Raw genomic sequence first — 56607 nt, forward strand, 5'->3', positions numbered from 1 at the left:
TCCATTGGGCCTACGCGCGCACTTCCGATGAGGCAACGATTCACCGTTTCACGCGCATTCCTGATGAGTCAACGCGGCCACCGAACTTGTCGGTGGTCGAATGTATGTTCGAATCATGCAGGCAAATGTGGTCGGGGCGGTGGCGGCGTTACGCGCCGCCTACGACGCCTTCGCCGCCTGCGACGTGGAGTCGTTGACCCACACCGAGCTGTTCGCGGTGCTCGACGAATACGAGACCCTGCGGTGTCAGATGCCCACCATGTGGCATCGGATGCTGGCCCGGCTGCAGGCCGAGACCACGCCAAGGGAGCTGGGCGCCAAATCCTGGAACGAGGTGCTGCGGGTGCGCTGGCGGCTGTCGACCGGGGAGGCCGGCCGCCGCCTGGCCGAAGCCGCTGCCCTGGGTCCCCGCCGCAGCCTGACCGGCCAACCCATACCCCCGGCACTGCAGGCCGCGGCCGCCGCCCAAGCCGCCGGTCTGCTCACCGCCGACCACATCAAGGTCCTGCGCGACGCGGTCGACCGACTGCCCGGCTTCGTCGATCAGGTGACCCGCGAACAGTTCGAACTCGACCTGGTCCGCGTCGCCGTCGGGGTCGGGCCCAAAGAACTCAAAGAAACCGCCGAGCTGCGCCTGTTCTTGCTTGATCAGGACGGCCCCGAACCCGACGACACCGAACGCCAACGCCGACGCGGTGTGCAAGTCGGCGAGCAGGGCGCCGACGCCATGACGGCGTTGACGGGCAACCTCACCCCCGAAGCCGCCGCGGTCTGGAAGGTGCTCCTGGCCCGCTTCGCCGCTCCGGGCATGTGCAACCCCGACGACGAGGAGCCCTGCACCACCGGCACCCCCACCCAAGCCCAGATCGACAACGACCACCGCAGTCTGGCCCAACGCCAACACGACGCGCTGCTGGTTATCGGGCGCATCGCCTTGATGAGCGATCTCGGTCAACTCAACGGGCTACCGGTGTCGGTGATCATCCGCACCACCCTGCAAGACCTCGAATCCCGCGCCGGCATCGGCGTCAGCGGGGATGGCACCAAACTCCCGATCAAAGACGTCATCCGCATGGGCGCCCACGGCAGCCACCACTTAGCGGTGTTCGACGAAGCCACCGGGGCAGCGCTGGCCTACTTCCGGGCCCGGCGCATCGCCAGCCCCGCCCAACGCATCATGCTCATCGCCCGCGACGGTGGCTGCACAAAACCGGGCTGCACCGTCGGCCCCTACGGCTGCCAGGTCCATCACGCCCGCAAAGACTGGGCCGAGGGCGGTGACACCAACGTCGATGACATGGCCCTGGCCTGCGGCCCCGACAACCGCCTCGTCAACAGCGACGGCGGCTACACCACCACCATCAACCCCAACGGTGAGGTCGAATGGCACCCGCCACCTGCCCTCGACCACGGCCAACACCGCATCAACTACCACCACCGCCCCGAACTTCTCCTCGTCCCACCCGGATCCGAGCCCGAACCCGAGCCGGACGCGGCGGCCCCGGCCGAGCCGGAGCTGACGCTGCGGCCTGAGCACCAACCCGAGCCGGAACCCGAACCACAAATCCAGCCCGACCCTGAACCCGAACCACAAATCCAGCCCGACCCTGAACCTCCGGTTCAGCCCGCTCCCGAGCCGGAGCTGACGCCACGCGTTGAGCCGGGGTGGCACCTGGGACCGGAGCCCGAAACTCCCGCACCATGGGATCCCCAGTGGGACAGCATGTTCGACGAGCTCACACTCACCGCGCCCAATGTCGAACACCTCTGGGACACAGGCCCGCTCGAACCAGAACCGCCCGATCCAGTGCTACCGACCGGCTGGATACTGCTCGACGAGATCCCGATCGAACGCACATACCCCGTCAACGACTGTGTTCTCGAAAACAAGACAGCCCGCGGCCCGTAGGAAGCCGCCGCCGGGGCGGCCCAGGCCCACCTCACCGAGACGACTCCGCCCCACCTCAGCGAGTGACGGATGGGCGACACGGTGTAGTCCGGCGAATCACGTGCTGCGGCTGAGCCGGATCGAAGACCTACACGGGATCGAAGGAGGAGATTCGCCAATCGCCGTCGACCTTCGTCAGGCCCACCTTCACCGCGCTGGCGGCCTGGACAGGTTGGGGGTTGGTGCGACTTGTGGTGGCTTGGTTCAGGAACACCAACACCTGCGCCGTGTGTGGTTGCACGTCGATGGCGGCCGCCCGAACGACCGATGCGGCGGCGCGGATGTCTTTCTCCTTGCTCGCCGGTGTGACGAACTGTTCGGCGAATTGGCTGTAGTAGGTCAAGAATTCGCCGGTCAAGTGAGATCGTGCCGTCGCGATGTCCTGATCCAAACTGTCTGGGGCATAGGACAACAACGCCACCGAGCCGTCAGATGCGGCATCGATCGCCGCAGTGGTCTCGCCAGCCGTCTCGTCTGCGTCGTGGTACCCGCCGAAGTACACGGCCGCCGCCGAACCCGCTGAGGCCAGGAGTACACACACGATGGCAACAGCGCGCCATCGTCGCCGGATCCACCGCGTGCCGCGCTGCGGACCATCGGTGGCGGTGTCGTCGCACTCGTCGGCCACGTCATCCGGCTCGGCGGCTTTCGGCTCCTCGTCAAGGGATTCGCGCTCGGAAAGGATTTCAGTATCAGCTTCGATTGTGCTCACGGGACGAACTCCACCTTCGACATCTTGATCTGTCCCCCTTCGTCGAGCATCGTGACGCTCAGCCGCCAGTTGCGTGGCTGCTGACCGGCCCCAGCTGCGTCGTTGATCGTGGTCGCCGCGCTGACCAGCACAACGGCGGTGTCGGCGGTCATCGACTGCACGGCAGACGCGGCAACTGTGGCCTTGGTCGCCGCCTTGGAATCCTTCGCAGCTCTGATCAAATCGTCGGAGGCGGACTGGAAGTCGTCTTTGAATTGTCCGGTCGAGTTGTCGACGATCTGCCGTACGTTGTCCTCTGCGGCAGCGCTGTCGATCGACATCAGGGTGACCACGGCTTGTGACGCAGCTGCGGCAAATTCCGCGCGACGCTGTTGGGTCTGGTCGGCCTGCACTTGGTACCAGACGAGGTAACCGGTCACCGTCAGTAGCGCCACGCTCAGCAGTACGCCGACGGCGCCGGCCACGCCCGCCGCCGTCGCCAATTTCGGCCTGCCTCGGCGTTTCTCGCCCTGGTCTGACGGTCCGGCCTCGGGCACGGTTGTCTCAGTTACCTCGTCTGAACGGCTGAGTAACCGCATGGTGCACCTCCGATGGGATTGCCCCGCACGCTAATGCCGGTCGAGTCCACATCGATGCCGCTGTCCCGCCCAGTGGTCACCAGCGCAATTCACCAATGGCGCAGCGAACACAACGCACCCTTGGGCCCCGAGGCCCGGTCGACCACGATTCCATCGACAGCCAGTTCACATCGCAGAGTCTGCACAGCCTGCGGAGACAGCCCCGCCGTGGTCACGGTGACCATGGCCCACTGCATCGGATCGGCGAGCATGGCTTCACGAATCCAGGGCTTGTCAGGTTCGAGCGTGAGATCGTCTTTGGGGCTGAATTCATAGGGGTTGTGGCTGTAATCCGCCCAGTTCGGTGGGTCGGCCTCGCGGAAGTAGATGCTGACCGGCGTCGCCTGTTCGACGCTGACCGTGTAGGTCACCCGGTGCAGTGGCCTGTCGTCCGCGCGCGCCGGCGTGACCGGGAGAACCACGGCACCGACGACGACCAACGCGCCCATCGCACGACGCACGACATCAGACATCACCGCGGACCCACCTGCTCGCCCCATCGGTCACCACACAGCTCAGGAACAGTCCGTCTGGCGCCTGCGCAACGTTGTTCACGGACCCGCCGCATGGCGTGTTCTCCTCACGGATGCCCTTCAACGGCGGGGACCGGAACCAGCGCGGTTCGTAGCGGCGCGGTGATCCGCAAAAGACGAGCCGCCCCCACGAGGTGGTGCCGAACACGAAGTGTGTCGTGTTCGCGCAGGCTGCGCCGAGCACCACTCCACCGACGATGCCGGGTACGCAAGAGGGATCGTTGCACTCGACCGGTGTGGCGTTCGCCGGGGTCGCAGCGGCCAATCCCGCAACGAGCAGTCCAATCGAGGCCGCCACCGCTATCCGCACGGACGACACTGTGGCACGGCGAAATCCGCGTGCCATCACAATGCCCACTGGGCGGGAGGGTGGCCGTCACAAATCGGCAGACGTTGGACAGTGAAGGCTGCCGCGGCGACTGCCGCGGGCCGGCATGCAGAGGAGTGGTCATGCGGATGTCGACGGCATTCACTGGGGCGGGAGTGCTCAGCGCTGCGGTGCTCGGCTGCGTGCACAGCCCGGTTGCGGACGCGTCGCCCAAGTGGGGCCTCAACGGCACCTATGTCGCCACCTCCAACGGCGAGTGGGCGAAGACCAACGACGTCTTCCACGATGAGGCCAGCATCCGCAGCACCTGGACGATCTCCACGACGTGCAGCTATCCCACCGAGTGCACCGGCACTGTCAACAGTGACTGGGGATGGAGCGCACCGATCTACATGAAGAGCGGTGTCTGGTTCGTCAAGAAGACGGTGGACAACTGGCAGCCGTGCCCCGACGGCACGGCCGGCCCGGGCTTGCAGGTGTACCGCTTCTTCCCCTCCAACAAGGACGCCACGGCAAGCGATCCCACCTCGACGACATTGCTCGGCGAAGATTCGACCACCGGGGTCAGCGGCAGTTGTGGAAGCAGCAACGTACTTTTCATCACGATGCCGTTCAAATTGGTGAAGACCGGCTGACCCCCGCCCCGCAGATCAGGTCGGAAACAGGTCTTTCCAGGTCTGATCACCCGCGTGTGGCACCAGGTTGCTCTGGCGATACACCGCCCCGTCCGGCGTCGCATACCGGCCCGTGCTCGGGTCGTAGGTGGCGATCGCCACCGACGGCCCGTCAGATCCGTTGGGACCGAACGCACTAGGAGCCACCGCGGGCGCACCGGAAGGCGGCGGGGGCGCCATGGGAGCGTCGGCGGGCGGCGGGGTGCCCTCCACCGGTCCGTGGATCGTCGCGTCGTGATCCACCCGGGTGTCCGGGGCGATCCCCTGGGCCAGCAGGTTGGGGTCGATCGGGTACGGGCCGAGCGCATGCTGGCGCATCGCCAAAGGCTGGTAGGGCTGGTCACTTTCGCAGATCTCGACCGTGGGTGCCCGCTTGCCCGGCTTGCCCATGCACGGATAGTTGCGTGCCCCGCGGACACCGATCGGCGAATCCTGCGGCAGTTTGCAGTACAAGCCATCGGGGGTGTCGATATCGCTGGTGTCCTCCGGAGACCGCCATTCCGAGGGCGGCAGGAATCCGACGGTGCACGCCGGCGGGTCGCCGATGTTGAGGGTGAAGTCACCCAACGACATACCGGTCGGGTTGTTCTTCGGCACACCGTAGGACTGGGTCGACGCGATAGAGGGAGGCAGCAACACCAGCAGTTGTTCCAGCGCGGGATGGTAGGTCACGCCGATCTGCCCCAGGCTGGTCAGGTTGGCCAGCAGCAACGGCAGCGTCGGTTTGACTTGATTGAACAGTCGAGAGGCTTCGTCGGCCGCTCCCGGTCCATCCTTGAGCAGAGTGCGCACGTGTGCGTCGTCGTCGACGAGTTGGCGGCTGATGCCGGCGACGCTGCGCGCCCAGGTCCGGATCGCATCGATCGACTCGGCCTGGCCGTCGAGAAGCGGTGCGCTGTCATCGATCAGCGCACGGGACTGATCAGCGGCGGCGTTCGCATCGGCGATCAGTTGCGAGGAGGAGTCCAGCAAGGATCCGATGTCGTATCCAGAACCGTTGAAGGCCTTGAAGGTTTCGTCCAGCAGTGGACTGATCTTGTCTTTGGGGATGCTTCCGATCAGGGCGCTGACCTGATCGAGCATCGGCCCCACCGCTTGGGGGATCGAGGTGTCGCCCACCGGGATCACCGACCCGTCATGCAGGTACGGCCCCGATTCGTTGCGCGGTTGCAGGTCGACGTACTGCTCTCCCACCGCCGAGACGCTCAGCACCGCGGCGTGCAGGTCTGCCGGGATCTTGGGGGAGGTGTTCAGTGACAGAGTGGCTTCGGCGCCCTCCCGCGTCGGCTTCACCTCGGTGACCTTGCCGATCTGGACGCCGCGGTACGTCACGTTGGAGAACTGGTAGAGCCCCCCGGTCCCCTGCAGTTGCAGCGTCACCGTCATGCGCCCGATACCCAACAGGGTCGGAGCCTGCAGGTAAACGATGCCCATGGCGGCCATCCCGATGACAGCGGCCACCGCGAAGATCACCAATTGCACACGAATGAAGCGGGTGAGCATCAGTTGCCACCTTCGGTCGGCGCGGCCGGTTGATCGTCCGACGGGGCCGGGTCGATCAGCGGCGGCATCGTGGCCACTGCTGCCGGCGGCGGTGTCAGCGGCATGTTGATCGGGTCTTTCGTGTAGTTGGCGAACCAGGGATCTCCGGGAGCCGGCGTCAGCGGCAGCCCCTCCTGGCCCCATCGGGTTCCCAGGAACAGTCCCCGCTTCAGTCGCGGGACGGTGAAGTCGAAGGTGATGAACTCGTTGAGGTAGTCACCGCGGATTGCCCGGTCGATGAAGTTCTGTGGATAGGGGTAGGCCGGGGCAAATGCCAGTACCGTGCCCAGATTCGGCCCGACGTCAGCCAGTGCGCGCACCGTCGGTTCGAGGTTGCGCAGGTTAGTGACGACGTCGTCGCGGGTCGCGTTGATGAGTGTGGTGGCGGTGTCGCTGAACCGGCCGAACTTCTCCAGCGCCGTGGTGATCCGGGGACGTTCCTTGAGCAATACGTCCAATGCGGGTGGAATCCGTTGCAGCGCAGCGGTCACCACTTCCTGCTGCCCGGCCAGCGTGCCACTGAGCTGGTTCAGCTCCGTGATGGTGGCGTTGATGTCGTCGCGCTGGTCGGCGAACAGGCCGACGATGTCGTCGAGGCGGGTGAGCAGATCGCGGATCTGTACCTGGCGGCCGTCGAGCGCGGCGTTGAACTCGGTCACCAGGTCACCGATCTTGCCGAGACCGCCGCCGTTGACGAGTACCGCCAGTGACGACAATGTCTGTTCGGTCGACGGATACGTTGCCGTGCGGTCGAGTTCGAGCGTCGCGCCCGGAGCCAGCCGGCCGGACGGAGATTGCCCCAGCGGCGGGTCGAGGGCGATGTGCATGGAGCCCAGCAGGCTGGTCTGACCCACCGTCGCAACAGCATTGGCGGGGACGACGACGTCGGGTTTCACCGAGATCTCCACGTCGGCGTGCCAGCCGTCGACTTTCATGCCGGACACACTGCCCACGATGACGTCGCTGATCATCACGGGCGAATTCGATTCCAGCGTACCGATATTGGCCAGCTCCACGTGATACACCGCCGCATCGGACCCACGCCCGACCGTGCCGGGCAGCGGCAGCGAGTTCAGCCCGTGGAATGCGCAGCCGCTCAGCGTCACCATCACCGCCGAACAGGCTGCGGTCACCTGGGACAGCCTCCGTCGAGCCGTCATGGCGTCCCTCCTTGATCGGGCGGTGCGGCAGCGGGGCCGGCTTCGGCGGGAAGCAACATGTCGTGCAGCGTTTTTGGTGGCTCAGCCGGCGCCGCGGGCGGCGTACCCGGCGGTACTGGCGCCCCGGGGAACAACGCGGGTGCCGGCGAGGCCGGGAGTCCGTCTGGTGCGTAGGCCCCGGGTGGGCCGGGCGGCGCACCCCATCCGGCCGGCGGCGCGACGTCACCGGCGCCGGTGTAGGCCGATACGGCCGGTGGCTGTTCCGGCGGTACGGGCTGTCCGCCCGCTCCGCCGGGGGCGAGAGCGGGATCGGTGTACACCAGGTTGTGCGGGCTGGGCGCCTTACGTAGATAAGCGTTGAACGGCATCGGTAGGTAATTGAAGTTGATCAATGACAGGGCCGGGCCGAGGTACTGCGCACACAGTTTGGAGGTTTCTGCCGCCGTGGCGTTCTTGACCGCCGCGATCGCCGAGCACACCACCGCAACCGGATCGGCGAAGTTGGACAACGCGAAGGCACCGACCGCCGTCCCGCTGTCGGGGTTGTAGATGTTGTAGCCGTTGGCAATCGCGTTGGGCGCGACGTGCAGGACGTTCTTCAGCTGGGTCTGGTTGTCCACCAGGTTCTGGGTGACGTTGGTCAACCGCTCGAGTTGTTCGGCAGTCTGGTCCCGGCTGCCGGCGATGAATCGCTGCACGTTGCCGACCGCGGACGCCAGGTTCGTCAGGGCACCGTCGAGATCGGAACGGCTGCCGTCGACGACGCTGGTGACACTGGCGAGCCGGTCCTGGAACTGGACGATCTGGGTGTTGCTGTCCCGCAGCGCAGTGACGAAAATCTGCAGGTTCTTGATGATGTCGACGATGTCGCCGCTACCGTGGGCGAGAACACGCCCCACACTGGACAATTGGTTGATCGCCTGGTGCAGTTTCTCGCCGTTGCCGTCCATGGCAGCCGCCGCGCTGTCGACGAAGCGGCTAAGCGAGGTGGCCGATTCCCCGTGGAGCGGCCCCAGATCGGTCGCCAGCCGCATCAGCTGGTCTTTGACCTGGTCCCACTCGACCGGCACGGCGGTGCGCTCGACGCCGATCTGGGCACCGTCGGCCATGGTCGGCCCGACGTCTTCGTAGGCCGGAGTCAATTGCACATAGCGTGCGGCCACCAGGTTCTGTGCCATGACGATGGCTTTGGCGTCGGCCGGGATCTTCACCCCGCGATCGATGGCCAACGTGAATCGCGCCTGTCCACCGGCCGGCTCGATTCCCGTGATGGAACCGACCTTGACACCGGCCACCCGCACTTCGTCGCCCGGGTAGATCGCCGTGGCCGACGTGAAGTACGCGGTGATCGTGGTGGGCGCCATGACGGTGTGCCGCACCACCACCGCGGTGCCGGCCAACGCCAAGGCGACGAGCAGGACCAGGGCGCCGCGACTGATGCGCGCACGGTGACGGGTGATCATCGACTTCCTCCCGGAATGCCGTTGCGGGGCCAGGGGAACTCGGCGCGCGGGCCGGCGTTGTCGGGCGGCTGTCCGGCGTTGGTGCCGCGGCGGAAGCCGAACGCGTAGTCGAGGAAGGGCTGCAGTGTCTGCGACGGCAGCAGGTTGCCGACGAATGCGTTGTAGTACCAGCCGTTGTTCACCGATTCACCCTGGGTGACTTGGTATTTCGCCAGACCGGACAGAGCCTTGGCGATGTTGTCCCGGTTCTTCTCCAGCATCGCAGTCACCGCGTTGAGTTGCTTCAGGGTGGGCGCCAGTTCTTCCTCGTTGTCGTGGACGAGCCCGTTGATCTGCTGAGCCAACGCCGAGGTGTTGGCCAGCAAGTTGACGATGGCGTACCGGCGCTGATCGAGCACCCCGGTCAACGCGTTCGCGTCCAGCAGCAGTGCGTTGACCTGCTCGCTGCGCTTGGAAAGGATGCCGGTCACGTCGGCGGCGCTCTTGAGCAGGTTTGCCAGGGAGTCGTTTCGGTCGTTCAGCATTTCCGAGAGCCGGGTCAGGCCGTCGAACGTCGGCCCCAGCTGTGGCGCCATGCGATCGATGGTGTCCGACAACGTATCCAGCGATTGGGTAAGCGCCGCGGTGTCGGTTCCTTCGGTGTTGGTCGTGAAGTCACCGACCGCATTGGTCAACGAGTACGGCGACGACGTGCGGGTGACCGGGATCGTGTCCGAAGCACGCAGGGCTCCGGTGCCGGCCGGTTCCACGGTGAGCATCCGGGCGCCCAGCATGGTTCCGGTCCGGATGTGCGCGGTGGTTTCCGATCCCAGACGTACCGTGCTGTCGAGCGTGAAGGTCACCAACGCCTTGCCGCGGCTCAGGGTGACGTCGGTGACCATACCTTTGGTGACGCCGGAGACCTTGACGTCATTGCCCTCGGTGAGCCCGCCCGCCTCGGTGAACAAGGCGTGGTATTTGATCGAGGTGGCCCACGACCACAGCGCTTGCGGCTGCAACCCCACGGCGATGATCAGCGCGATCAGCACGATGCCGATGAGCCCGCTGCGGATGAGATGTGATCCACGGTATTTCAGCATCAGGGCTCTCCACAGCGTCCGGTGTTCTGCATGATCCACGGGAAGTACGCGGTGCGGCCCTGCAGATCGGTGACCCGGACGTTCATGCCGCACAGGTACTGGTTGATGAAGCTGCCGTAGGCGCCCAACCGCACGAGCTTGCGGTAGTTGGCCGGTGCCTTCTGCAGCGCGAGATCCAAATGCGCCATGTCGTCTTCGTTGGACAGCAGCGGCGCCAGGCGCGTGAGTTGGTCGACGGTGCCAGACAGGGGCGGCCGGGCCTGGGTCATCAGATCCGTCAGGGATGCGGTGCCGTTGTCCAGGGCGGTGATGGCCTCTCCAATGGGATCGCGCTCCTGCGCCAGACCGGTGACGAGCTGTTGAAGCTTTTCCACGGCGCCGGAAAAGCGGTCACCGTCCTTGGCCACCGTGGCCATCACGGTTTTCAGGTTATCGATCAGTTGCTGCACGGTCTGCCCGTTGTCGGCGAGCGCCTGGGTAAACGTGGTCGTATGGGACAACAGCGATTCCACGGTGCCACCCTGACCCTGGAGGATCTGGATCAGCGAGTTCGTCAGGGCGTTGACGTTCTGTGCGTTGAGCCCCTGGATGACGGGCTTGAGGCCGCCAAGCAACAGGTCGAGGTCCAATGCCGGCTCGGTGCGGGCCAGGGGGATCTGGGATCCCGCCGGCTGGATCTTCGTCGATCCGGGACTGTCGAGCAGCTCCAGATACCGGTTGCCGACCAGGTCGAGGTAGCGCACCGCCACCTTGGTGGCGGTGGTCAGCACCACCTCGCGGTCGGAGTCGAAGTGCACCAGCACCGTGTTGTCGGGTTGCAGCACAACGTCATTGACGGTGCCGACGCGAATACCGGCCACCCGCACCGAATCGCCGGCCTTCAGGCTGGACGCGTCGGCGAACACGGCCGAGTAACCGTTCACCGCGCCGGTGCGGTACTGGCCCATGATCGCGAACAACGCCGCGGTCAACAACAGCATCACCACGCCGAACACGCCGAACTTGATCGCCGTCCCGTAGCTGCGCGTCATCCCGGTTGTCCTATCTGGGGGGTGTTGCGCGGCGGACCGTCGAGCGGTCCGTACAGGGCTTGCTTGAGCGCGTCGGAGTTCAACAGAATCCCCTGATTTCCGTACTGTGCCGGGTCCGCGTCGATATCGGTGACCACGAACGGCGGCCGCTGTTGGAAGCCGACCTCGGGTAGGCCCTGGCACTGCGGGCCGCCCTTGGCCGCGACCTTCGGCAGGTTGCCCGGGTAGCGATAGCGCTCGGTGCCCAGCAGAAACGAGTCGAGCAACATGACGCCGGGCAGCGGCTGCGGGGGCCCCATGGCCAGCGGCTCCATGCCTTTGAGCCCACAGGTGAGCGCCGGGTGGTACTGGTTGAGCAGGTTGGTGGTCGGCACCAGCAGGTTCATTGTCTGAGTCACCGCGTCGCCGTTGGTGGCCACCACCTCGGTGCCGATATCGGCCAGCCCAATTGCGCTGAGCAGCAAGGAATCCAGGTCGGCCTGGCGGTCGACGACGGTGTCACTGAGCTGCGTCGCATTGCGCATCGTGTCCGTCAGATCCGGTGCGGCGTCGGCATAGGCGCCGATCACCTGTGGCGCGACGGAGATCTCGTGTCGGAGCGTCGGCAGACTGGGCCCGATCTTGGCCAGCATGGCGTCGAGATCGACCATGGTCTGGCCGAGCTTGTCCCCTCGGCCGTCGAAGGCCTGGGCCATCGCGCCAAGGGTTTCGTTGAGCTTTTCCGGTTGGATCTGGGACAGCACCGACACCAGTTGCTCGAACACCGTGTTGATTTCGACGGTGGTGTGGCCGGCATCGAGAACCTGGCCGGCATACATCGTTTCCGGCGACGGCTCCGGCGGCGGGACGAGCGCCACGAACTTGGCACCGAACACCGTACTGGAGGCGATCTCGACGCCCGTGTTGGCCGGAATCAATTGGAGTGCATCGGGATTCATGGCCAGGCGAAGCGCGGCTTGCCCGTCGGGCAGGGTATCGATGGCGACGACCTTGCCCACCTGCGCACCGTGCAGTTTGACCTTGGCGTCGGGGTTCATCACCAGTCCCGCGCGCGGCGAGATCACCGTCACCGAGGCGGTGGGTGCGACGCCGCCGCGAAACAGCACGATGGCCCCGGTGATCAGCGCGGCGATCACCAGGAGCGTGGTCAGCCCGCTCAGAAGACGTTTAGCGTCACGCGACATCGGTTGCCTTCGCTAGCCGGAAAGGTTGAAGTTGCCGTTGGACCCGTACACGGCCAGTGAGATCAGTAGCGTGATGGACACGACGACGATCAGCGACGTGCGCACCGCGTTGCCGACCGCCACGCCCACGCCGGCCGGACCACCGGTGGCGAAGAACCCGTAGTAGGTGTGGACCAGCAGGATCGCCAACGCCATCAGCAGGGCCTGCAGGAACGACCACAGCAGGTCGATCGGGTTGAGGAACGTGCTGAAGTAGTGACCGTAGAGCCCACCCGACTGTCCGAGCAGAACGACGGTGGTGAACTGCGACGCCAGGAAGGACAGGATCACCGCGATCGAGTACAGCGGTGTGATGGCCAGCATGCCCGCGGCGATGCGCGTGCTCACCAGGTATTCGACCGAGCGGATGGCCATGGATTCCACCGCGTCGATCTCTTCGTTGATCCGCATCGCGCCGAGCTGGGCGGTGACGCCGGCGCCGAAGGTGGCGGCCAGGCCGATGCCCGCGACGATGGGCGCCGAGATGCGGACGTTGATGAAGGCCGCCAGAAAGCCGGTGAGCGCTTCGATGCCGATGTTGCCCAGCGAGCTGTAGCCCTGGATCGCCAGCACCCCACCGGTGGCCAGGGTCAGGAACCCGACGATCACGACGGTTCCGCCGATCATCGCGAGCGTGCCTGCACCCATGCTGATTTCGGCGATCAGGCGGATGACTTCCTTGCGGTAGTGCGCGACCGCGTAGGGCATGCCGGCCAGGGCCCGACCGTAGAACAGGACGTGGTCCCCGATCCCGCCCACGACGTCGACGGGCCGCCGCACGGCCCGCGACAGGCGCGGGTACGCCGACTGGAGTGCCGCCGCGGACGCCGTCATCGGGTCGTCATCTGGATACCGATGGCGGTGACCACCACGTTGACCACGAACAGCGCCATGAACGCGTAGACGACGGTTTCGTTGACGGCGTTGCCCACTGCCTTGGCGCCGCCGCCGGAGACGGTCAGTCCGCGATAGCAGGCGACCAGTCCGGCGATCAGGCCGAACAAGGCGGCCTTGACGCACGAGATGACGACCTCCGGAATGCCGGTGAGCAGGGTGATGCCCGCCGCGAACGCACCGGGGTTGACGTCTTGGACGAACACCGAGAACAGGTATCCCCCAAGGATTCCGATGATCACGACGACGCTGTTGAGCAGCAGAGCCACCAGACCGGAGGCCAACATCCGCGGAGTGACCAGCCGTTGCACCGGGTTGATGCCCAGCACCTCCATGGCGTCGATCTCTTCGCGCACCGTGCGCGAGCCCAGGTCGGCGCACATCGCCGTGGCGCCGGCACCGGCCACGATGAGCACGGTCACCATCGGCCCCACCTGGGTCACCGCGCCGAAGGCCGCGCCGGCCCCAGAGAGGTCTGCCGCCCCCAACTCCCGCAACAGGATGTTCAAGGTGAACGACACCAGGACGGTGAACGGGATCGCCACCAGCAGCGTCGGCGCCATGGCCACCCGCGCCACGAACCAGGATTGGTCGAGGAATTCGCGCCACTGAAATGGCCCGCGCACCACGAACTTCACCGCGTCGACCGACATGGCGAACAACCCACCCACCCCCTCAAGTGGGACGGCGAGCTGTCGCTGTGGCATAGGGATTCTCCGTTCTGCGCGGGGTCGGTCGAGGTTGGGTAAGACACCGGGTATGACGCGGACCACACGTCTGGGGAACAATCGCAGTCCGTCACCGGGCCTGCCATGGGCCGTCCCGCCCAACGGGAGATCGAAGCCGGGACCAGGGATCGGCGGTGTTCACCGGTCAGCGGAACACGTCGTTGCCGACTGCGCGCCGGCATGTGAAGGTGGACAGCGATGACTCCGCGAGACGAAGGACAACCCGTGTCGAATTCTGCAGCTGCACTACGTGAGATCAACACCAGCGCAGGCAGTTTGCGGTACTACGACGTCGGCGACGGGCCGGTCGTGCTGTTCCTGCACGGATCGGGGCCCGGGGTGACGGGCTGGCGCAATTTCCGTGGCGTGCTGCCGACGTTCGCCGAACGCTTCCGGTGCCTGATCCTGGAGTTCCCCGGCTTCGGTGTGTCAGATGACTGGGGTGGGCATCCGATGGTCACCGCGCAGGGCACGGTGGTTCCGTTTCTCGACGCTCTCGGTGTCGAGCGAACCGACATCGTCGGCAACTCGATGGGCGGCGGCGTCGGCATCAACACCGCCATCACCGCCCCAGACCGCGTGGGCCGGCTCGTGACGATCGGCGGCATCGGTGCCACGATCTTCTCCCCCGGGCCCAGCGAGGGCATCCGCCTGCTGCAGGAGTTCACCGAGGATCCGACCCGGCAGCGCCTCGTCGACTGGCTGCGTTCCATGGTCTACGACCAGTCACTGGTCACCGACGAGCTCATCGAAGAGCGCTGGACGCTGGCCACCGACCCGGAGACCTTGGCCGCCGCACGGCGGATGTACGGCAAGGCGGCCTTCACGGCAATGATGGCGGCGATGGCGGCTTCAGACCTGCCCATGCCCTGGGCACGGATGCACAAGGTGGCCGCGCCGACGCTGTTGACCTGGGGACGCGACGACCGCGTCAGTCCACTGGACATGTCGCTGATCCCGATGCGCACCATTCCCAATGCCGAACTGCATGTGTTCCCCAACTGTGGGCACTGGGCGATGATCGAGGCGAAGGAGGCCTTCGAATCGGTGGTCACCGGGTTCTTGACCCGGTGAGACAGCTGCCCTAGGGGCGCTTCAGAAACCGCAGCAGGTACGTGGGGAGGCCGTGCGTCGGCACCCGGCGCGGCCAGGCATCAGAGCGGAAGTAGGCGTCCGATCCACCGTCGACGAACACCACGCTGCCGCATAGAAAATCAGCGGCGTCGGAGAGCATGAAGACCATCCACTCGGCGAGATGGTCCGGGTTGCCGAAACCTCCGACAGGCACCGGGAACGACTGCACTGCCTTGGCTTCGCGCGGTGAGGCCAGTTGCTTTTCCAGTAGCGGCGTCATGATGGCGCCGGGGGCGATCGCGTTGAGCCTGATACCCGACCCCGCCCAGGACTTCGTGACGGCGGTACGCCGGACCCAACGGGAGACGGCGATCTTGGAGGCACCGTAAGCGAGCGACGGGGCGGCAGCGAAAAACCGCCGCAACACGCGGTTGGCCCGGTCCAGGTCATCGCGCAAGAGTGCCCGCACCGCAACGTTGGGCACCATCGGCATCGTGGTGCTCGAGTTGCTTCCGACGACGACCACTTTCGCGTTGCCGCTCGCGGCGAACGCCGGCTGCCAGGCCCGCAGTAGGTCGACGACCCCGAAGTAGTTGACCGAGAGGATCAGTTTGACGTTGTCACGTCCCGGCAATGGGCCGACGCCGGCCGCCAGGACTGCGCCGTCGAGCCGGCCGTCGGCCAACGCGAGCACCGCCGCCGCGCCATCCGAACGACCCTGCGGTGTCGAAAGATCCGCGATCACGTCGGCCTCACGCAGGTCGACACCGATCACCCGATGTCCGTCGGCGATCAGTCGCTGCGCCGCCGCACGCCCCATGCCGGACGCGGAACCTGTCACCACATATGTGCCCATGGTCACCAATCTTGCCAGGGGATAATTGTGTTCAACGGTGTGTCGATGACGAGTTCGCCAGTCGCTGTCGGCGACGGGGTCTGAGCCAACCGCTCGGTGATCCGCTCGGAAACGCGAATGGGTTCTTCGTCGAGGTAGAGCAACCGAATGCGCAGACCACCGGGCGAATCCGCAGCCTCCAACGACCGCAACCCCAGGCCATTCCGCTGGTGGCGGTCCAGCGCAAATGTCCAGGCGCCGGCCACTCCATCGAGATCCAGCAAGGCGGGAATCGCGACCCGGTCCTCCCATTGGTGATGCTGGTGGGCAGCTTCGCCCAACGGTTCGGCGAAGCGGGTCATCGTCAGGTGCAGTCCGCGGTTGGGCCGATATGGGATGACGCCGGGCGAGACCAACGCGGAGGCGGCTGCATAACCCTTGACCGGGCGGAAGAACGCCAACACTGTGCGGCGCACCCCGGGGATCGCGGGACCACGGCCCCACTGGACGGAGTCGGCGCCCAATTGTTCCCATTCGCGCACCGATTCCTCGACTGGAGAACGAAACCAGTACATCGCGACGTAGTCGGTGTCGGCGTGGGCGGGCTCGGACATAGAGGCCGCACGGCACCTGACCGGACGGCTCCACCGGTCGCCCCAAGCGATTCCGGGTAGCGCGAGGTTTTCCGGGCGGTGGTCGAGTTGATGCCATTCGTTGTATCGGCGGTGGTCTTCAGCGTCGCCGCCTTCGAGTGAGACGAATGAAAAGAACACGAGTGGGCAGTCGGTGGCGGACATGCGCGCCTCTCAGTCGCGTCCGGGCACGGGTTCCCCGGCCAGTCCGCGGTTCAACAGCGTATGTGCGTACGGATCCCCGTTAAGCAATCGGCTGGTGCGGGTGGTGATCTGCCATCGCCCGTCAACGCGTTCCAGCGCAAAGTGGTTGGCGGTGGCGCGCCACACCCGATAACCCGCATCGTCACGCACCAGCACCAGCGATTCGCACACTGCGACCGCAGTGTCGCCGTCGACCGTCACCACGGCCGGCCCCAGAAAGTGACAACAGCCCTGGGCCACCAGGTTCTGATGGCTCGCCGAGCTGACCATCTCGTGTACGCCGCGCCGGCCGGTCATCTGCCAGTCCTCGACGTCGTAGGTGCCGTCGACGGACCACAGCGCAGCCGCGTTGTCGGCATTAGCGGCATCGACCGACGGGCCGTAGGAAGCCAAGAGTTTCGTGATGGCCAGCTCATCTTCGAGACGCTGCAGGCGGGTGAGTATCTGCTGCTCGATGGTCATAGGTGGCGCTCCTCTATCTCACGTAACCGGGCGAGTTGCTCGCAATAGTGATCCCCGTTGTCGGCCCGCACCGCGCAGGTGATCGCGGTGGCCCCGGCGTCACGCAGTGTTGTCAGCCGCTCTCGGGTGGCCTCCGGATCAGACCCGGGATCCACGGTAGCCGAGAGCACCACGTCGAAACCTGGTGGCGGCTCGACCTCGGCCAGCAACTCCCGTATCGATCCCGCGGGCAACCCGAACGGCATCCAACCATCGGCCAGTTCGACCGCCCGGTGCAACGACGCGGCGCTGCGCCCACCGACCCAGATCGGCACCCGATCTTGCTCGGCAGATGGCAGCACCGTCATGCCCTGGTAGTCGTAGAACGGCCCGTGATAGCTCGGGGTCGCAGTCGACAACGAGATGCGCAGTGCACGAAGTGCATCGTCAGCTCGTGCCGCCCGTTGTTCCCACGCAGCCCCGAGAAGATCGAATTCCTCTTTGAGAGAACCAATTCCGACACCGAGCACCAGGCGTCCGGCACTGACCCGGTCCAGGGTGCCGTAACGTTTGGCGATTTCCAGCGGGTGATGGTAGCCCAGCACCAACACCGAGGTGGCCAGGCGGATCCGTCGGGTCCGCGCCGCCAGGAATCCCAGGGTCGCCACCGGATCCCAGTAGACCGCCCCGCGGACAGCCGCCTCCGCCGATGGCACCGCCACGTGCTCAGAGCAGGTCAGGTGATCAAATCCGAGATCATCCGCCGCTGAGGCGATCCGGGCCAGATCCTCGATTCCGGCCTCGGCCTCCCAGGGCGAGGCAATGCCCGGGACCTGCACCACAATCGGCGTCGACAGACCCAGCCGCACGGTCAATGCGCTCCGGGCATCAAGGCCATGATCGCCTGATGGGTTTCCGACACCACCCGGGACCGGTCCGGAGCACTGTTGGTCTCCGCCTGATCGGCGTTACCACCGGCCACCCATACCGGGCCGTCAGCCAGGTGGGCCAGGCCCTCCGCGGCCACCTCGGCCGGCTCGCCGACGCGGATCCCGGGCGCATCGAAGTTCAGACCGACCCGCTCCATCGCCGGTGTCCGGGTCACGCCCAGGACCAACTCGAGCACGTCGACGTTGCGCTCTCGCAGTTCGAGCCAAAGGCTTTCGGCGAACATCCGGGAAAACGCCTTGGCCCCGGCGTAAATGGAATGCCGCCAAGCGCCCATGTAGCCCGAGAGCGAGCCGACGATCATGATGCCGCCCCGCCCGCGGTCGACCATCGACCTGCCGTAGTGCTGCACCATCTCCAGCATCCGGGTGACGTTGAGGTCGGTCATCTTCTGAAACTCGCCGAGGTCCGCGTCCAGGAACAACTCATTACAGGTGCTGGCCCCGGCGTTGTAGATCAGCAGGCCGACGTCGAGATCGGCGGTGATTCCGGCGATCTGAGTCACCGACTGCGGGTCGAGCAGGTCCACGGAAATGGTCCGCACCTCGGAACCGACTGCGCGACAGCGCTGCGCGGTCTCTTCCAGCGGCCCCGGTTTGCGAGCGATGAGCACCAGGTTGAATCCTGATTCGGCGAGCTGACGGGCGAATTCGGCACCGACACCTTCGGATCCTCCGGCGATGACGGCCCACGGCCCGTACTTGGCCAGATCGGTCATGGTTACTCCTAACGTTGCGTACTGCCGGTCACGTCGTCTTCTGAGTCAGGCCGGCATCGACGACGAGTTGCGTGCCGGTGATGTAACGGGCGTATTCGGAGGCCAGGAACACCGCGGCGTTGGCTACGTCAACGGGTTCCACCCACGGCACCGGCAGCAGGTTGCGGGCGGTGAGAACCTCGACGGCGTCGGCTTCGGTGGGGTTGTCCAGGTCGGGGCGCAGCCGTTTGTAGGTGTCGGGATTGCGCACCATCGGTGTGGCCACCGCGCCGGGGTGCACGGTGTTGACCCGGATACCTCGTGGTCCCAGTTCATTGGCGAGCGTGCGAGCCAGCCCCACGACGGCGTGCTTGCTGGCGGTGTAGTGCGCGGCGCCCGCCGTGCCACGTAAACCGTTGGTGGAGCTGATGATCACGATGGAGCCGCCGTCGGGACCGAGGTGCGAAACTCCCGCCTTGACGGTGTGCCAGACGCCGGTCAGGTTGACATCGAGCGTGCGTTGCCAGTCCTCGGCGCTGATGGTCCAGGCCGGCCCGCCCGGGGTGTGGATGCCGGCGTTGGCGACGATGACATCGAGCCGGCCCAGCGCCCTCACGCCGGCATCGACCCCGGACGTCATGGCGGCGAGGTCGCTGACATCGCCCAGTCCGATGACACAGCGCCTGCCGCGCTGCTGCACCCGATCCGCGGTCTCACGTAGGTCGTCGGCGACGTCGGGGCGGTCGAGCGCGATCACATCGGCCCCGGCGTCGGCGAAGCGTTCGCAATGCACGCGCCCGGTGCCCCGCGCGGCGCCGGTCACCACGACGACCTTGTCCAGCAGTCCCGGCCCTACCGCGTCTTGCACAGATCAAATCCCTTGTATCCCGCTGCTGCCACCTCGTTGCAGATGTCGAGGTAGACACCGAAGCCGCCGATGAACAGCATGAACACCCGTGGTTTGCCGGGCACGTTGGCGCCCATGTACCAGGAGTTGGCCTTGGTGAACAGCGTCGCCTCGGCCCGCTGCGCGCACTCGGCAATCCAACCGTCCACCGCGTCGGCGGTCGGTTCGATTGCGGCGTAGCCGTTCTGGTCGAGGTAGGCGATGGCGTCGGCGATCCAGTTCACATGAGCTTCGGCATGCAGCACCATGTTCGCCAGTACCGCGGGCGCGCCGGGACCCGATACCAGGAACAGGTTAGGGAAGCCGTCGGTGCCTAGGCCCAGGTAGGTGCGCGGTCCGTCCGCCCAGTCGTCGACGAGCTTTTCCCCGCCGCGGCCCACGATGTCGACCTTGGCCAGCGTGCCGGTCATCGCATCGAAGCCGGTGGCCAGCACCAATGCGTCGATGGCGTAGTGGCCGTCGGTCGTGTTGATCCCCGATTCGTCGATCGACTCGATCGGGGTCTTGCGGACGCTCACCAAGGTGACGTTGGGCCGGTTGAACGTCTGAAAGTAGTTGGTGTCGGTGCAGATCCGTTTGGTGCCGATCGGATGGTCGTTGGGGATCAGCAGTTCGGCAACTTGCGGGTCTTCGATGATCGTGCGGATCTTGTCTTCGTAGAACTTGCGGGCCTCTTCGTTGGCTTCCAGGGAGACCATCTGATCGGTGAAGGTCTTGGAGAACAGCACTCCGCCTAATTGCCAACGCTTTTCGAAGGCCTCTTGGCGCTCTTCGGCGGTGGCCTCCATGGTCAGCTTCGGGTGCGCCACGTGCGGGGAACCGCCGCCGCTGCGCCACGACATCCGGCGCCGCTCGGGGTAGTTGGCCTTGATGTCGGCAACCTCGTCGGCGGTCAGCGGCCGGTTGCCGGCCGGCACGCTGTAGTTCGGCGTCCGCTGGAACACGTAAAGCCGTTCGGCCTGCTCGGCGATGATCGGAATCGACTGGATACCAGAGGATCCGGTGCCGATCACCGCGACCCGCTTACCGGTGAAGTCGACGCCCTCATGCGGCCAGTGCGCGGTGTGGTACACCTCGCCACCGAAGCTGTCGAGTCCCGGAAAATCGGGAGTCATGGCCGCCGACAACGGACCGGTGGCCATCACCACGAACCGCGCGTCGACCGTCTCACCGGTATCGGTGGTGACCGTCCAGCGCAACGCCTTCTCGTCAAGTACGGCAGCGGCCACCCTGGTGTCGAAGGTGATGTCGCGGCGCAGATCGAGCCGGTCGGCCACCCAGTTGATGTACTTCAAGATTTCGGCCTGCGTGGCGTACTTCTCGGTCCACGTCCACTCTTGTTGAAGCTCGTCGGAAAACGAGTAGCAGTAGTCCACACTCTCAACATCGCACCGGGCACCGGGGTAGCGGTTGTAGTACCAGGTGCCACCCACATCCGGTGCCGCTTCGAATACCCGCACCGACAGTCCCTGCGACCGGAACTTGTGCAACGCGTACAGGCCGCCGAACCCGGCGCCCACCACCACGACATCCACGACACTCGTCGATCCAGTGCTCACCCTGCGTACGCTAGGCGGCCGGCATGACGTCAGCCGCCACGGTTCCCGGTCACCGGACGACGAGCCCCGGTGTCCCGGCCACTGGAAGTGGCAGGTTGGCGACCGTCGTTCCTCCACCACAATGTCGGCCCATGATCGATGCGAGCATCCCGACGAGCCGGGGCGTGCTGGTGACGGTGGCCGATGTGATCGAGGAGAGCCCCGATGCCCGTTCGTTGGTATTCGCCATCCCTGACTCCGAGCGCGAGCGGTTCGCCTATCGGCCCGGGCAGTTCTTGACGTTGCGGGTGCCCAGCGATACCACCGGATCGGTGGCGCGGTGCTATTCGCTGGCCAGCTCACCGCACACCGACCCCGCCCCCAAGGTCACGGTGAAGCGCACCGTCGACGGCTACGGCTCGAATTGGTTGTGCGACAACATCACTGTGGGCGACACCATCGAGGTGCTGCCGCCGTCCGGCGTCTTCACCCCCACCACACTCGACACCGATTTCCTGTTGTGGGCGGCAGGCAGCGGCATCACGCCGGTGATGTCGATTCTGAAATCGGTGTTGGCGACCGGCACCGGACGCGTCGTGCTGTGTTACGCCAACCGAGACGAACGCTCGGTGATCTTCGCCGCCGAACTCCGTGAGCTCGCCACCCGCTACGCCGGCCGGTTGACCGTGCTGCACTGGCTGGAGTCGGTCCAGGGCCTGCCCACCCGCGCTCAGCTGAGCGGGTTTGCCCACACAGTGTTCACCGGCTCCGGCTTCGAGTCGTTCGTCTGCGGCCCCGGCCCGTTCATGACGATGGTGAAGGAGACACTCACCGAGGCCGGGGTGCCAAGGGAGCGAATCCATCTCGAAGTGTTCCAGTCACTGGCGGGGGATCCGTTCGTCGTCGTCGACGACGCAGCCGCCGTTGCCGACGACGGCGACGCCGCGGACCTGCAGGTCGACCTGGACGGCAGCATCCATCAGCTCCGGTGGCCGCGGAACGCGACCCTGGTCGACGCGCTGGTCGCCGCCGGTGTCGACGTGCCGTACTCCTGCAAGGAGGGTCAGTGTGGGTCGTGTGCGGCGACGGTGCTGCGCGGCCAGGTGGACATGGCCACCTGCGACATTCTCGCGCCAGACGATCTCGCCGATGGGGTGATCCTCGGTTGCCAGGCCAGGCCGGTCTCCGACGACCTCCACATCGAATTCTGAGCTGCTTCCACTGACCGGGATTCGCCGCCACGACGAGGTTCGACGCGGTACACCATCAATGCCAGCCCTCGACGATAGGACCAAATGATGACTGAGCGGGTACTCGACCGGGTGCACGAGATCGCCGACCAACTGCGCAACCAGGGCCCCGAGGCCGAGAAGATCGGCAAGCTCACCGACGAAACCGTCAAGCTGATGAAGTCGGCCGGCAACATCCGTCTGTTGCAACCGAAGTCCCACGGTGGCTTGGAGGTTCATCCCCGCGAGTTCGCCGAGACCGTGATGGCCACCGCCGCGCTCGATCCGTCGGCCGGCTGGATCAACGGCGTGGTCGGCGTGCACCCCTACCAGCTGGCCTATGCCGATCCGAAGGTGGCCGCCGAGATCTGGGCCGATGACGTCGACACCTGGGTCGCCTCGCCGTACGCGCCGCAGGGCGTGGCCAAGCCCGTCGACGGGGGTTACCTCTTCAACGGCCGCTGGCAGTTCAGCTCGGGTACCGACCACTGCGACTGGATCTTTTTGGGCGCGATGCTCGGTGACGCGGACGGCAAGCCGTTGATGCCGCCGCAGATGCTGCACATGATCCTGCCGCGCCAGGATTACGAGATCGTGCAAGATTCGTGGGACGTCGTGGGGCTGCGTGGAACCGGCTCCAAGGACGTCATCGTCAAGGATGCCTTCGTGCCGTCCTACCGCACGATGGACGCGATGAAGGTGATGGACGGCACGGCTCAGCGCGAGGCCGGGATGACCGAGACGCTGTATCTGATGCCGTGGTCGACGATGTTCCCGCTCGGCATCAGCTCGGCCACCATCGGCATCGCCGAGGGCGCGCTCGCGGCCGCCCTCGACTACCAGCGGGAGCGGGTGAACTCCAGCGGCGTGGCGATCAAGGACGACCCCTACGTGATGTACGCGATCGGCGAGGCCGCCGCCGACATCAACGCCGCCCGCCAGGAGTTACTGGCCAACGCCGACCGCATCTACGACATCGTCGACTCGGGTAAAGAGGTGAGCTTCGAAGACCGGGCCGCCGGACGACGCACCCAGGTTCGGGCCGTGTGGCGCGCGGTGTCGGCGGTCGACGAGATCTTCGCCCGCTGCGGCGGCAACGCCGCCCGGATGGACAAACCGCTGCAACGGTATTGGCGTGACGTGCATGTCGGCCAGGCGCACGCCATCCACGTGCCCGGGACGGTGTATCACGCTTCGGCCCTGAGTTCGTTGGGCGTGGATCCACAGGGCCCGCTGCGGGCGATGATCTGAGAGGAAGGACATGGGATTGATCAAGAGCCTCGGCTACGTCACCGTCGCGGCCTCCGACATCGAGCGCTGGCGCCATTTCGCGTTCAACGTCCTCGGGTTCGCCACCGGTACCGGCCCCGACGAGTCCGCGCTGTATCTGCGGATGGATGAGCGTGCCGCCCGGATCATCGTCGTGCCCGGTGAGGTCGACAAGATCGTGACCGTCGGCTGGGAGGTGCGTGACCATGCCGATCTGGAGCAGGTGAAGGCCGCGCTCGATGCGGCCGGTGTGCCGTTCAAGCAGCTGTCACTTGAGGAGACCGACGCCCGACGGGTCGAGGAGGCGATCGCCTTCCAGGATCCGGCCGGTACCGCGCTGGAGGTGTTCCACGGCCCGGTGCTCGACCACTCCCCCGTCGTCACCCCGTTCGGCGCGAAGTTCGTCACCGGCGATCAGGGACTCGGGCACGTGGTGTTGCCCGCGCTCGACGTCAACGGTTTGTTCGAGTTCTACACCGAGGTACTGGGTTTCAAATCCCGTGGCGCATTCCGGGTTCCGGTGCCGCCGGAGTTCGGACCGATCCGCGTTCGATTCATGGGCGTCAACGAGCGCCACCACAGCCTGGCCATCTGTCCGGCACAGACCCTGCGCGATCCAGGGCTGATTCACCTCATGGTCGAGGTCGACACGCTGGACGCCGTCGGGCAGGCCCTGGACCGGGTGAACGCCGAGGGCTTCCAACTGTCCTCGACGCTGGGCCGGCACACCAACGACAAGATGGTGTCGTTCTATGTGCGAGCGCCGGGCGACTGGGACATCGAGTTCGGCACCGAGGGCATGCGCGTCGACGAAACCTATTACACCGCTGAAGAAATCACCGCTGACAGTTACTGGGGTCATCAGTGGGTCAGCGATCTACCGAAGGCTATGCAACCGTGACGATGTTTGATCCGACCCCCATCGCCGCCGCCGAGGTGGCGAAGTGGGACCACGAGGCCGACGTGGTCATCGCCGGTTACGGCGTCGCCGGCGCGGCTGCGGCCGTGGAGGCGACCCGCGCCGGGGCCGACGTCCTGGTCCTGGAGCGCACCGGCTCCTGGGGCGGGGCCGCCTCGATGGCCGGCGGATTCATCTACCTCGGCGGCGGCACCCCCATCCAGAAAGCCTGTGGCTTCGAGGATTCGGTCGACAACATGGCCGCGTTCCTCAACGCCGCCATGGGTCCCGGCGCCGATGCCAACCGTATCGCCGATTACTGTGAGGGCAGCATCGCGCACTTCGACTGGCTCGTGGGCTGCGGGGTGCCGTTCAAAGCCGAGTTCTTCGGCGAACCCGGCTGGGAGCCGATGGGCGACCAGGGGTTGATGTACTCCGGTGGCGAGAACTCCTACCCGTTCAACACCATTGCGACGCCGGCCCCGCGCGGGCATGTGCCGCAGATGTCGAACAAGAAGCAGGGCGAGGCCAGCGCCGGTTTCATGTTGATGAAGCCGCTGGTCGATACCGCGAATGCGGCTGGCGCGCGGTCCCTGTACGACGTGCGGGTGCAGCGGCTCGTCGTCGACTCCGACGGCCGGGTGGTCGGGGTGGTGGCGCGACAGTACGGCAGCGAGATCGCCGTGCGGGCCCGCCGCGGCGTGGTGTTGGCGATGGGAAGTTTCGCCTACAACGACGCCATGGTCGCCCAGTATGCCCCGCGTATCGCCGGGCGTCCGGCCGCTTCGATCGAGCAGCACGACGGGCAAGCCATCCGGATGGCGCAGGCACTCGGCGCCGATCTGGCCCATATGGATGCCACCGAGGTGGCCCTGTTCATCGATCCGCAGCAGCTGGTGCGCGGCATTCTGGTGAACGAGCGCGGTCAACGCTACGTCGCAGAGGACACCTATCCCGGCCGGGCCGGCCAGTTGACGCTGTATCACCAGAACAACACCGCCTACCTGATCATCGACGGCGATGCGCAGGAGGAGGCGATGGCCTCGCTGTCGCCGCAGTTGATGATGCGACCGCCGACGTGGGTGGCCGACACCGTCGCCGAACTGGAGGCCGAGATCGGTCTCCCACCGAACTCGTTGCAGGCCACCGTCGATGCCTACAACGACGGTGCGGCCCGGGGCGAAGATCCGCTGCTGCACAAGAAGGCGCAGTGGCTCAAGCCGATCAAGTCTCCGGTGGGCGCCATCGACCTGCGCGAGAGCACCGGCGGCTTCACCCTCGGCGGCCTGACCACCACGCTCGATGCCGAGGTGCTTCATGTGAGCGGCGAGCCGATCCCGGGTCTCTTCGCGGCCGGGCGCTGCACTGCCGGCCTGGCGGCCTGGGGTTATGCCAGCGGAGTTTCCCTGGGCGACGGAAGTTTCTACGGTCGCCGGGCGGGACGGTCCGCAGCCAAGGCCTGACTCCAGGTATGACAAAGTCGCGAGACTCTCCAGGGAGTCTCGCGACTTTGTTGATATTCGGCATGCGGGCGTAGCCGATCCACCGAGCCGCCTACCGGGCACAACGCGGGCGGATTATTGAGTTAAGCTAACAATCTGCGGCAGTTGGCTAGGGTTTCCCAATTCGACCGCGAATGTCGCGGTACGTCGTCGACGCGACGCAGCTATAGAAACGGTGGCCGAATGAGCTCGATCAAAACAGTAGTTTCCAAAGACGGTGCAACGATCAGCTGCCACACCGCAGGACAAGGGCCACCCCTCCTGCTCGTTCACGGTGGGGGCGGCGATCATTCGCGGTGGACGCATATTGTCGGCCAACTCACTGAGCGCTTCACCACCTACGCGATGGATCGCCGGGGACGCGGTACCAGCAGCGACGGCACCGGCACGTATGACATCGAAACCGAATTCGACGACATCGCGGCGGTCATCAATGCAATCGGCGGCTCTGTCGACGTCCTCGCCCACTCATTCGGCGCGTTGTGCTCGTTGGAGGCAGCCCTGAGGACAGCGCGCATTCACCGCCTCGCACTGTATGAACCACCGCTGCCCGTCGGTATCGACTTCTATCCGGCGGGCTTCGTCGAACTCCTCAGCAATAGGCTCGCCGCTGGCGATCGAGACGGACTGGTAGCTGCGATGTTCACCCAAACCGGAACGCGACCAGAAGATTTGGCCACAATGCGAGATCTTCCGGTCTGGCGCCGGCGAGTGGCTGCGGCCCATACGATTCCGCGTGAGATGCAGGCGATATCCGGGATATACCAACCGGACTTCGGCAGCTTCTCGCGCATTACCGTACCGGTGCTGCTGCTCGTCGGTAGTGACAGTCCGCAGCCACTGACGACGGCCACTGAACGCCTGTATGAAACACTGCCCGACGCTAGGAAGGTCATCTTGAACGGCCATGCGCACTTCGCGATGGACACAGCTCCAGATGTATTCCTGCGCGAGGTGCTCGCCTTCTTCGAATGACCCTCGCGGGCGCGAAGATCCCAGTGGTGCGATTCCCGGGCCCGCTCAGGGGTCGCAAATGTGACGCAACTTCTTTGATTCTGCTCACGTCGCCACCACCTTTGGGCCAGCAGAAATGACCAGCGACAGCGTGTGGCAGAGGCTATCCTTCGGCGAGATCGGCTGGAGCGAAATAGCTTCGCACCGAGGCGATCTTGCCTTCGGCGTCGAATGTCATCGTGTCGATCGGTTGCAGGCGCATCGGGGTGTCGCCGATCTTGAAGGTGATGGTGAACGAGAACGCTGCCTCGTTCCCGACCACACGGAGCAGGACCAGCTCGGTCTGGCGCTCCAATTCCTGCAAGGTGGAGAAGAATTCGCGGATCTCATTCCGGCCGGCGCGGACATCACTGCCAACGGGATCCTCCACGGTCGCGTCTTCGGCGAACACCTCCAGGAGATCATCGGTGCTACCGGTCGCGAGCAGCGAAACGCAACGGCGAATCACTTCGGCAATCTGGTGATCCTTGGTCGACGGCATCATTCCCCCCTCATTGTGATGACGACCTTGTCGGCCGCTCCAGGCGTGGCCACAGTTTGCAATGCCTCCTGGAGGTCGTCGAAATCGAAGGTGTGGCTGATGATCTCCCGATACTTCTCCCAGTTGTCGACGATGGACTTCGTCACCTCGAAGATCTCGGTGGGATAGCCCATCGACCCGACGATGGTCAGCTCGTTGCTCATCACGTTCATGAAGTCGATGTTGATCGGCTCTTTGTGGACAGCGACGATGCCGAGCTTGGCTCCCCGCTGGGCAGCACCGAGGGCCGTACCGACGGCCGCCGGAACGCCTGCAGCGTCGAGGAACACATCCGTGCCCGCTTTGTTCGGCCACATCGAATCGCCAGGCCCGTGCAGCTCGATCAGTCGCGCGATGACGTCCTCGTCCTTGGAGTTGATCACCGCGTCCGCGCCGACTTTCAGTGCCTTCTCCAGACGCGACGGCAGGATATCGGCCACCACAACGTGTTTCACCCCGCGCGATTTCAGCGCGATCGTGATGCCCAGGCCGATGGGGCCGGCTCCGAGCACCAGCACCTGGTCGCTCGGGCGCGGCGCCACCTGGTTCACCGCGTGAAGGGCCACTGCCATCGGCTCGTTGAGGGCGGCGACCTCGTACGGGATGTGCTCGGGCACCACCTCTAAGCTCTGACCCCGGACCGCGTCCTTGATCAGCAGGTAGTCGGCCAGCGCACCGGTCGAGCCTCCGTTGCCGATGATGTCGTCGGCGATGGCCATCGGGTTGACCACCACCCGGTCACCGACCGCGATGTCGCGCACTTCGCCTCCGACCTGCACCACCTCGCCGGACGGCTCATGGCCGATCGGCATGTTGCAGTGCCGCGGGGGCAATCCGCCGATGGAGATGTAGAGCGTGTCGGAACCACAGATTCCGCACGCTCGGATCTTCACCAGAACGTCCTTGGGCCCCGCCGTGGGTGTGGGTATTTCGAGGATCTCGGTTTTCTCGGGCGCGGTGATGATGGCTGCTCTCATGTGAAATTCCTTCCGTCGATGTCGTCGAATCCTCAGAACACGCTGTAGCCACCGTCGACGACGAGCGCCGATCCGGTGGTGTACGAGGCATTTCCACTGCACAGAAACAGGATGGGACTCGCGATCTCCTCCGGCGTGGCAAATCTGCCGAGCGGAATATGGTCCAGCTGTTCCTGTTTGATCTCCGGCACGTAGTCCATGGGCGCGGTCATGCGGGTGGCCACGACTCCCGGAACGACGGCGTTGACGCGAATGCCGTCACCGGCCCACTTCACCGCCAGGTTTCGGGTGAGTGCGAGCACTCCGGCCTTCGCCGATCCATACCCTGGCACCACTGGTACCGACCGGATGGCCGCCATGGAGGCGGTCATGACCACGCTGGCCCCGCCCGGCGCGTTCGACGCTTTCAGTGCTCGGTACAACCGTTCGGTCAACCGGAACGGCGCCAACAGGTTGACGGCCACCGACTCGGTGAAACCCTCCGGGGTCGATTCGTCGAGCCCGCCCGGGAAGTTGGCCCCGGCGTTGTTGACCAGGATGTCCAACTCGGTGAATTCTTCGGCCAGCGCATCGATTCCGGCTGTGTCGGTCAGGGCCAACTGTCGATACGTCAGCCCCGACAGGTCGACGTCGTAGTCTTCCGGGCCGCCTCTCGTGCCGGTGATCGTGACCTGCGCGCCACTGTCTCTCAGCAGCGATGCGGTGGCATGACCGATTCCGCTCGTGCCACCCGTGACGAGGGCGGTGGTGCCGGAGAACTCGAACAGCACACGGTTTGTCATGACAGTTCCTTGATCTTTTCGCGCAGCCACGCTGCTTCCCAGAAATTGGTGCTGCCGGCCAGCAGATCTTCGTGAGCAGCAATCAACACCTGCCTGGCCTCGTTGTCGTCGGGTTCGGCCCGGTGCACCATCTCGGCCAGCCGGATGGCACGCACCGGTTCGCCGGCGTCGCGCAATGCGCGGGCCCGGGCGAGAAGCGCGGCGGCACCGGCGAGTTCGAGCAGATCGGCCTCGGTGGCGTCCGGGGCGTCGGCATAGAGTTCGGCCGTCGAGCGGTGGTGGAACCAGCCCGCGTAGTTCTCCCAGATCGCCCGCACATTCCAACGGACCATGCCGTAGCCTTGGCCGACCTCCAGCTCAGGCGGCAGCACGATGTCGCGCATCAGGGTGTACACATCCTTGCCCGCGTTCATGCCGGCGACTGTCTGGTCGTGGAGATAGAGCACCGCGTCACGCAGTCGCGTCAGTTCCCAGTCGATCCGCTCGCGGCCGGTGATGGGCCCGAAATGGCCGGTCAACAGGGTCTCAGCGCCCAGGGACCGGACCCGCTCGATGGTGTCGGCCACCGTCAGCGCGTCACGGTAGCGGTCACCGCGCATGGTCACCAGGTTCGGGATGTGGCCGAACAACGCACCGAATACATTGCCGCACAGGCAGATCCCGTCGTCGGGCAGCCAGATCACCAGACTGTCGGTCGTCTCGCCGCCTGGGGTGGCTAAGAACTCGAGGTGGCGACCGCCCACGGTGAGTTCCAGACTGTCCTCGACGACGAGCGTGGGGGTAGGTGCACTCTGCGGAGGCACCTGGCCGAACCGTTGTGCCGTGTACGTGGCCGCCGCGGTGACCGTCTCCAGGAACGCGAACGACGAGTTGGCGGCGCGAAAGGTGGCCAATAGCTCGTTGTCCCGCCGCCACTGCCCCCAGTTGGCCTGGGCAATGACGTCGGTACCTGGCTCGATGAAGCTGTCGACCCCGCCGACGTGGTCGTAATGTCCTTGGGTCAGCACGATGTAACGGGTCGGCGAGGTATCGACCTCGTCGTAGTTGGCCCGATGCACCGGCCCCTCGAAACCCATGCCGGTGTTCACCACGATCCGGCCGTCACCCGTGCTGATCAGGAACGAATTGGACAGCCCCGGCGACATCCAGATCCCGGGCCCGACCTGCTCGGCCTGCGCCCCGGCGCCGGCGATGCATTCTCCGCCCGGCCGGCTCAGGTAGAGCGGTTCGTAGGTCATGCTTCCTCCCTGACGTCGAAGCGATCGAAGTAGAAGCCGAACCGGGAGCGGACCTCATCCGGGGATCGCCCGAAATGGCGCTCGAGGTCATAGCGCAGGCGGCCGTGCTTGCCCCGCGGGTTGTCATCGAGGTAGCTGCGCAGTTGTGCTCGCGTCTCGGTTGGCAACTCGGTGCCGTTGCGCTGGTAGAGCTGTTCCAGCAGCGGCATCTCGTTGCCGTTGAGGTGGTGGAACCCGATGTCCAGACTCTGTTCGGGTGCCACCAATTCGCGGTCGCGTACGCACGCGCGCAGCAGTCGTTCCACCCGGTCGATCCAGTAGTCGACGAGGCCTTCGGGATCGATCTCGGTGCGTCGCATCCGGTCGCCGTAGGCCAGCATCGTGACCGCGGACTGGATCACCGCAACCGGATCGCGGTGCGTGAAGGCGACTGTCGCATCCGGGAACGTGCCCATCAGCGGCCCGAGTTGTTCACAGTGTTGCGGGGATTTCAGGACCCACTGCCGGGGCCCGCGCAGGAAGGTGAGCGCCTTCAGCACGGTCCGCAGGTAGCCGTAGTGCTCGTGTTGGTCCAGGGTGAAATAGAAGTCCCGCCATTGCGGCACGCGCGCATGCCATTCCAGTACGTAACTGGCGAAGTCGAGGTCGAGGATCTCGACTTCCTCCTCGATGGCCTGGGGATACCTGTCGTGCATGGCCTGGATGAGTGGGGTCATCACCATCGCCGCGTCATGCTCGGCCACCGAGCGGGCGAACCGCGGATCCACACCATTGACGTCGGGCCCCTCCCCACGTCGGGGGAACGGCTCCTGACTTTCCCAGTAGGGCAGCGCCCGCCGACGGCTGTCGGCGGCAATGAGATTGACCAGATGCGTTGTCCCCGAACGCGGTAGGCCGACCACGATGATCGGACGTTCGATCTCGATGTCGTGGATCTCGGGGTAACGACGCAACAGGTCCGTCAACAACAACCGCTGCGAGAGCAACCGCACGATCCGGTTCCGCAGGATCATCCGGTTGAGATTGGTATTGCCGGTGTCGGCGTCGATCGCCGCGGCGTAGGCCTGCAGGCGGGGACGGAAGCCCGGATCGCCGAAATCGTCCAGGCCGGTCTGGTGCACGGCGTCGTCGGCCATGGCGGTCGGGTCCAGCTCCACGGTCAGCGTCTTCAATTGATCGAGGACGTGACGCTGGTTGCTGTCCAGGACCGGTGCCGCGAGGTCGTTGATCATCAGATCGGGCTTTAGATCGGGCATGCCAATCCTCTTTCTTGAGAACACTATTGGCGATGTCGAATATTCGACATATGATCCGAATATATGAACGACAAGCTAGGTGAACCAGTCCAACCCGGTCAAGACCCGTCGCCACCGACCAGCCGAGTCGTCGCGGTGATCGAACTCCTCACCACCCGCAGCACCGCGGCGATGACGCTCGCCGAAATCAGCCGCGAACTGGGCATTACCCGATCCACCGGGCATGCGATCCTGCAGACGCTGGTCAACCATCGGTGGGTGGCGCGTGACCCGCTCACCGGGAGATTCACGATCGGTCCCGACTTCCCCGCCGCGACGCCCGGGCGTGGATCCACGCCGCGACCACTTCACGACGCCGTGCGCGTCCTGAGCCTGGGCATCCAGATGCCGGTGTGCATCTCCGAGATCCAGTCGGGTGCCATCGTCGTGATCGACTCAGCCGCACCCGGTTCCACACCTCCGCCCGTACCAGCCGGGATGCGCCTACCGTTTGCCGCGCCCTTCGGCCGGGAGTTCGTTGCCTGGGACACCCCAGAGACAAGCGAACGATGGCTGTCAGCTCCGGGGCCGGTCAGCGACACCTTCGTCGACCGGATCACCCATGTGCTCGGCGAGATTCGTCGTCGCGGATTCGGAGTCGAACGACTCAGCGCGCCGTTGATCCGAGTGTTCGACGCACTGATCGCCCTCGATGACGGAAAGACCCCGGACCCGGTGTCCACGAGACTGGCCGGCGCCGTCGCCGATCTGACCCTCGTCGACGTCCTGCCCGACGAGTTCGCGGACACCGACGGCACCATCCCGGTGGCCACCGTCTCGGCGCCGATCCGCGACCTCGACGGCAATGTCGTCATGTCGGTATCGGCTCAGCCCTACCGCGAACTCAACCACGCGGAGATCGCTGACCTGGGCAAACAAATGACTGCGTTCGGCGACAACGCGACGGGCCTGATCGCCCACAAATCGGCGACAACGTGACAGCCGACACATACTTGTGGTAGTCATATGACTATTAGTCATATGCCCAGTCAGGGCGGCCCCTGGAGGAACCATGACCGCGATGATCGAACAATCCCCAGTCACGGGTAAGAAGGCGACGCTCGAGACACCCAGCGCTGTCATCGACCGGGTTTCCCTGGTCCTCGATGCCTTCGACGGCACGGCCCGGCTGACGCTGGCCGACATCGTGCGCCGCACCGGGCTGCCCCGGTCGTCGGCGCACCGCATCCTCGAACGCCTGGTCCAGCTGCGATGGCTGCGCCGCGATGGCCGCGACTACGAGCTGGGCATGCGCCTGGTCGAGCTCGGGTCGCTGGCGCTACATCAGGACCGCATCCACCGAGCAGCGATTCCCTTGCTGCGTGATCTGCACCGGGCCACCGGGCTGGTAGTCCATCTGGCGGTCCTCGACGGATCCGATGTGGTGTACCTGGAGAAGATCGGTGGCCAGATGGTCGCCGCCATCCCGACCCGCGTCGGCGGCCGGCAGCCCGCGCACTGTACGGCGGTCGGCAAGGCCATGCTGGCCGACAACCCGATGACCGAGGTCAACCTCGCGACCCGCAGGACTCGGTTCTCGATCAGCACGGAACGTCAGCTGGAAGCCGAACTGGCCAAGGTCCGGGCCCACGGGGTGGCCTTCGAGCGTGAAGAGTCGTTGGCCGGATTCGGTTGTGTTGCAGCGCCGATCGGGCCGGCCGGGGCAGCCGTGGCGGCGGTATCGGTGTGCGGCCCGATGAGCCGGATGACCTTCGATCAGCGACTGACCGCACCGGTACGTATGACGGCCATGGGCATCTGGCGCAACGCCGAAGACGGGCCGCAACGAGTCGCGCCGACGTTGCAGCCGCTGCGGCCACTCCGCGTCGGCAGCCACGTCGGGCCGCGAAACTCTGCCGCCCTGCTTCCGGCATGACACTGGATCCCCAGATCGCGCGGATCATCGAAACCCTCGATTCGGGTTTCCCCCCGGTCCACACGATGACGGGTGCCGAGGCGCGGGCCGCGATCCGCTCCCGCTTCGTTCCCAATCCTCAACCTGAGCCGGTTGCCTCTGTGACCGACCATCAGGTGCCGGTCGACAACGGTCGCATCGACGTCCGGGTGTACCGGCCCGACACGTCCGAGCCGCCACCCATTCTGGTCTACGCTCACGGCGGCGGGTTCGTGTTCTGCGATCTCGACAGCCACGACGGCCTGTGCCGCAGCGTGGCCAATCTGACTCCGGCCGTGGTGGTTTCGGTCGATTATCGACTGGCTCCCGAGCACCGTTGGCCGACCGCGGCGGAGGATTTCTACGCGGCGGTGTGCTGGGCCGTCGACCACGCCGCCGAGTTCGGTGCTAATCCGGCGCGGGTGGCCGTAGGTGGCGACAGCGCCGGCGGGAATCTCGCCGCGGTGACGACACTGATGGCCCGCGACCGCCGTGGCCCGGACCTGGCGGCGCAGCTTCTGCTGTACCCGGTGATCGCCCCGGATTTCGACACCGACTCCTACCGGTTGTTCGGCCGCGGCTTCTACAACCCTCGCCCGGCGCTGCAGTGGTATTGGGATCAGTACGTGCCCGCTGTCGCCGATCGGCACCACCCGTACGCCTCCCCGCTACACGGTGAGCTCGGCGGATTACCGCCGGCCGTCGTGGTTCTCGCCGGACATGACCCGTTGCGCGACGAAGGAATCGCCTATGCCGACGCCCTGCAGAAGGCGGGTGTGCCAGTGACGAGGTGCGCCTACGAGGGCGGCATCCACGGCTTCATGACGATGCCGATGCTCGACATCGCGCATGTGGCCCGCCGCGAGGCGAGCCGAGCCCTAAGTGACCTGCTCGGTCGCTAGCACGGCGCCATAGCGTTGGCCGGGATCCAGCACGCAGTGCGTGCGACCGAACACCGTCACCATGCACTTGTTGTTGTGGTTGCAGCGACTGCGTGACGCCGGTTCAGCGATCATCGTGTTGACGCGGTCGGGTTCCCGCAGTAACGCGCGGCCCATGGCGAGGAAATCGAATCCTTCGGCCAGCCCGGTCTCCAGGTGTTCGCGGTTCGTGATCCCGCCCAGCAGAATGAGTTTGGTGTTCCGCATGATCGGCACGAACTGGCGGGCCGCCTCCAGCATGTAAAGATCGCGGTACGGGTAGACACCCATCGCCTGCTTGCCGACCAGCCGGACCGCGGGCCGCAGCGCCGGCGGCATCACCGTGGCGAACTCCTTGACCGGCACATCGCCCCGGAACAGATACATGGGCTTGTACACCGAGGATCCCTGGGTGAGTTCGAGCGCATCCAGCGTGGCGTCGGCATCGAGTAGTTGAGCGGTCCGCAGCGCCTCGTCGATCCAGATGCTGCCCGGAAGGCCGTCGTCCATATCCAGTTTGGCGATCACCGCGATCCGGTTCCCCACCACCTCGCGGACCCGGGCGGCGATCTCTCGAACGAACCGCGAGCGATTGTCGATATCGCCGCCATACTCGTCCTTACGGCGGTTGATCAGCGGGCTCAGGAACGAACTGGGTAGGTAGAGATGTCCGAAATGCAGCTCCACGGCGTCGAATCCGGCGTCGATCGCCACCTGCGCGGCGTCCGCGAACTGTCCGATCACCATGTCGATCTCGCTGCGGGTGATCTCGCGGCAGTAGGCGAACGAGGTCGGATTGATGAACCGACTCGGCGCGACGGCGGTGACGCCGGTCAGCTTCTTCTGTGCCACCACACCGGCATGCCCCAGCTGCGCCGAGATGGCCGCTCCGGCCTGATGCACTTCATCGGTGAGCCGGCGCAGGCCCGGCAACACCTTGCGGTCCATGACGATCTGGCCCGGTGCGCTGGCGCCCTCCGGGGACACACAGCAGTACGCCACGGTGGTCATCCCGACGCCGCCCTCGGCGAAGCGGCGATGGAAGTCGATGAGGTCGTCGGTGACCAGTCCGTCGGGTGACCGGCCTTCCGAGGTGGCGGCCTTGATCACTCGGTTGCGCAGCGTGACTGGCCCCAACTGGGCCGGGCTGAACGGATCGGTCATCCGCCCACCATGGCGCGGTCGCCCCCAGCGGTCAACGGCAGTTTCCCGATGGTCGGGAGTGCGACGCCGCCCGGCCGCTGGTGCGCCATAGCCTCGCGGCATGGGTGAGGTATTCGTCATCGACCGCGTCGTCACCAAGCCAGGTTGCGCACAGAAATTCATCGACGCCTACCTCACCGGCTACGCCCCTGGCGCGCGCGAGCGCGGCATGACATTGCGGGACGTCCTTGTCAGCCCGCCCATCTGGTTCGACGACCGTTCCAACGTGGTCACCATCACCTGGTCGCTGCCCAGCCCGCAGGCGTGGTGGGAGATGACCTGGCAAGGCCGACCCGATCCGAGTGTGGCCCAGTGGTGGGACAGGGTCACCGATCTGGTCGCCGAACGTGATCGCAGCGTCGCCTTCCGCCCCGATGACGTCGCCGCTGCCGCGGCCGCTCAGCCCGAGGCGCCACCCAGCTCGACCACGTTCGGAGTCACCCGGTTGCTCGACGTCGTCGAGTCCGAACGCGACCGTGTGCTCTCCGCTTTGCGCGACGCCGCCGACCGCAGCGGGGCATTGACCTCACTGGTGCAACCGACGCTGCCCGGCTCACGCAACGGTGGCGACATCCTCGTCCACCTGCGGTTCCGCAGCCAAGAAGACTGGGACACCAGTGCTTTCAATGACGCGCTCGCCGACCCGGCGATCACCCGCATCAATGGCGTCACCTACCAGGGTTCTCCGGTGCGCCGCGGTACGGGCAGCGTGTACCGGGCGTTGCTGCTGCGCGTGCCGGACGACGTGGAGGCTGCCACGGTCGCGGCGTTCGAGAGTGAACTGGCCATGATGCCGCGCTACGTGTCCACGATCGCGGCCTGGCAATTGAGCCGAGTCGACACAGCAATCGGAACAAGCGGCTGGACGCACGTGTTCGAGCAGGAATTCACCGACGTCGACGGCCTCATGGGCCCCTACCTCATGCACCCGATCCACTGGTCGGTCGTCGATCGCTGGTTTGACCCGGAGACCGCCGACGTGATCATTCGAGATCGGGTGTGCCACAGCTTTTGTGCGACAACCGCACCCGTTCTCGCTTGAGCCTGCAGGGTGGGCGTCATCGACGGCGCTAGTCTGATCGACATGGGTTACCGCCTGAGTTTCGAGCGGGCTTGTGCGGCACCGGCTCAGGACGTCTATGACCTCCTCATCGACGTCGAAAGGTGGCCGGACTGGCTGACCGCGGCCCGCACAACTTCGTGGGAGGAGCCGGGAAACCCCAGCACCCGGCAGGGCGCGATCCGGCAAATAGTGGTCAGCGGATTGACCATGCGAGAGCAGATTCTCGTGGCAGACCGGCCGCACCACCAGGCCTACGCCATCCTCTCCGGAATCCCGGTCACCAACCACCGGGCGGATGTCCACATCCATGACAGCGCGGCCGGGTCGTGCATCGTCTGGCAGGCGACTTTCGAGGCCAAGGTTCCCTTCACCGGACCGCTGATCTGGCTGTTGTTGCGCGCCAGCATGCCGAAGATGGTGTCCGCCTTGGCGCAAGGAGCCGAACAGCTATCCGGCTGACCGACTCCTGAACACCGGCGCGTCGCGTGGAGCCGGCAGGTGCCGAGCTGCCCGACTATGAGCGACAACTCAGCGACAATCGCCCCAAAGGTACTCATGGGAACCAGTTGTCACACCGTCGTTCAATACTCGCGCCACTTAAGTCACGAAATGCCCCACGTGCCACGCGTTTTCGCTTGCCCAGCCATCAGCGACAGAGTCGCTCGTATGCGAACACTGGACGGATGAGGCGCGTGAGATCACAGGTGTACGAGTGGCGAATCCGAAGAGCAACCATGTGTCTGATGAGGTTCAGGTTGCCGCTGTGGCGATTGTCGCTGAGTTGTCGCTATTAGGCGGGCACATCGGACACCCGGCCGAAATCTGTGACTCACGCGAAAGCGCGCCCGACCTAGAGCCCCGCGGACAGGATGTTCGGATTCGCCGCCGCCGGCGGCTCCAGGGGCGGCAGCACCGATGCACCATCGAGGGAATGCACTGCCAACCGCTGCGACCACGGATAGTGCAAGCTGAACGCCACCAGGCCGGTCCGCTCCGCGGCAGGATGGTGGCACATCGCCAGCACCGTCTCAGCAAGATACTCGACAGGTTCGGTCGGAAACGTATCCGGGATCAACGATGCCGCGCCCGGCGTGCGGACCGCGGTGGAGGGGCCGACGCAGTTGACCGCGATGTTCGCGTCGAGCAGCTCGGCGGCCACGCCCTGGGTGAACCGGTGCAGTGCGGCCTTGCACGACGCATAGATCACGTCCCCTGCGGTCTTGTTGTAGTCCCGGTAGGGCCGCACCGGCGCCACCCCGGTAACTGATCCGATGTTGACGATCCAGCCCCCACCCTGCGACCGCATATGTGGCACAGCCGCTTTCGTCAACGCGAACGGGGTCTTGAGATAATGCTCGACGGTGCGATCGAAGGTCTCTACCGACATGTCCTCGACGACCGAGTAGTCCGCATAGCCCGCGTTGTTGACCAGGATGTCGACCCGGCCGGTGCGCTCCACCACGCCGTCGATCAGCCTGTCGCGGGCGGCGCTGTCTTCCAGATCGGCAGCCAACCCGAAGGCCGAACCACCGGCTTCTTCGATGAGCGCGATGGTCTCCTCGATCGTGCCGGGGATCGCCTCGGTGACGCCGGCCCGCGTAGACGGGGTCGGGGCAAATGCGCGGGCGGTCACCGCCACCGTTGCACCCTCGGACGCCAGCCGCTGCGCGATCGCCCGGCCGATTCCGCGGCTACTTCCGGTCACCAATGCCGTTCTACCGGCGAGGATCTTACTCATCGGAGAACGAAATCCTCTTCGATCGGGGCGCGGTGTTGCTGCCACAGATCCACCAATCGGTACGGTGTGGCCACCACGACCCGGCCGGACCCGGACCGGTAGTAAGTGTGGGCATTGGGTGTGTGGCACCAGACCGTGCCTTGCATCGCTTCGTCGATCCCGGCAACGTAGTCGTCGTAGGCGCGCTGGGTGACCTCCATCGTCGACGCCCCACGCAAAGCCATCAACTGCAGGCACTCGAAGATGTAGTGCGCCAGCACTTCCATCGAGAAGTTCGCGCCGGCACCATGTCCGGGACTGTAGTTCGGGGCCGAGGTGATGAACAGGTTCGGGAAGCCGGGCACGGTACCGCCCCGGTAGGCGCGCGGGCTGTCACCCCACTCCTCGACGAGGGTCTTGCCGTCACGGCCCCGGATGTCCACCGTGGACAGGAAATCCAGGTGGTAGCCGGTGGCGTAGATGATCACATCGAGATCGATCTGACGACCGTCAACCGTGACGATGCCACGCTCGTTGATCTCCGCGGGTTCACTGGCTTCCACGTCGACGTGGTCGCGGGTCAGCGCAGCGTAGTAACCGCCGGGATCGCGAATGATGCGCTTGCCGTACGGGGCGAAGTCCGGGGTCACCTTCTTCGCCAATTCAGTTCCGGCGCCGAACATCCGATCGATGTACTCGAGGCACATCTGCAGCAGCACATCGTTGGTGGGCGAGATCGACAGGTGCGTCTCAGACCACTCGGGGTCTCGCAGGATGATCGGGTAGTTGTTGTCCGCCGTGCCCCAGTACGACTTGAGCCGGTGCCACATCGCATAGAACGGCAGCACCCGGCCCAGGTAGCGCCGGTGCTCGGGCACCTCGTCGGAGAGCCGTTTGCGCGGGGCGACCCAGTGCGGTTGGCGCTGGAACACCGTCAGGTGCTCGACTTCGTCGACACACGCGTCGACGATCTGCACCGCCGTGCAGCCGGCACCGATGATCGCCACCTTCTTACCGGTCAGGTCCAACGACGAGTCCCATTGGGCCGAGTGAATGCTGGTGCCGGCGAACGTGTCCCGACCCTTGATGTCCGGGAAACGCGGACGGTTCAAGTAGCCCGCGGCCGTCACGACGACAGTGGCATGGTCGATGCTCTTGGTGCCATCGGCGGAGCGGGAGTGGATCTCCCATTGTCCCCGCTCCTCATCCCACCACAGGGCCTCGACTTCGGTGCCGAAGCGGATGTGGCGGCGCAGATCGTGTTTGTCGGCCAACGAGACCAGATAGGCCTGGTACTCCGCGCCCTGCGGGTAGTAGTTCGACCAGTCCGGGTTCACCTCACGCGACAGCGAGTAGTACGCCGACGGGGTGTCCACCCCGATGCCGGGATAGGTGGTGGTCAGCCAGGTACCGCCCACCTCGTCGTTGCGATCGAAGATCTCGAACTGCACTCCCTCCTCGGCCGCCGCCAGCGCCACCGCGATACCGGCGATGCCCGCGCCGATGATCGCCACCGTGGTGGAAGAGGGAATCGGCGTGGTGCGCGGCAGCGTGGGCTGAGACGGCCGGAAACCGCCTTGCTCGAGCAGCAGATCCACGTGTTCGTCGTCGACGGCACTGCCCAGGGCGACCGGCAGCAGCCTGGTGAAGAAGTCGCGGTCGTCGACCCGCGCTGCGTCGGCCGGCCGTGGACGACCGAGCGCGGCGATGATCTCCTCGGCCAGCGCCTCCGCGGTGGCCGCGTCCGTGGTTCCGGCCCGCTCCGGTGGGTCCGGAACATACTCGATCTTGACGGCGTACCGATCGATGATCGACGCATCGCCGGTCATCTGCGCCAACACTGCGACCAGCACACCGGGATCGGCCTGCATCAGGTGGCCGCGCAGAACGTCGGGGTCTGGATCGCGATCTGCAAGCGACGAAGATTCAGTGGTAGCCGTCATGGGATCGAGTATCGAAGGATCCACCCCTGACCGCCCCCACCCTGTCTACTGAGCGGGAGACGAACCACCGCACCGGCGGCTCCCATGCCTACCCTGCGGCACATGCACTCGGACGACCTCGCCGCCGTCATCGCCCAAGCGCGCAGCCATAGCCTCGCCGACATCCCCCGCCGCTCGGCGCGCAGGCAGCCCGACAAGACGGCCATCATCGACGGCGACGTCGTCCTCAGTTTCGCCGAGTTCGATCACCTGGTGGACCAGGCGGCAGCAGCCCTGCACGACAACGGTTTGTCACCCGGCGACCGGGTGGCATTGTTGGCACGCAATTGCTGGCAGTACGCGGTGCTGGCGTTCGCCACGGCACGCGCAGGCGTGGTGCTGGTCCCGATCAACTTCATGCTCACCGCAGAAGAGATTTCGTACATCCTCGGCCACAGCCAGGCCGCCGGTTTCATCGTCGAGAGTTGTCTGGTCGAGGTCGCCGAGCAAGCGATGACGCATGGCTCGGCAGTGCGCCAGAAAATCGCGCTGACATTCCCGGGGCAGTCGAGCCCCAGCGGCTGGCTCGATTTCGCCGACCTGCTGACCACCACGGCCGCCGTCCCGGACATCCACCTCGATGACGATCAATTGCTGCGGGTGATGTACACGAGCGGAACCGAATCCCGACCCAAGGGCGTGATGCACAGCAGCCGCAGTTTGATGTGGCAGTACATCAGCACGATCGTGGCCGGTTCCATGTCCGGCGACGACGTCGAAATCCACTCCCTGCCGCTGTATCACTGTGCACAGCTGGACAACTTCCTGGCCACTGACATCTACCTGGGCGCCACCAGCATCATCGTGCCCCGGCCAGATCCGGAGCTGGTACTGCGCACGATCGAACGCTTCGGTGTCACCAATTACTTTGCGCCACCGACGGTGTGGATCAGCCTGCTGCGCAGTCCGGTGTTCGACGAGGTGGATCTGTCCAGCCTGCGCAAGGGCTACTACGGCGCCTCGGCGATGCCCACCGAGATCCTGCACGAGATGCGCCGACGGCTGCCCAATCTGCGACTCTGGAACTTCTACGGGCAGACCGAGATGGCGCCGCTCGCGTCCGCCCTGGGACCGGATGAGCAGGACGCCCACGCCGGGGCGGCAGGCCGGCCCGTGGTCAACGTCGAAACCGTGATCCTCGACGAGCACGATGTACCGGTCGAGTCCGGAACGGTCGGCGAAATCGTGCATCGGAGCCCGCATCTGATGCTGGGTTACCTCGACGACGAGGACAAGACCGCCCAGGCCTTCACCGGTGGCTGGTTTCACTCCGGCGATCTCGGGTTCTACGACGAGCACGGCTTACTGCATGTAGTCGACCGCAAGAAGGACATGATCAAGACCGGCGGGGAGAACGTCGCCAGCCGCGAGGTCGAAGAGGTTCTCTACCGGCACAACGGTATCGAGGAAGCCGCGGTGTTCGGGGTGGCACACCCGGTGTGGGTAGAGGCTGTCGTCGCCGCAGTGGTGGTTCGCACCGGAGCCGGTTTGACCGAAGACGACGTGCTGCGGCACTGCCGCGAGCACCTCGCCGGGTTCAAAACGCCGAAACAGATCTTCTTCGTCGACTCCCTGCCCAAGAACCCCAGCGGCAAACTGCTCAAACGCGATCTGCGAGAGCGGTTCAGCCTCGAATCCACCAGCAACTGAAGGGATTTTCGTGCATACAGGTCGCATCGCGCGCTTCGACGAGCCCGGCAAGCCGTTCCAGATCGAAACGGTCACGCTGCCCGAGGTCGGTCCCGGAGAAATACTGGTCCGGGTCTTGCGGGCGAACATCTGCGGCTCGGACATCCACGCTTGGCACGGCACTTTCGCCACCCGCGGGTTGGGCGGGCAGCTGCCGACGGTGTTGGGCCATGAGATGGTCGGTGCGATCGAGGTCCTGGGTGACGGGGTGAGCACCGACTCCAACGGCACACCGTTGACCGCAGGCACCCGCGTGGTGTTCCCGTACTTCTACTGCTGCCACAAATGCCGCAATTGCCTGGCCGGGCGGCGCAACGCCTGCCTGAACCTGAAGATGGCGATGTTGGGCCGGGCCGACGAGCCGCCGTATTTCGTCGGCGGCTATGCCGACTACTACCTGCTGCCGGCCGGTGCCGTCGTCTACACCGTTCCCGACACGCTGAGCGACGATATCGCCGCCGGCGCGAATTGTGCGCTGTCCCAGGTGATGTATGGGCTGGAGCGGGTCGACCTGCAACTCGGTGAGCACGTGGTGGTCCAAGGGGCTGGGGCGTTGGGTTTGTACGCCGTGGCGGTCGCCAAGGCGCGCGGCGCGGCCAACGTGATCGCGATCGACGGGGTACCCGAACGCCTCGAGCTGGCGACTGAGTTCGGTGCCGATGCGGTGATCGATCTGAATGAGGTTGCCACGCCCAGGGACCGGGCCAAGGCAGTACGCACGTTGACCGACGGCCAGGGCGCGGACGTGGTGGTCGAGGTGGTCGGGCACCCGTCGGCCATCGACGAGGGCCTGCAGATGCTCGCCCAGTTTGGCCGCTACGTCGAGATCGGCAACATCAACATCGGCAAGACGTTCGAGTTCGACCCGTCTCGGTTCGTCTTCACCAACAAGACCATGGTCGGGGTCTCGCTCTATGACCCGGCGGTGCTGTCCCGGGCGTTGGCCTTCCTTGACCGTCATCAGCACCATCTGCCGTTCGAGCGCCTCGCGGCGGCGTCCTACCCACTCGACGACATCAACGACGCGTTCGCCGCAGCCGACGGCAAGCGCGACATCCGCGCCAGCCTGATTCCCTGACCCCCAAAAGGATTGACCGTGCCCACCTACGAACACAGTTCACTGTTCATCGACGGCCACTGGACCGCCCCCACCGGGGATGGCGTGATCGACGTGATCGACCCGGCGACCGAAGCCGTGATCGGCCATGTGCCCAACGGTGACTCGGCCGACGTCGACGCCGCGGTGGCCGCTGCCCGGCGGGCGTTCGATCCGCTCGTCACCGTCGCCGAGCGACGGGACCGGGTGCAGCGGGTCATCGCCGCGATGGAGAAGCGCCTACCCGACATCGCCGATCTCATCACCGCCGAGATGGGCGCCCCGGTGCGCATCGCACAGACCGTGCAGACGCAGGTGCCGCTGGCGGTTGCCAAGGGCTTCGCCGATGTACTGGAGACCTTCGAATTCGAAGAGCGCATCGGCAATTCGCTGATCCTGCGGGAACCCTACGGCGTCGTCGGCGCGATCACACCTTGGAACTACCCGCTCTATCAGGTGGTCGCCAAGGTGTTGCCGGCCATCGCCGCGGGGTGCCCCGTCGTGCTCAAACCCAGCAATGAAGCACCCCTTTCGGTGTTCGCGTTCGTCGAAGCCTGCGAAGAGGCGGGACTGCCGCCCGGGACGGTCAACCTGGTGTCGGGACCCGGTCGGGTGATCGGTGAGCGGCTCGCGGCGCATCCTGACATCGACTTCGTCTCGTTCACCGGATCCACCGGCGTGGGCGCCCGGGTCGGAGAACTGGCCGGCCAGTCGATCAAGAAGGTGGCCCTGGAACTCGGCGGCAAGTCGGCCAACGTGATCCTCGACGGTGCGGATCTCGCCACCGCCGTCAGGGTCGGGGTGGGCAACGCCTTCCTCAACGGCGGGCAGACCTGCATGGCCTGGACCAGGATGCTGGTGCCACAGAACCGCTACGGCGAGGCGCTGGATCTGATCGAATCCGCCGTGGCCCGCTACCCCGTCGGCGACCCGCGCGACCCGGCCACCCGCATCGGACCGTCGGCGTCGCGGTCACAGTTCGACGCCGTGCGTGGCTTCATCGAGCGGGCGCAGCGCGACGGTGCCCGCCTGCTGACCGGTGGCGCCGAGCCGATCCGCGACGTCGGGTATTTCGTGGCGCCAACGGTTTTCGCCGATGTCGATCCCGACTCCGAGCTTGGCCAGGAAGAGGTGTTCGGTCCGGTGCTTGCGGTGATCCCCTACGCCGATTCCGACGAGGCCCTGCGCATCGCCAACGGCACCCCGTATGGGCTGTCCGGCGCGGTGTGGGCCGCCACCGACGACGAGGCCATCGCCTTCGCGCGTCAGGTCCAGACCGGCCAACTCGACATCAACGGCGGCGCATACAACCCCACTGCCCCGTTCGGCGGGTACAAGAAGTCCGGGATCGGCCGCGAACTCGGCAGGTTCGGCTTCGAGGAGTACCTGCAGACCAAATCCCTTCAGCTCAAGGAGCAGGCGTGACCGCACCGCTGGAAGTCCACACCGAAGGACCGGTGCAAGTCTGGACGATCAACCGGCCCGAGGTCGGCAACGCCATCACGGGTAAAGACGTCATCGCCGCGTTCGAGGCCAATGTGGACGCGGTCAACGCGGACAACACCGTGGGCGCGGTGATCCTCACCGGTACCGGCAAGATCTTCTCGGCCGGCGGCAACGTCAAGGAGATGGCCGACCGTCAGGGCATGTTCGGCCTGGACGCCATAGAGCAGCGTCGGGCCTATATCGATGGCATCCAACGGATCCCGCGGGCACTGGGCCGGCTCGAGGTGCCGCTCATTGCCGCGGTCAACGGTGCCGCGATCGGTGCCGGATGCGATCTCGCGATGATGTGCGACATCAGGATCGCCTCCGAGCGGGCGTCCTTCGCCGAGAGCTTCGTCCAACTCGGGCTCATCCCCGGCGATGGTGGCACGTGGTTCCTGCCTCGTGCCATCGGCTACGCCCGCGCCGCTGAGCTGACGTTCACCGGCGAACGCATCGATGCGGCAACCGCATTGGAGTGGGGACTGGTCAGCCGAGTGGTCCCCCACGACGACCTGCTGACCGAAGCACGTGCACTGGCGGATCGGATTGCGGTCAACCCGCCACACGCGCTACGAATGGCCAAGCGCCTGTTGCAGGAATCGACGACCGGCTCCCTGGAATCCACTCTGTCCATGGCGGCGGCCATGCAACCGCTGGCCCACCACGACGCCGAGCACGAGCGGCGCATCGCGAAGTGGCGGACGTCGTGACCGCACACTTGGACCAGTTGCGCGCCGAGGTCCGCGACTTTGTGGCCGATCAGTTGGCCGCCGGAGCCTTCACCCCGTCGGTCGATGCCTGGCTGTGCGGATGGGACGAGAATTTCACTGCGGCCCTGGCGCACCAAGGCTGGCTGGGGATGACAGTCCCGGTGCAATACGGCGGCCATGGCCGCTCGTTTCAGGAGCGGTTCGTCGTCACCGAGGAACTGCTGGCCGCGGGTGCCCCCGTGGCGGCGCATTGGATCGCCGATCGTCAGATCGTGCCGTCGCTGCTGAAATACGGGACAGAAGACCAGAAGTCGACGTTCCTCCCCCGCATCGTGCGCGGTGAGTGTTTCTTCGGAATCGGCATGAGCGAACCGGATTCCGGCTCGGATCTGGCCAGTGTCCGCACCCGTGCGGTACCTGTCGAGGGCGGCTGGTCGATCACCGGCACCAAGGTCTGGACGTCGGGAGCGCACCGCGCGCACGCGTTCATCGTGCTGGCCCGCACCGAACCGGTGGATCCGGCACATCGGCACGCCGGCCTCAGCCAGTTCATCGTCGACCTGCGCGCGCCCGGCGTCGACGTCCGGCCCATCATCTCGATGAACGGCGGCCATCACTTCAACGAGGTCGTGCTCGACGAGGTGTTCATCCCCGACGCCATGGTCTTCGGTGAGATCGGCCGGGGTTGGACGCAGGTGACCTCCGAGTTGAGCTTCGAGCGCAGCGGCCCGGAACGATTCCTGTCCACGTTCCCGCTCCTGGCCCAGGCACTCGAAAACACGCCAGACGATGCCGAGTTGGGCCGTCTGGTGGCACGAGTCGCCGGCCTGCATCACATGTCGACCGCAGTCGCCGGCGCCCTGGAACGCGGTGAGAATCCCAATGTCTCGGCAGCCGTCGTCAAGGTCCTTGGCACCACGGTCGAAGGTGACATCGCCGACTTCGTCGACCGCCAGACCGGAGACGACAATCCACCGGACGCCCAGTGGGCTCAGTTGGTGGCCACCGCGGTGGACCAGCGGTCCGGCTTCACCTTGCGCGGTGGAACCAACGAAGTGCTGCGCGGTGTCATCGCGCGGGGATTGGGATTGCGATGAACACCACCGAACTCGCTCCGAACACGCTGTCGGCGGTGGACCCCGATCTGGCCGCCATGATGGACGGCGTCTTCGCCGATTACCGCGAGACCGCGAGCCCGGGCCGCCCGGGTGAGCGCCTCCGGTATGACCGCACGCTGTGGCAGCACCTCGATTCCCTCGGGCTGGTCCGGCTGACCGGTGCCGAGGCATCCGGCGGCAGCGGTGCGGGTTGGCTTGAGGCTGCCGAGTTGCTGAGTGCCGCAGTGCGCCACGGGGTCCGGATTCCGCTGGCCGAACATGACCTGCTGGCCTGCTGGCTGCTGGAGACCCTGGGCAGGCCCGTCGATGACGCCGTGCGAACGGTGTATGTGGCGCCGCGCAGCGGCGAACCCGCTGCCCCGGCGCCCTGGGCCGGTGATGTCGACCGCGTCGTCGTCCTGTGGCCGACCGACGACGAACACCAACTCACCGAGTTCGACACCGCAGACCTGTCACTCACGCACGGCACCAACCTGATCGGCGAGCCGCGTGACACCATCCGCCTTGACGACACCGGAATCACCGGTGAACCGGTGACTAGGGAGCTGGTGAGTCAGCTCAGACGAAAGTCCGCGCTGATCCGGGCGATCCAGACGTGCGCGGCGCTGGACCGGGCCGTCGCACTGTCCATCGAGCATGTCGCCTCACGGGTGCAGTTCGGCCGTCCCCTGAGCAAGTTTCAGACGATTCAGAACCTGATCTCGGATGCCGCGGCCGAGGCGGCACTGGGCCGGGCCGCAACCGAGGCGGCGCTGCACACGGCCGTCGAAACCGACTGGCAATCGGCACATCTGGACTTCCAGATCGCGACCGCGCGGTCGTGTGCCGGGCATGCCGCCTCTGTCGTCACCCGCAACGCACACCAGGTGCACGGCGCCATCGGCACCACCCGCGAGCATCGGCTGCACGAATACACCCGCGCCGCGCTGGCCTGGCGCTCGGAATTCGGCTCGGTGCGCTTCTGGGACAACCAGGTGGTTGCGGCGGCCGCGGCGGCGGGTGGGCAGCAACTCTGGGCGTTGATCACCGGCGGATAGCGGTGTTCCGCTGACCGGTCATCGGTGCTGTTACCAGCACCACAACCCGGGTTGACTGCCGGCATGAGCAACGAGATCACCCTGTCTGACGTCCAGGAGTTCATCTCCGGTTTCTGGTTCCACTACGACCAGGGCCACTTCGAGGAGGTGGGTGCCCGCCTCGCCGACGAGATGGAGTACCTGAGCCGCTCGGATTCCGGGGCCTGCCCATTCGAGCACCTGCTGGCCGCCGAGCTGCACGGTAAGGCCGAGACCTTCGCCTGGCTGATCGAGCATCGCAACGAGAATCCGTACCCGTGCCGCCATCACGCCACCAACGTGTTCCGTACCGGGGTCGACGGTGAGGTCACCAACGTGCGCTTCTACCTGTTCGTCAACCAGATCACCAACAACGTCCCGTTCGCGGTGTCCAGCGGTGTCGTCGACGCCGGAATCCGGCGCGCAGCCGACGGTCTCGTCTTCACCTCACTGAACGTCATCCTCGACGCCGAGGACTCGATCCCGCTCGCCGAGCACACCGCCAAGGCCGCGGCTCCGTCGGCGTGAACGCTGCAGAGGCCTTCGGCGGCGGGATCGCCGTCATCACGGGTGCCGGTGCCGGGATCGGCGCCGGCCTGGCCCGGCATGCCGCCCGGCTGGGTATGACGGTGGTGCTCGTCGACATCAATGCCGACGCCATCGCCGCCCTGCGTGACGAAATCCGTGCCGCCGGAGGCTCGGCCACCGACGTGGTGTGCGACGTGCGTGACGCCGACGCGGTGCAAGCCCTGGCCGACGATGTCTACCGCGACCTCGGCCCGGTCCGGCTGTTGGTGAACAACGCGGGCATCGAGCAGTTCGGCTATCTGTGGGACACCCCGGTCGCCAATTGGCAACGGGTCGTCGACATCAACATCAGCGGAGTGTTCCACGGCGTCAAGGCGTTTCTGCCCAAGATGTTGGCCACCGATGCCCCGGCCTGGGTGTGGAATCTGTCCTCGATCGGCGGGGTAGCCGTGGTCCCGCTGCAGGCCCCGTACATCATGAGCAAGCATGCCGTGCTGGCTCTGACCGAATGTCTGCATCTGGAAGTGCAATCCGCCGGCCACGACCACCACGTACACGTCCAGGCGGTGCTGCCGGGTGCGGTGGTGTCCAACATCTTCGAATCGGCCGGCGGAGTCGACAACGGAGATGCCGATGCGGCCGAAGGACAACGCTCCGCGATGCTCGACATCAAGGCCGAGGCGATGGATCCGCTGGCCGCCGCCGAGGTGGTGTTCGAGCAGGCCGCTGACGGCCGGTTCTATCTGCTGACCCAACCTGACTATGTCGGGTCCGCGATGACCGAGCGGGCCCGCGTGTTGACCAACCAAGAGGCTCCCCGGTTGCGGAGCGAGCGCCGTTTCGACCCGGCACAAAACTGATATGAGCTATCCACCACTGGATCCCGATGCCGCCGCCCGCGTCGCCTCGTTCGGGGACATCGCTCCCATGCGCGCCCGCGGCCTGACCGCCGTACGCGGCGGCCTGGAATCCGCGCCGCTTCCGGACATGCCGGCCATGGCCGCCATCGACGACCTCGACGCCGCCGGCCCGGCCGGTCCGATCCCGGTCCGGTTATACCGCCCCACCGCCGACGCCGGCTTGCCGGTGCTGGTGTACTTCCACGGCGGTGGGCTGGTGATGGGTTCCAATCGTTCGTTCGAGCCTCTGGCCCGGGAACTCGCCCACGCCAGCGGCGCCGCGGTGGCCGCCGTCGAGTACCGGCTTGCACCGGAATCACCGCCACCGGCGCAATTCGACGACGCCTATGCCGCCACCGAATGGATCGCCGACCAGACTGATCAGCTGAACCTCGATGCCGGCCGGCTCGCGGTCGTCGGCGACAGTGCCGGCGGATCACTCGCGGCTGCAGTAACTTTGGCGGCGCGCGATCACGCCGGCCCGCACATCAGTGTGCAGGTATTGCTGTATCCCGGCCTGGATCGCGACATGGGGGCGGCGTCCATCACCGCCATGCCCGATGCCCCACTGCTGCGCCACGAAGACATCGTCTACATGCACGAGTTGGTCGACCGCGGTGGCGTCCCACGGGACCCGTATCAGGTTCCGGCATACGCAACGGATCTGCGCGGCCTGCCGCCGGCCATCGTCGTCACCGGAGAGTGCGACCCGATCCGGGACTGGGGTGAACGTTATGCCGGCCGGTTGCGTGACGCCGGTGTCCAGACCACCGTCACCCGCTATCCCGGGATGTACCACGGCTTTCTGATGCGCTCGGACGCCACCGCACGCGGACGTCTGGCGGTCGCCGAGATCGGCGCCCTGCTGCGGGCGAAGTTCGCACACACCTTGGCATTCTGACGTGGATCAGATGCCGAGTACCTCTCGCGCCCGGTCGATTTCGTCGGGGTCGGCCGTCGTCGGGACGAGCCTGAGCTCATCGAGACCCGCTTCACGTGCGCCATTTACGGCCGCAAGGAGGCCCGCGGCTCCGCAATTCAACGTCCCTGCGGTCGGCGCCGTGAGATAAGAGGACTCAACTCCGGTGAGGTCGATATCCTGGACCCAGAAATCCTTTACATGCTCCCCGAGCTGATTCTCCGGGTCCGGACCGAGTGCGAACCAGACCGGTGCGGAGAAGTGCGGCCGGTCCGTCCTTCCCGCCGCCCGCCAAGCCTGGATGACGCGTTCCCGCTGCGCCGCCAGCGCCTCGGCATCAAAGTGGAGGGAATGCGCCGGGTCGCTCACCCCGACCGCCCACTGCGCGGCCCGAGCCAGCGCCTTGGGGCCGATCACGCCGGCGACAAGCGGGATGCCGCCTTCCTGGACCGGCGCGGGCCCTACGGGATGGTGTCCTTCGACGGGAGGCTCCTGTGCCCACACCCTGCGCATCGCCGCTACGGCCTCGTCCATCCGTTGGCGCTTCCGGTCGAGCGCACTGCCGACCGCGAGATAGTCCTCATCCCACGCGCCGATCCCGACCCCGAGGGTGAGACGTCCGCCGGACAGAACGTCAACGGTCGCAAGGTCCTTCGCGAACTGGACCGGCTGCCGCATCGGGAGCGCAACAACGTCGGTCCAGAGCCGCACGCGCTCGGTCATCGCTGCCGCGGCGGCGAGCTGCGGGACGACCGACCAGCTGTCGGGATAGAGCACCCGTTCGTACGTGACGAGGCCGTCCCACGGCCCTTCGTCGATCTTGCGATACCACGCAAGCTCCGTCTCGCGCCCGTGGGGGAAGAGGGTCGGAAGACCCATGCTGATCTGCATTTGGGAGTACGTCTCTTTCCGAGGAGTTCTAGTGGCCGTCGGGGTTATTTGAACAAACTGTCGCGTTAACACTCTCCAGTTGGACCGCTCAGTGGGAGACGATGATTCGAGACCGACATGCCGTAGTACACCGGTGGCATGGGCGTCCCGGATTCAGCAGCCAGGCCACGCGTCCGGCCCGGCGGACGCAGCGAGCGGGTCCGCAAATCGGTGCTGCGTGCGTGTCTGGAGCTGTTGACCGAGGGCAAGGTCGAACTCCCGATCGCCGAGGTTGCCGACCGGTCGGGCATCAACCGCGGCACCATCTATCGCTGGTGGCCCACCTCGATCGAACTGCTCAACGACGCCCTTGCGTTCCACGCCCGTCAGCGCACCGATGCTCCGGACACCGGAGCGTGGGAGAGTGACGTCCGCTCCCTGATCACCGAGCTCGCTTCGCTTGCAGCCGATCCCGTCGAGCGCGGAATCATGGCCACGATGATCTCGGATCGATACCCGTCATTGAACGACGCGATGATGGGTTGGTACCGAAACGACCTCCCACAGTGGTTCGCAATGATCGAACGCGCCATCGGGCGTGGCGAAGTGAGTCCTGACGCGGACCCCGCCGTCGTGCTCCAGACGATGTTGGCGCCGGCCGTGTCCGTCTCGCTTTTCGAAGGGCGCGCGCTGACACACCAGGAGATCGACTCGCTGGTGACATTGGTCTGCCGCGCAACGGCGCCTGTACGCAGCTGAGCAAAGAATCGCTTCATACCCGGTGGCGCCCCGAATTGGTCTCCCGATCAGCGGTCAACTCCGCGTCCGAGAATTCGCGCTGCCTCCAGACTCGGACCAGCGAGACCGCTGAAAGCCTTTAGGAGACAAGAATGCTGACCGACGAACGACGACTGGAACTGTCCGACGTCCTGCGTCCCGCGGCCCCGCCGCGCGAGATCACCGACGTCTACACCGACGACCAGAAGCAGCGGCTCCTCGACGTCGTCCACACCCAGGGCCCCTGGAAGCTCATCATCGCCCAGCACTTCGCCTCGGCCGACGAGTTGATGGCCACCATGAGTGGCGCCTTCCCCGAGGGCTTCACGCCCTCGCTGGACCTGTTCCTCACCCCCACGTTCCGCGGCTACCTCGCCAACTACGGCACTGTGCTCTACCCCGAGCTGCACGACTGCTTCTACAACGCCGGATTCCTCGAGCAGGCCAAGAACTACTGGAACGCCGAGTACGCCAAGCCGGAGATGATGCTGTTCAACATCAACGGCCCGTGCGCCAACCGCGACCCCGGCCACCTGGACTCCCCCAGCTTCCGGGGCGTGCGCCACGAGAACGCCCCCACCTGGTTGTGCAGTGTGATGGGCAAGTCCGGGCTGTTCACCGACTACCTGATCAAGATGGCCCAGGTGATCACCTGGTTCTCGCTGGACGAAGGCTCGGGCTTCACCTACTGGCCCGACGGTCCGCTCAAGCCACCCGCACGGGTGCTGCCCCCGATCAACAACCGCGGCGTCGTCGTGCAGAACGAGATGATGGTGCACCGCGGCGAGGCGAACGGCCCACTAGAGCAACAGGTTCCGGCCGGACTGGCGTTCGACACCGTGTTCACCGGCGACCCGGCCGACCGCAACCAGTGGCTGTTGAAGAACGGCGAGGACGTCATCGCCCGCCACCACACCGACGAGTTGCGGTTCCTCGTGCACTGGTCGGCCGAGGTGTTCTCGGACTACGACGAACTCAAGAAGAACATGGACGGATCCGACGACATCACGATCGAACGGGCGATCGGCATGATGGTCGACGATCTCAAGGGCAAGGGCATCGATCTCGACGTCCCCGGTGAACCGCTGCACGACCCGGCGTTCATCGCGGCGCTGAATGCCGCCTACGACCTCGGCGGCCCCAGCAGCTACCCGGACGAGGCACCGATCTCGGCCTTCCAGCTCGCCTGATCGGCGGTGAGCACGACCGCGTTGACCGTTGCGACGCCCCTCAGCTCACGGCGACTGGCTCGACGCGACCGGATTGTCCAGGCGGCAATGCGACTGGCCGCACAGGGCTACGACAGCTGCCAGATCCGTGCGGTCGCCACCGCAGCAGGGGTGGCGGCCAGCACGGTGTACCAATACTTTCCGTCCAAGGACGACCTGCTGCTGGCGTGCTTCTACGACTGGCTGTGGGACTTCGAAACCGAGTTCCACTGCGGTGCCAGCACGTCGGATCCTTTTCAGCGCCTGCTGCAGGTGTCCCTGAGCCTCACCGAGAGGCTGTGCTCGTCACCACGGTTTGCCGAGGCCCTGATTCGTCCGTATCTCTACGCCGATGGCACTGCCGCCACCCAAGCTGACCTGGTCCGCCGGCAGACGGTGCAGATCTTCGTCGAGGCCGTCGGGGGCGCCACGTCGACACCGCGAGAAATCGGCGCCGCCGAAGTGCTCTCCGACGTGTGGATGGCCAACGTTGCAGCATTCACCCAGCAGCGCATCGCTTTCGGTGAACTGTCCCAACGGCTGGCCCGGACGGTCCGTCTGCTGACGCACTAGCCCCGTCAGCGCGACTCGTCGACCACCGGTAGCGCCCCGGAGCGTACTGCGGCGGTGATCGAGCCGGCCAAGGCCGAGCAGGCCAGGAACAAGCCCTGGCTGCCGGGGCCGATTAATTGAGTTGCGGTGCAACGTTCCTCGCAACGGCTCAGCGCGGCGCCAGTCCACTGCACGCTGGTTTGATTCCAGCTGCTCTTACGCACCTGCACGCCCGCGCCGCACCGTTGACACTCCACCGGCAGCATCGGCGCGTCGGCGAGGCGGTTGTCCGGGCGGGCAGCCATCCTCATCCCACCGGCCCCGCGGAGGCACGGGCGGCCAGGTTGGCTTCAACTTCCTTCATCCACGCCTCATACGGCCGGGTGGTGTCGAGCTCGAATTCGAAGCGGTCCACCATGTCCGGCGTCACGTCGGCCGTATCCACGTAGAACTGCTCATACCAGCGCCGCAACTGATAGACGGGGCCGTCCTCTTCGACCAGCAGCGGATTGTCGATCCGGGTCTTGTTGCGCCAGATCTCGACGTCCTGTTCGAATCCCATCTTGACGAAGTCACCCAGCGCGATCGCCGTCTGCATGGCCAGCTCCTCGGGCATGGCCGCGTTTTTCTCGACCACGATGCCGTACTGCAGCACAAAGGAATTGGCGTCAATCGGGTAGTGGCAGTTGATCAGCACCGTGCGCTGGTCGAATTCCTGGTAGTGGTAGGTCAGGTCGTCGATCATGAACGAGGGCCCGTGATAGGACGCCAGTGATGTGGTGCCCAGCAGCTTGGACCCTTCAGGATCACCGATGTCTGGCCGGCCGGCGCTCTTCATGTACTGCGTCGCGACGTGGCCTTCGAAGATGTTCTTGAAGTGCGTGGGCAGTGAGCCGTGGATGTAGAAGAAGTGCGCCATGTCGACGACGTTGTCGATGATCTCGCGACAGTTGGTGTTGACCACCGTGGTGTACCAGTGCCAGTCAGTCCAACTGTCGCTGGTGGCGCCTTCGATGCGCGGAATGGTCACATCTGCCGGCGGAGCCTTGCGCTCAGGGTCGTTCCAGACGAACAACATGCCGTCCTGCTGCAGTGTCGGCCACGATGCGGTCCGGGCCAGGCGCGGGGTGCGCTTGCTGTAGGGCACCATCTTGCACCGGCCGTCCCCGCCCCAGCGCCAATCATGGAACGGGCAGGCGATCTCGTTGCCCTTCACGGTTCCCTGGGACAGGTCACCGCCCATGTGCCGGCAGTACCCGTCGAGCACGTTGATCGCGCCGTCCTCACCCTGGAACACCACCAGCTTCTGGCCGAAAGCATTGACCTGATGTGGTTCTCCGTCGGCGAAGTCACGGATCAGGCCCAGGCAGTGCCAACCGCGGGCGAACCGGGTTGGTACCGAACCGGCCTCGATCAACCGAATTTCGTCACCGTCTGTGTGCGTTGTCATGGCTCACATTGAACTGCGGCCGGCGGTACCCAGAAAGGTCAGTTGTCCACTCATCAGGACAGTGGATTCACCGACGGTCGGTCCCCGCTCTACCGTCGGCTCGTGACCGCCACCAGCCACCAGACCATCCCTGCCGGCCTGCCCATCGCCACCACCGAAGTCGACCTCCTCGTCGTCGGGTCAGGTACCGGTCTCGCCGCCGCCCTGGCCGCTCGCGAACAGGGATTGTCCGTCCTCGTCGTCGAGAAGTCGGCGTACGTCGGCGGTTCGACCGCCCGATCCGGTGGTGCCCTCTGGTTGCCGGCCAGCCCGGTGATCGAGGACTGCGGTGGCAGCGACCCGGCCCCGCGAGCCCAGACGTACCTGGAGGCCGTCGTCGGCGATTCCGCCCCGCGGGAACGGTCCGTCGCCTACCTCGACAATCTGCGCGCGACGGTCGAGATGCTGCGCCGCACCACACCGATGAAGCTGTTCTGGGCCAAGGAGTACTCCGACTACCACCCCGAAGCCCCGGGTGGGTCGGCAGCGGGACGCACATGTGAATGCCGCCCGCTCGACACCGCGATTCTCGGTGAGTACCTGCCCGACCTGCGGCCCGGTGTGATGGAAGCCAATGTCCCGATGCCGACCACCGGCGCCGACTATCGCTGGCTGAACTTGATGAGCCGGGTCCCCCGCAAGGGCCTGCCCACCGTCGTCAAGCGTCTGGCCCAGGGTGTCGGCGGCCTGGCGTTGGGACGGCGTTATGCCGCCGGCGGGCAGGCCTTGGCCGCCGGATTGTTCGCCGGGGCGATCCGCGCCGGAATCCCGATCTGGCTCAACACTTCCCTGACGGAACTGGTCACCGACGGCGTCCGCGTCACCGGGGCTGTCGTCGAACACGACGGCCAGGGTCTCACCGTCACCGCCCGGCGCGGTGTCGTCCTCGCAGCCGGGGGCTTCGACCACGACATGAGCATGCGTCACAAGTTCCAATCCGAGTCTCTCGGAAGCAATCTCAGTCTCGGCGCGGAATCCAACACCGGCGACGCCATCCGCATCGGCCAGGACATCGGTGCCGATATCGCCCTGATGGATCAATCCTGGTGGTTCCCCGCGGTCGCGCCGCTACCGGACGCCGCCCCGGCGGTAATGCTGGCCGAGCGGTCATTGCCTGGATCGTTCATCGTCGACCAGTTGGGTCACCGGTTCGCCAACGAATCTGCCGACTACATGAGCTTCGGTCAGCGCGTGCTGGATCTGGAGAAAGCCGGCACCCCGGTGGAGAGCATGTGGATCGTCTTCGATCAGCAATACCGCAACAGCTACCTCTTCGCCGCCGAACTCTTCCCGCGCATGCCGATCCCGCAGAAGTGGTATGACGCCGGAATCGCAGTGCGTGCAAACGATTTCACGGAGTTGGCGGACAAGATGGGGATACCTGCCGACGAGTTCGCCGCGGCAGTGGCCCGCTTCAACGAAAACGCCCATGCCGGGCAGGATCCCGACTTCGAGCGGGGCCGCAGCGCTTACGACCGCTACTACGGTGATCCGACGA

At 65.8% G+C, this 56607-nt stretch carries 56 protein-coding genes (1 of these 56 only partly in view); 26 read left to right on the forward strand and 30 right to left on the reverse strand.

Annotated elements, in window-relative coordinates:
* Positions 1–100 precede the first annotated feature (100 nt).
* On the forward strand, positions 101–1909 hold the full coding sequence (locus tag A5733_RS24675; protein WP_083666433.1) for a DUF222 domain-containing protein: 1809 nt from the start codon (positions 101–103) through the stop codon (positions 1907–1909).
* 127 nt (positions 1910–2036) lie between these two features.
* On the opposite strand, the gene A5733_RS24680 is transcribed toward A5733_RS24675, so the two are convergent.
* From A5733_RS24680 to A5733_RS24695, 4 genes are all read right to left on the reverse strand, one after another.
* Positions 2037–2660: a twin-arginine translocation pathway signal gene (locus A5733_RS24680; protein WP_076241994.1), complete on the reverse strand. Its 624-nt coding sequence runs from the start codon at positions 2658–2660 to the stop codon at positions 2037–2039.
* On the reverse strand, positions 2657–3142 hold the full coding sequence (locus tag A5733_RS24685) for a hypothetical protein (RefSeq protein WP_198938925.1): 486 nt from the start codon (positions 3140–3142) through the stop codon (positions 2657–2659). Before A5733_RS24685 ends, A5733_RS24680 begins: the two co-directional genes overlap by 4 nt.
* A 185-nt stretch (positions 3143–3327) precedes the next feature.
* Positions 3328–3750, reverse strand: coding sequence for a hypothetical protein (locus A5733_RS24690; protein ID WP_076241995.1), 423 nt, complete (start codon positions 3748–3750; stop codon positions 3328–3330).
* Positions 3743–4120, reverse strand: coding sequence for a hypothetical protein (locus A5733_RS24695; RefSeq protein ID WP_198938926.1), 378 nt, complete (start codon positions 4118–4120; stop codon positions 3743–3745). Before A5733_RS24695 ends, A5733_RS24690 begins: the two co-directional genes overlap by 8 nt.
* A gap of 140 nt (positions 4121–4260) precedes the next feature.
* On the opposite strand from A5733_RS24695, the gene A5733_RS24700 reads away from it, so the two are divergent.
* Positions 4261–4773: a hypothetical protein gene (locus tag A5733_RS24700; protein ID WP_067769478.1), complete on the forward strand. Its 513-nt coding sequence runs from the start codon at positions 4261–4263 to the stop codon at positions 4771–4773.
* 15 nt (positions 4774–4788) lie between these two features.
* On the opposite strand, the gene A5733_RS24705 is transcribed toward A5733_RS24700, so the two are convergent.
* The 8 genes from A5733_RS24705 to A5733_RS24740 are packed head-to-tail and all read right to left on the reverse strand — an operon-like array spanning position 4789 to position 13911.
* Positions 4789–6315: an MCE family protein gene (locus tag A5733_RS24705; RefSeq protein WP_076241996.1), complete on the reverse strand. Its 1527-nt coding sequence runs from the start codon at positions 6313–6315 to the stop codon at positions 4789–4791.
* Positions 6315–7514, reverse strand: a complete 1200-nt coding sequence (locus tag A5733_RS24710) for an MCE family protein (RefSeq protein ID WP_076241997.1) — start codon at positions 7512–7514, stop codon at positions 6315–6317. Before A5733_RS24710 ends, A5733_RS24705 begins: the two co-directional genes overlap by 1 nt.
* A complete protein-coding gene (locus A5733_RS24715) occupies positions 7511–8977 on the reverse strand; it encodes an MCE family protein (RefSeq protein ID WP_076241998.1) in 1467 nt (488 codons plus the stop codon). The genes A5733_RS24710 and A5733_RS24715 overlap by 4 nt, the downstream gene beginning before the upstream one ends.
* Positions 8974–10056: an MCE family protein gene (locus A5733_RS24720; RefSeq protein WP_076241999.1), complete on the reverse strand. Its 1083-nt coding sequence runs from the start codon at positions 10054–10056 to the stop codon at positions 8974–8976. Before A5733_RS24720 ends, A5733_RS24715 begins: the two co-directional genes overlap by 4 nt.
* Entirely contained in the window at positions 10056–11087 is a 1032-nt protein-coding gene (locus A5733_RS24725) for an MCE family protein (RefSeq protein WP_076242000.1), read from the reverse strand. Before A5733_RS24725 ends, A5733_RS24720 begins: the two co-directional genes overlap by 1 nt.
* Complete coding sequence (locus tag A5733_RS24730; protein ID WP_076242001.1) at positions 11084–12271, reverse strand: MCE family protein; 1188 nt, start codon at positions 12269–12271, stop codon at positions 11084–11086. The genes A5733_RS24725 and A5733_RS24730 overlap by 4 nt, the downstream gene beginning before the upstream one ends.
* A 12-nt stretch (positions 12272–12283) precedes the next feature.
* Positions 12284–13144, reverse strand: coding sequence for an ABC transporter permease (locus A5733_RS24735; RefSeq protein WP_076242002.1), 861 nt, complete (start codon positions 13142–13144; stop codon positions 12284–12286).
* Entirely contained in the window at positions 13141–13911 is a 771-nt protein-coding gene (locus tag A5733_RS24740; RefSeq protein WP_067769494.1) for an ABC transporter permease, read from the reverse strand. The genes A5733_RS24735 and A5733_RS24740 overlap by 4 nt, the downstream gene beginning before the upstream one ends.
* 246 nt (positions 13912–14157) lie before the next feature.
* Here A5733_RS24740 and A5733_RS24745 point away from each other — a divergent pair, with 246 nt between their 5' ends.
* Positions 14158–15006, forward strand: coding sequence for an alpha/beta fold hydrolase (locus tag A5733_RS24745; protein ID WP_369830969.1), 849 nt, complete (start codon positions 14158–14160; stop codon positions 15004–15006).
* Positions 15007–15016: 10 nt separating this feature from the next.
* Here A5733_RS24745 and A5733_RS24750 read toward each other — a convergent pair whose 3' ends face one another.
* The 7 genes from A5733_RS24750 to A5733_RS24780 form a co-directional block, all read right to left on the reverse strand.
* Positions 15017–15862 (reverse strand): SDR family oxidoreductase, encoded by an 846-nt coding sequence (locus A5733_RS24750; RefSeq protein ID WP_076242004.1) that lies wholly within the window; start codon positions 15860–15862, stop codon positions 15017–15019.
* A 2-nt stretch (positions 15863–15864) separates the two neighbouring features.
* On the reverse strand, positions 15865–16455 hold the full coding sequence (locus A5733_RS24755) for a hypothetical protein (RefSeq protein ID WP_233152781.1): 591 nt from the start codon (positions 16453–16455) through the stop codon (positions 15865–15867).
* A gap of 192 nt (positions 16456–16647) precedes the next feature.
* Positions 16648–17139 (reverse strand): nuclear transport factor 2 family protein, encoded by a 492-nt coding sequence (locus tag A5733_RS24760; RefSeq protein ID WP_076242006.1) that lies wholly within the window; start codon positions 17137–17139, stop codon positions 16648–16650.
* On the reverse strand, positions 17136–17987 hold the full coding sequence (locus tag A5733_RS24765) for a TIGR03619 family F420-dependent LLM class oxidoreductase (protein ID WP_076242007.1): 852 nt from the start codon (positions 17985–17987) through the stop codon (positions 17136–17138). Before A5733_RS24765 ends, A5733_RS24760 begins: the two co-directional genes overlap by 4 nt.
* Before the next feature lie 2 nt (positions 17988–17989).
* Positions 17990–18784, reverse strand: a complete 795-nt coding sequence (locus A5733_RS24770; protein ID WP_076242008.1) for an SDR family oxidoreductase — start codon at positions 18782–18784, stop codon at positions 17990–17992.
* Between the two features lie 28 nt (positions 18785–18812).
* Positions 18813–19631: a mycofactocin-coupled SDR family oxidoreductase gene (locus tag A5733_RS24775; RefSeq protein WP_076242009.1), complete on the reverse strand. Its 819-nt coding sequence runs from the start codon at positions 19629–19631 to the stop codon at positions 18813–18815.
* The gene (locus A5733_RS24780; protein ID WP_076242010.1) at positions 19616–21229 is read right to left on the reverse strand and encodes an NAD(P)/FAD-dependent oxidoreductase; all 1614 of its coding nucleotides are present in this window, start codon (positions 21227–21229) and stop codon (positions 19616–19618) included. The genes A5733_RS24775 and A5733_RS24780 overlap by 16 nt, the downstream gene beginning before the upstream one ends.
* A 131-nt stretch (positions 21230–21360) precedes the next feature.
* Here A5733_RS24780 and A5733_RS24785 point away from each other — a divergent pair, with 131 nt between their 5' ends.
* The 5 genes from A5733_RS24785 to A5733_RS24805 all read left to right on the forward strand — a co-directional run bounded on the left by A5733_RS24785 (position 21361) and on the right by A5733_RS24805 (position 27081).
* Entirely contained in the window at positions 21361–22419 is a 1059-nt protein-coding gene (locus tag A5733_RS24785) for a ferredoxin--NADP reductase (RefSeq protein WP_076242011.1), read from the forward strand.
* Positions 22420–22506: 87 nt separating this feature from the next.
* Positions 22507–23688 (forward strand): acyl-CoA dehydrogenase family protein, encoded by a 1182-nt coding sequence (locus A5733_RS24790; RefSeq protein ID WP_076242050.1) that lies wholly within the window; start codon positions 22507–22509, stop codon positions 23686–23688.
* A 10-nt stretch (positions 23689–23698) separates the two neighbouring features.
* Complete coding sequence (bphC, locus tag A5733_RS24795; RefSeq protein ID WP_076242012.1) at positions 23699–24607, forward strand: biphenyl-2,3-diol 1,2-dioxygenase; 909 nt, start codon at positions 23699–23701, stop codon at positions 24605–24607.
* 2 nt (positions 24608–24609) lie between these two features.
* Entirely contained in the window at positions 24610–26067 is a 1458-nt protein-coding gene (locus A5733_RS24800; protein WP_142254204.1) for an FAD-dependent oxidoreductase, read from the forward strand.
* A 222-nt stretch (positions 26068–26289) separates the two neighbouring features.
* A complete protein-coding gene (locus A5733_RS24805) occupies positions 26290–27081 on the forward strand; it encodes an alpha/beta fold hydrolase (protein WP_076242014.1) in 792 nt (263 codons plus the stop codon).
* Positions 27082–27223: 142 nt separating this feature from the next.
* On the opposite strand, the gene A5733_RS24810 is transcribed toward A5733_RS24805, so the two are convergent.
* From A5733_RS24810 to A5733_RS24830, 5 genes are read right to left on the reverse strand one after another with little or no spacing between them, the layout of a single operon-like run.
* Complete coding sequence (locus A5733_RS24810; RefSeq protein WP_083666437.1) at positions 27224–27604, reverse strand: nuclear transport factor 2 family protein; 381 nt, start codon at positions 27602–27604, stop codon at positions 27224–27226.
* Complete coding sequence (locus A5733_RS24815; protein ID WP_076242015.1) at positions 27601–28617, reverse strand: zinc-binding dehydrogenase; 1017 nt, start codon at positions 28615–28617, stop codon at positions 27601–27603. Before A5733_RS24815 ends, A5733_RS24810 begins: the two co-directional genes overlap by 4 nt.
* 32 nt (positions 28618–28649) lie before the next feature.
* On the reverse strand, positions 28650–29399 hold the full coding sequence (locus A5733_RS24820) for an SDR family NAD(P)-dependent oxidoreductase (RefSeq protein ID WP_076242016.1): 750 nt from the start codon (positions 29397–29399) through the stop codon (positions 28650–28652).
* Positions 29396–30637, reverse strand: a complete 1242-nt coding sequence (locus tag A5733_RS24825) for an alkyl sulfatase dimerization domain-containing protein (protein WP_076242017.1) — start codon at positions 30635–30637, stop codon at positions 29396–29398. The genes A5733_RS24820 and A5733_RS24825 overlap by 4 nt, the downstream gene beginning before the upstream one ends.
* Positions 30634–31893, reverse strand: a complete 1260-nt coding sequence (locus tag A5733_RS24830) for a sulfotransferase (RefSeq protein WP_076242018.1) — start codon at positions 31891–31893, stop codon at positions 30634–30636. Before A5733_RS24830 ends, A5733_RS24825 begins: the two co-directional genes overlap by 4 nt.
* A gap of 63 nt (positions 31894–31956) precedes the next feature.
* Here A5733_RS24830 and A5733_RS24835 point away from each other — a divergent pair, with 63 nt between their 5' ends.
* The 3 genes from A5733_RS24835 (at position 31957) to A5733_RS24845 (ending at position 34728) form a co-directional block, all read left to right on the forward strand.
* Positions 31957–32871, forward strand: a complete 915-nt coding sequence (locus A5733_RS24835) for a helix-turn-helix domain-containing protein (RefSeq protein ID WP_083666439.1) — start codon at positions 31957–31959, stop codon at positions 32869–32871.
* A gap of 73 nt (positions 32872–32944) precedes the next feature.
* Complete coding sequence (locus tag A5733_RS24840; protein ID WP_076242019.1) at positions 32945–33808, forward strand: IclR family transcriptional regulator; 864 nt, start codon at positions 32945–32947, stop codon at positions 33806–33808.
* Positions 33805–34728 (forward strand): alpha/beta hydrolase, encoded by a 924-nt coding sequence (locus tag A5733_RS24845; RefSeq protein ID WP_076242020.1) that lies wholly within the window; start codon positions 33805–33807, stop codon positions 34726–34728. Before A5733_RS24840 ends, A5733_RS24845 begins: the two co-directional genes overlap by 4 nt.
* On the opposite strand, the gene A5733_RS24850 is transcribed toward A5733_RS24845, so the two are convergent.
* Positions 34705–35910, reverse strand: a complete 1206-nt coding sequence (locus A5733_RS24850) for an NADH:flavin oxidoreductase (RefSeq protein WP_076242021.1) — start codon at positions 35908–35910, stop codon at positions 34705–34707. The genes A5733_RS24845 and A5733_RS24850 overlap by 24 nt on opposite strands.
* Before the next feature lie 484 nt (positions 35911–36394).
* Between A5733_RS24850 and A5733_RS28260 the strand changes: the two genes are divergently transcribed.
* Positions 36395–36991 carry a Dabb family protein gene (locus tag A5733_RS28260; protein ID WP_076242053.1) on the forward strand — a complete coding sequence of 199 codons (597 nt, stop codon included), beginning with the start codon at positions 36395–36397 and terminating at the stop codon, positions 36989–36991.
* A 42-nt stretch (positions 36992–37033) separates the two neighbouring features.
* The gene (locus A5733_RS24860; RefSeq protein ID WP_067769536.1) at positions 37034–37471 is read left to right on the forward strand and encodes an SRPBCC family protein; all 438 of its coding nucleotides are present in this window, start codon (positions 37034–37036) and stop codon (positions 37469–37471) included.
* A gap of 391 nt (positions 37472–37862) precedes the next feature.
* Here the strand turns inward: A5733_RS24860 and A5733_RS24865 are convergent, their stop codons facing one another.
* Positions 37863–38750: an SDR family NAD(P)-dependent oxidoreductase gene (locus tag A5733_RS24865; RefSeq protein ID WP_076242023.1), complete on the reverse strand. Its 888-nt coding sequence runs from the start codon at positions 38748–38750 to the stop codon at positions 37863–37865.
* On the reverse strand, positions 38747–40672 hold the full coding sequence (locus A5733_RS24870) for an NAD(P)/FAD-dependent oxidoreductase (protein ID WP_076242024.1): 1926 nt from the start codon (positions 40670–40672) through the stop codon (positions 38747–38749). The genes A5733_RS24865 and A5733_RS24870 overlap by 4 nt, the downstream gene beginning before the upstream one ends.
* 102 nt (positions 40673–40774) lie before the next feature.
* On the opposite strand from A5733_RS24870, the gene A5733_RS24875 reads away from it, so the two are divergent.
* The 9 genes from A5733_RS24875 (at position 40775) to A5733_RS24915 (ending at position 50195) form a co-directional block, all read left to right on the forward strand.
* On the forward strand, positions 40775–42361 hold the full coding sequence (locus tag A5733_RS24875; protein WP_076242025.1) for an acyl-CoA synthetase: 1587 nt from the start codon (positions 40775–40777) through the stop codon (positions 42359–42361).
* 10 nt (positions 42362–42371) lie between these two features.
* Positions 42372–43478, forward strand: a complete 1107-nt coding sequence (locus A5733_RS24880) for a zinc-binding dehydrogenase (protein ID WP_076242026.1) — start codon at positions 42372–42374, stop codon at positions 43476–43478.
* An 18-nt stretch (positions 43479–43496) separates the two neighbouring features.
* Positions 43497–44921, forward strand: coding sequence for an aldehyde dehydrogenase family protein (locus tag A5733_RS24885; protein ID WP_369830970.1), 1425 nt, complete (start codon positions 43497–43499; stop codon positions 44919–44921).
* Positions 44918–45694 carry a crotonase/enoyl-CoA hydratase family protein gene (locus tag A5733_RS24890; RefSeq protein WP_076242028.1) on the forward strand — a complete coding sequence of 259 codons (777 nt, stop codon included), beginning with the start codon at positions 44918–44920 and terminating at the stop codon, positions 45692–45694. Before A5733_RS24885 ends, A5733_RS24890 begins: the two co-directional genes overlap by 4 nt.
* The gene (locus A5733_RS24895) at positions 45691–46791 is read left to right on the forward strand and encodes an acyl-CoA dehydrogenase family protein (protein WP_233152782.1); all 1101 of its coding nucleotides are present in this window, start codon (positions 45691–45693) and stop codon (positions 46789–46791) included. The genes A5733_RS24890 and A5733_RS24895 overlap by 4 nt, the downstream gene beginning before the upstream one ends.
* Entirely contained in the window at positions 46788–47849 is a 1062-nt protein-coding gene (locus A5733_RS24900; protein WP_076242030.1) for an acyl-CoA dehydrogenase family protein, read from the forward strand. The genes A5733_RS24895 and A5733_RS24900 overlap by 4 nt, the downstream gene beginning before the upstream one ends.
* Before the next feature lie 63 nt (positions 47850–47912).
* On the forward strand, positions 47913–48395 hold the full coding sequence (locus A5733_RS24905; protein ID WP_076242031.1) for a polyketide cyclase: 483 nt from the start codon (positions 47913–47915) through the stop codon (positions 48393–48395).
* Entirely contained in the window at positions 48392–49255 is an 864-nt protein-coding gene (locus A5733_RS24910; protein ID WP_076242032.1) for an SDR family NAD(P)-dependent oxidoreductase, read from the forward strand. Before A5733_RS24905 ends, A5733_RS24910 begins: the two co-directional genes overlap by 4 nt.
* 1 nt (position 49256) lies before the next feature.
* Complete coding sequence (locus A5733_RS24915; RefSeq protein WP_076242033.1) at positions 49257–50195, forward strand: alpha/beta hydrolase; 939 nt, start codon at positions 49257–49259, stop codon at positions 50193–50195.
* A 6-nt stretch (positions 50196–50201) separates the two neighbouring features.
* Here the strand turns inward: A5733_RS24915 and A5733_RS24920 are convergent, their stop codons facing one another.
* Positions 50202–51104 carry an LLM class flavin-dependent oxidoreductase gene (locus tag A5733_RS24920; protein WP_076242034.1) on the reverse strand — a complete coding sequence of 301 codons (903 nt, stop codon included), beginning with the start codon at positions 51102–51104 and terminating at the stop codon, positions 50202–50204.
* 138 nt (positions 51105–51242) lie between these two features.
* Here A5733_RS24920 and A5733_RS24925 point away from each other — a divergent pair, with 138 nt between their 5' ends.
* The 3 genes from A5733_RS24925 (at position 51243) to A5733_RS24935 (ending at position 53641) form a co-directional block, all read left to right on the forward strand.
* The gene (locus A5733_RS24925) at positions 51243–51842 is read left to right on the forward strand and encodes a TetR-like C-terminal domain-containing protein (RefSeq protein WP_076242035.1); all 600 of its coding nucleotides are present in this window, start codon (positions 51243–51245) and stop codon (positions 51840–51842) included.
* Positions 51843–51973: 131 nt separating this feature from the next.
* Positions 51974–53050, forward strand: a complete 1077-nt coding sequence (locus A5733_RS24930; protein WP_076242036.1) for a hypothetical protein — start codon at positions 51974–51976, stop codon at positions 53048–53050.
* A 6-nt stretch (positions 53051–53056) separates the two neighbouring features.
* Entirely contained in the window at positions 53057–53641 is a 585-nt protein-coding gene (locus tag A5733_RS24935; RefSeq protein ID WP_142254198.1) for a TetR family transcriptional regulator, read from the forward strand.
* A gap of 5 nt (positions 53642–53646) precedes the next feature.
* On the opposite strand, the gene A5733_RS24940 is transcribed toward A5733_RS24935, so the two are convergent.
* Both A5733_RS24940 and A5733_RS24945 read right to left on the reverse strand, forming a co-directional pair.
* Complete coding sequence (locus tag A5733_RS24940; RefSeq protein ID WP_076242054.1) at positions 53647–53925, reverse strand: ferredoxin; 279 nt, start codon at positions 53923–53925, stop codon at positions 53647–53649.
* A gap of 2 nt (positions 53926–53927) precedes the next feature.
* On the reverse strand, positions 53928–55070 hold the full coding sequence (locus tag A5733_RS24945; RefSeq protein WP_076242038.1) for a Rieske 2Fe-2S domain-containing protein: 1143 nt from the start codon (positions 55068–55070) through the stop codon (positions 53928–53930).
* A 102-nt stretch (positions 55071–55172) separates the two neighbouring features.
* On the opposite strand from A5733_RS24945, the gene A5733_RS24950 reads away from it, so the two are divergent.
* Positions 55173–56607, forward strand: the 5' portion of a protein-coding gene (locus tag A5733_RS24950) for a 3-ketosteroid-delta-1-dehydrogenase (protein WP_076242055.1). 269 nt of this gene lie beyond the right edge of the window; the window shows 1435 of its 1704 coding nt (coding positions 1–1435); the start codon lies at positions 55173–55175; the stop codon falls past the right edge of the window.

The sequence above is a fragment of the Mycobacterium sp. NS-7484 genome (assembly GCF_001953975.1).
Taxonomy (GTDB): Bacteria; Actinomycetota; Actinomycetes; order Mycobacteriales; family Mycobacteriaceae; genus Mycobacterium.

Bases quoted from the DNA above. Each gene is read 5' to 3' on its own strand.
- A5733_RS24830 (WP_076242018.1), bottom strand. From the start codon at position 31,893: ATGCCCGATCTAAAGCCCGATCTGATGATCAACGACCTCGCGGCACCG.
- A5733_RS24865 (WP_076242023.1), bottom strand. From the start codon at position 38,750: ATGAGTAAGATCCTCGCCGGTAGAACGGCATTGGTGACCGGAAGTAGC.
- A5733_RS24805 (WP_076242014.1), top strand. From the start codon at position 26,290: ATGAGCTCGATCAAAACAGTAGTTTCCAAAGACGGTGCAACGATCAGC.
- A5733_RS24920 (WP_076242034.1), bottom strand. From the start codon at position 51,104: ATGCAGATCAGCATGGGTCTTCCGACCCTCTTCCCCCACGGGCGCGAG.
- A5733_RS24825 (WP_076242017.1), bottom strand. From the start codon at position 30,637: ATGACCTACGAACCGCTCTACCTGAGCCGGCCGGGCGGAGAATGCATC.
- A5733_RS24860 (WP_067769536.1), top strand. From the start codon at position 37,034: ATGGGTTACCGCCTGAGTTTCGAGCGGGCTTGTGCGGCACCGGCTCAG.
- A5733_RS24730 (WP_076242001.1), bottom strand. From the start codon at position 12,271: ATGTCGCGTGACGCTAAACGTCTTCTGAGCGGGCTGACCACGCTCCTG.
- A5733_RS24850 (WP_076242021.1), bottom strand. From the start codon at position 35,910: ATGACCGATCCGTTCAGCCCGGCCCAGTTGGGGCCAGTCACGCTGCGC.
- A5733_RS24900 (WP_076242030.1), top strand. From the start codon at position 46,788: ATGAACACCACCGAACTCGCTCCGAACACGCTGTCGGCGGTGGACCCC.
- A5733_RS24815 (WP_076242015.1), bottom strand. From the start codon at position 28,617: ATGAGAGCAGCCATCATCACCGCGCCCGAGAAAACCGAGATCCTCGAA.
- A5733_RS24785 (WP_076242011.1), top strand. From the start codon at position 21,361: ATGATCGATGCGAGCATCCCGACGAGCCGGGGCGTGCTGGTGACGGTG.
- A5733_RS24760 (WP_076242006.1), bottom strand. From the start codon at position 17,139: ATGACCATCGAGCAGCAGATACTCACCCGCCTGCAGCGTCTCGAAGAT.
- A5733_RS24750 (WP_076242004.1), bottom strand. From the start codon at position 15,862: ATGGGCACATATGTGGTGACAGGTTCCGCGTCCGGCATGGGGCGTGCG.
- A5733_RS24810 (WP_083666437.1), bottom strand. From the start codon at position 27,604: ATGATGCCGTCGACCAAGGATCACCAGATTGCCGAAGTGATTCGCCGT.
- A5733_RS24720 (WP_076241999.1), bottom strand. From the start codon at position 10,056: ATGCTGAAATACCGTGGATCACATCTCATCCGCAGCGGGCTCATCGGC.
- A5733_RS24790 (WP_076242050.1), top strand. From the start codon at position 22,507: ATGACTGAGCGGGTACTCGACCGGGTGCACGAGATCGCCGACCAACTG.
- A5733_RS24875 (WP_076242025.1), top strand. From the start codon at position 40,775: ATGCACTCGGACGACCTCGCCGCCGTCATCGCCCAAGCGCGCAGCCAT.
- A5733_RS24705 (WP_076241996.1), bottom strand. From the start codon at position 6,315: ATGCTCACCCGCTTCATTCGTGTGCAATTGGTGATCTTCGCGGTGGCC.
- A5733_RS24840 (WP_076242019.1), top strand. From the start codon at position 32,945: ATGACCGCGATGATCGAACAATCCCCAGTCACGGGTAAGAAGGCGACG.
- A5733_RS24800 (WP_142254204.1), top strand. From the start codon at position 24,610: ATGTTTGATCCGACCCCCATCGCCGCCGCCGAGGTGGCGAAGTGGGAC.
- A5733_RS24740 (WP_067769494.1), bottom strand. From the start codon at position 13,911: ATGCCACAGCGACAGCTCGCCGTCCCACTTGAGGGGGTGGGTGGGTTG.
- A5733_RS24915 (WP_076242033.1), top strand. From the start codon at position 49,257: ATGAGCTATCCACCACTGGATCCCGATGCCGCCGCCCGCGTCGCCTCG.
- A5733_RS24735 (WP_076242002.1), bottom strand. From the start codon at position 13,144: ATGACGGCGTCCGCGGCGGCACTCCAGTCGGCGTACCCGCGCCTGTCG.
- A5733_RS24690 (WP_076241995.1), bottom strand. From the start codon at position 3,750: ATGTCTGATGTCGTGCGTCGTGCGATGGGCGCGTTGGTCGTCGTCGGT.
- A5733_RS24675 (WP_083666433.1), top strand. From the start codon at position 101: ATGTATGTTCGAATCATGCAGGCAAATGTGGTCGGGGCGGTGGCGGCG.
- A5733_RS24715 (WP_076241998.1), bottom strand. From the start codon at position 8,977: ATGATCACCCGTCACCGTGCGCGCATCAGTCGCGGCGCCCTGGTCCTG.
- A5733_RS24870 (WP_076242024.1), bottom strand. From the start codon at position 40,672: ATGACGGCTACCACTGAATCTTCGTCGCTTGCAGATCGCGATCCAGAC.
- A5733_RS24710 (WP_076241997.1), bottom strand. From the start codon at position 7,514: ATGACGGCTCGACGGAGGCTGTCCCAGGTGACCGCAGCCTGTTCGGCG.
- A5733_RS24925 (WP_076242035.1), top strand. From the start codon at position 51,243: ATGGGCGTCCCGGATTCAGCAGCCAGGCCACGCGTCCGGCCCGGCGGA.
- A5733_RS24940 (WP_076242054.1), bottom strand. From the start codon at position 53,925: ATGGCTGCCCGCCCGGACAACCGCCTCGCCGACGCGCCGATGCTGCCG.
- A5733_RS24700 (WP_067769478.1), top strand. From the start codon at position 4,261: ATGCGGATGTCGACGGCATTCACTGGGGCGGGAGTGCTCAGCGCTGCG.
- A5733_RS24770 (WP_076242008.1), bottom strand. From the start codon at position 18,784: ATGACCGATCTGGCCAAGTACGGGCCGTGGGCCGTCATCGCCGGAGGA.
- A5733_RS24820 (WP_076242016.1), bottom strand. From the start codon at position 29,399: ATGACAAACCGTGTGCTGTTCGAGTTCTCCGGCACCACCGCCCTCGTC.
- A5733_RS24755 (WP_233152781.1), bottom strand. From the start codon at position 16,455: ATGTCCGAGCCCGCCCACGCCGACACCGACTACGTCGCGATGTACTGG.
- A5733_RS24945 (WP_076242038.1), bottom strand. From the start codon at position 55,070: ATGACAACGCACACAGACGGTGACGAAATTCGGTTGATCGAGGCCGGT.
- A5733_RS24835 (WP_083666439.1), top strand. From the start codon at position 31,957: ATGAACGACAAGCTAGGTGAACCAGTCCAACCCGGTCAAGACCCGTCG.
- A5733_RS24845 (WP_076242020.1), top strand. From the start codon at position 33,805: ATGACACTGGATCCCCAGATCGCGCGGATCATCGAAACCCTCGATTCG.
- bphC (WP_076242012.1), top strand. From the start codon at position 23,699: ATGGGATTGATCAAGAGCCTCGGCTACGTCACCGTCGCGGCCTCCGAC.
- A5733_RS24905 (WP_076242031.1), top strand. From the start codon at position 47,913: ATGAGCAACGAGATCACCCTGTCTGACGTCCAGGAGTTCATCTCCGGT.
- A5733_RS24930 (WP_076242036.1), top strand. From the start codon at position 51,974: ATGCTGACCGACGAACGACGACTGGAACTGTCCGACGTCCTGCGTCCC.
- A5733_RS24725 (WP_076242000.1), bottom strand. From the start codon at position 11,087: ATGACGCGCAGCTACGGGACGGCGATCAAGTTCGGCGTGTTCGGCGTG.